At 65.3% G+C, this 56,138-nt stretch carries 57 protein-coding genes and 2 tRNA genes (1 of these 59 only partly in view); 21 read left to right on the top strand and 38 right to left on the bottom strand.

Annotated features, from left to right (window positions below):
• From VF617_RS16400 to rpsL, 4 genes are all read right to left on the bottom strand, one after another.
• Window positions 1-200, bottom strand: a 200-nt coding sequence (locus VF617_RS16400) for a GTP-binding protein (RefSeq protein ID WP_331015976.1), incomplete at its 3' end; no start/stop codon positions are given.
• A 43-nt stretch (window positions 201-243) separates the two neighbouring features.
• Entirely contained in the window at window positions 244-480 is a 237-nt protein-coding gene (locus VF617_RS16395) for a hypothetical protein (RefSeq protein ID WP_331015975.1), read from the bottom strand.
• A gap of 31 nt (window positions 481-511) precedes the next feature.
• A complete protein-coding gene (gene rpsG, locus VF617_RS16390; protein ID WP_331015974.1) occupies window positions 512-982 on the bottom strand; it encodes a 30S ribosomal protein S7 in 471 nt (156 codons plus the stop codon).
• 59 nt (window positions 983-1,041) lie between these two features.
• Window positions 1,042-1,413 carry a 30S ribosomal protein S12 gene (gene rpsL / locus VF617_RS16385; protein WP_029936467.1) on the bottom strand — a complete coding sequence of 124 codons (372 nt, stop codon included), beginning with the start codon at window positions 1,411-1,413 and terminating at the stop codon, window positions 1,042-1,044.
• A 280-nt stretch (window positions 1,414-1,693) separates the two neighbouring features.
• Here rpsL and VF617_RS16380 point away from each other — a divergent pair, with 280 nt between their 5' ends.
• Both VF617_RS16380 and VF617_RS16375 read left to right on the top strand, forming a co-directional pair.
• Entirely contained in the window at window positions 1,694-2,272 is a 579-nt protein-coding gene (locus VF617_RS16380) for a hypothetical protein (protein ID WP_331015973.1), read from the top strand.
• Window positions 2,272-2,745, top strand: a complete 474-nt coding sequence (locus tag VF617_RS16375) for a polymer-forming cytoskeletal protein (protein ID WP_331015972.1) — start codon at window positions 2,272-2,274, stop codon at window positions 2,743-2,745. The genes VF617_RS16380 and VF617_RS16375 overlap by 1 nt, the downstream gene beginning before the upstream one ends.
• A gap of 77 nt (window positions 2,746-2,822) precedes the next feature.
• Here the strand turns inward: VF617_RS16375 and VF617_RS16370 are convergent, their stop codons facing one another.
• From VF617_RS16370 to VF617_RS16335, 8 genes are all read right to left on the bottom strand, one after another.
• Window positions 2,823-3,416, bottom strand: coding sequence for a DUF4142 domain-containing protein (locus tag VF617_RS16370; RefSeq protein ID WP_331015971.1), 594 nt, complete (start codon window positions 3,414-3,416; stop codon window positions 2,823-2,825).
• A 111-nt stretch (window positions 3,417-3,527) separates the two neighbouring features.
• The gene (locus VF617_RS16365) at window positions 3,528-3,872 is read right to left on the bottom strand and encodes a DUF3140 domain-containing protein (RefSeq protein ID WP_331015970.1); all 345 of its coding nucleotides are present in this window, start codon (window positions 3,870-3,872) and stop codon (window positions 3,528-3,530) included.
• Between the two features lie 41 nt (window positions 3,873-3,913).
• Window positions 3,914-4,288: a hypothetical protein gene (locus VF617_RS16360; RefSeq protein ID WP_331015969.1), complete on the bottom strand. Its 375-nt coding sequence runs from the start codon at window positions 4,286-4,288 to the stop codon at window positions 3,914-3,916.
• A gap of 71 nt (window positions 4,289-4,359) precedes the next feature.
• Window positions 4,360-5,757 carry a dihydrolipoyl dehydrogenase gene (gene lpdA / locus VF617_RS16355; protein ID WP_331015968.1) on the bottom strand — a complete coding sequence of 466 codons (1,398 nt, stop codon included), beginning with the start codon at window positions 5,755-5,757 and terminating at the stop codon, window positions 4,360-4,362.
• Entirely contained in the window at window positions 5,750-6,133 is a 384-nt protein-coding gene (locus VF617_RS16350; RefSeq protein WP_331015991.1) for an endonuclease domain-containing protein, read from the bottom strand. The genes lpdA and VF617_RS16350 overlap by 8 nt, the downstream gene beginning before the upstream one ends.
• Before the next feature lie 46 nt (window positions 6,134-6,179).
• A complete protein-coding gene (locus tag VF617_RS16345) occupies window positions 6,180-6,617 on the bottom strand; it encodes an acyl-CoA thioesterase (RefSeq protein WP_331015967.1) in 438 nt (145 codons plus the stop codon).
• Window positions 6,610-6,828: a hypothetical protein gene (locus tag VF617_RS16340; protein WP_331015966.1), complete on the bottom strand. Its 219-nt coding sequence runs from the start codon at window positions 6,826-6,828 to the stop codon at window positions 6,610-6,612. Before VF617_RS16340 ends, VF617_RS16345 begins: the two co-directional genes overlap by 8 nt.
• A 13-nt stretch (window positions 6,829-6,841) precedes the next feature.
• Window positions 6,842-8,233 (bottom strand): pyruvate dehydrogenase complex dihydrolipoamide acetyltransferase, encoded by a 1,392-nt coding sequence (locus VF617_RS16335; protein WP_331015965.1) that lies wholly within the window; start codon window positions 8,231-8,233, stop codon window positions 6,842-6,844.
• A gap of 129 nt (window positions 8,234-8,362) precedes the next feature.
• On the opposite strand from VF617_RS16335, the gene VF617_RS16330 reads away from it, so the two are divergent.
• On the top strand, window positions 8,363-8,818 hold the full coding sequence (locus VF617_RS16330; protein WP_331015964.1) for a universal stress protein: 456 nt from the start codon (window positions 8,363-8,365) through the stop codon (window positions 8,816-8,818).
• A gap of 3 nt (window positions 8,819-8,821) precedes the next feature.
• On the opposite strand, the gene VF617_RS16325 is transcribed toward VF617_RS16330, so the two are convergent.
• The 6 genes from VF617_RS16325 to VF617_RS16300 all read right to left on the bottom strand — a co-directional run bounded on the left by VF617_RS16325 (window position 8,822) and on the right by VF617_RS16300 (window position 13,039).
• On the bottom strand, window positions 8,822-9,775 hold the full coding sequence (locus VF617_RS16325) for an RcnB family protein (RefSeq protein WP_331015963.1): 954 nt from the start codon (window positions 9,773-9,775) through the stop codon (window positions 8,822-8,824).
• Between the two features lie 110 nt (window positions 9,776-9,885).
• The gene (locus VF617_RS16320; protein WP_331015962.1) at window positions 9,886-10,374 is read right to left on the bottom strand and encodes a GAF domain-containing protein; all 489 of its coding nucleotides are present in this window, start codon (window positions 10,372-10,374) and stop codon (window positions 9,886-9,888) included.
• Between the two features lie 162 nt (window positions 10,375-10,536).
• Complete coding sequence (gene arfB, locus VF617_RS16315) at window positions 10,537-10,986, bottom strand: alternative ribosome rescue aminoacyl-tRNA hydrolase ArfB (protein ID WP_414714069.1); 450 nt, start codon at window positions 10,984-10,986, stop codon at window positions 10,537-10,539.
• The gene (locus VF617_RS16310) at window positions 10,931-11,581 is read right to left on the bottom strand and encodes an RNA pseudouridine synthase (protein ID WP_331015960.1); all 651 of its coding nucleotides are present in this window, start codon (window positions 11,579-11,581) and stop codon (window positions 10,931-10,933) included. Before VF617_RS16310 ends, arfB begins: the two co-directional genes overlap by 56 nt.
• Window positions 11,582-11,606: 25 nt before the next feature.
• Window positions 11,607-12,209 (bottom strand): NAD(P)H:quinone oxidoreductase, encoded by a 603-nt coding sequence (wrbA, locus tag VF617_RS16305; RefSeq protein ID WP_331015959.1) that lies wholly within the window; start codon window positions 12,207-12,209, stop codon window positions 11,607-11,609.
• A 119-nt stretch (window positions 12,210-12,328) separates the two neighbouring features.
• Window positions 12,329-13,039: a pirin family protein gene (locus VF617_RS16300; RefSeq protein WP_331015958.1), complete on the bottom strand. Its 711-nt coding sequence runs from the start codon at window positions 13,037-13,039 to the stop codon at window positions 12,329-12,331.
• An 83-nt stretch (window positions 13,040-13,122) separates the two neighbouring features.
• On the opposite strand from VF617_RS16300, the gene VF617_RS16295 reads away from it, so the two are divergent.
• The 3 genes from VF617_RS16295 to VF617_RS16285 all read left to right on the top strand — a co-directional run bounded on the left by VF617_RS16295 (window position 13,123) and on the right by VF617_RS16285 (window position 15,249).
• A complete protein-coding gene (locus VF617_RS16295) occupies window positions 13,123-14,034 on the top strand; it encodes a LysR family transcriptional regulator (RefSeq protein WP_331015957.1) in 912 nt (303 codons plus the stop codon).
• A gap of 178 nt (window positions 14,035-14,212) precedes the next feature.
• Window positions 14,213-14,920: a response regulator transcription factor CtrA gene (gene ctrA, locus VF617_RS16290; RefSeq protein WP_331015956.1), complete on the top strand. Its 708-nt coding sequence runs from the start codon at window positions 14,213-14,215 to the stop codon at window positions 14,918-14,920.
• Window positions 14,921-15,057: 137 nt separating this feature from the next.
• On the top strand, window positions 15,058-15,249 hold the full coding sequence (locus VF617_RS16285; RefSeq protein WP_331015955.1) for a hypothetical protein: 192 nt from the start codon (window positions 15,058-15,060) through the stop codon (window positions 15,247-15,249).
• A gap of 320 nt (window positions 15,250-15,569) precedes the next feature.
• Here the strand turns inward: VF617_RS16285 and VF617_RS16280 are convergent, their stop codons facing one another.
• Both VF617_RS16280 and VF617_RS16275 read right to left on the bottom strand, forming a co-directional pair.
• Window positions 15,570-17,219, bottom strand: coding sequence for an alpha-L-fucosidase (locus VF617_RS16280; RefSeq protein ID WP_331015954.1), 1,650 nt, complete (start codon window positions 17,217-17,219; stop codon window positions 15,570-15,572).
• Window positions 17,220-17,243: 24 nt separating this feature from the next.
• Window positions 17,244-18,896: an amidohydrolase gene (locus VF617_RS16275; RefSeq protein ID WP_331015953.1), complete on the bottom strand. Its 1,653-nt coding sequence runs from the start codon at window positions 18,894-18,896 to the stop codon at window positions 17,244-17,246.
• A gap of 56 nt (window positions 18,897-18,952) precedes the next feature.
• Between VF617_RS16275 and VF617_RS16270 the strand changes: the two genes are divergently transcribed.
• Both VF617_RS16270 and VF617_RS16265 read left to right on the top strand, forming a co-directional pair.
• A complete protein-coding gene (locus VF617_RS16270; protein ID WP_331015952.1) occupies window positions 18,953-20,197 on the top strand; it encodes a threonine ammonia-lyase in 1,245 nt (414 codons plus the stop codon).
• A 270-nt stretch (window positions 20,198-20,467) separates the two neighbouring features.
• Window positions 20,468-21,253, top strand: coding sequence for an arginyltransferase (locus VF617_RS16265; protein WP_331015951.1), 786 nt, complete (start codon window positions 20,468-20,470; stop codon window positions 21,251-21,253).
• A 7-nt stretch (window positions 21,254-21,260) separates the two neighbouring features.
• Here VF617_RS16265 and VF617_RS16260 read toward each other — a convergent pair whose 3' ends face one another.
• From VF617_RS16260 to VF617_RS16240, 5 genes are all read right to left on the bottom strand, one after another.
• Window positions 21,261-22,064: a transglutaminase family protein gene (locus VF617_RS16260; protein WP_331015950.1), complete on the bottom strand. Its 804-nt coding sequence runs from the start codon at window positions 22,062-22,064 to the stop codon at window positions 21,261-21,263.
• Window positions 22,064-22,999, bottom strand: coding sequence for an alpha-E domain-containing protein (locus VF617_RS16255; RefSeq protein WP_331015990.1), 936 nt, complete (start codon window positions 22,997-22,999; stop codon window positions 22,064-22,066). The genes VF617_RS16260 and VF617_RS16255 overlap by 1 nt, the downstream gene beginning before the upstream one ends.
• A 10-nt stretch (window positions 23,000-23,009) precedes the next feature.
• Window positions 23,010-24,485 (bottom strand): circularly permuted type 2 ATP-grasp protein, encoded by a 1,476-nt coding sequence (locus tag VF617_RS16250; RefSeq protein ID WP_331015949.1) that lies wholly within the window; start codon window positions 24,483-24,485, stop codon window positions 23,010-23,012.
• Between the two features lie 75 nt (window positions 24,486-24,560).
• On the bottom strand, window positions 24,561-25,187 hold the full coding sequence (locus VF617_RS16245) for a redoxin domain-containing protein (RefSeq protein ID WP_331015948.1): 627 nt from the start codon (window positions 25,185-25,187) through the stop codon (window positions 24,561-24,563).
• Between the two features lie 15 nt (window positions 25,188-25,202).
• Window positions 25,203-27,227, bottom strand: coding sequence for a protein-disulfide reductase DsbD family protein (locus VF617_RS16240; protein ID WP_331015947.1), 2,025 nt, complete (start codon window positions 27,225-27,227; stop codon window positions 25,203-25,205).
• 71 nt (window positions 27,228-27,298) lie between these two features.
• Here VF617_RS16240 and VF617_RS16235 point away from each other — a divergent pair, with 71 nt between their 5' ends.
• On the top strand, window positions 27,299-28,915 hold the full coding sequence (locus VF617_RS16235) for an alkaline phosphatase family protein (protein ID WP_331015946.1): 1,617 nt from the start codon (window positions 27,299-27,301) through the stop codon (window positions 28,913-28,915).
• Between the two features lie 16 nt (window positions 28,916-28,931).
• Here the strand turns inward: VF617_RS16235 and VF617_RS16230 are convergent, their stop codons facing one another.
• Together VF617_RS16230 and pnuC are read right to left on the bottom strand one after the other, a co-directional pair.
• Entirely contained in the window at window positions 28,932-29,450 is a 519-nt protein-coding gene (locus tag VF617_RS16230; protein ID WP_331015945.1) for an ATP-binding protein, read from the bottom strand.
• Complete coding sequence (pnuC, locus tag VF617_RS16225) at window positions 29,447-30,004, bottom strand: nicotinamide riboside transporter PnuC (protein WP_331015944.1); 558 nt, start codon at window positions 30,002-30,004, stop codon at window positions 29,447-29,449. Before pnuC ends, VF617_RS16230 begins: the two co-directional genes overlap by 4 nt.
• Before the next feature lie 93 nt (window positions 30,005-30,097).
• On the opposite strand from pnuC, the gene VF617_RS16220 reads away from it, so the two are divergent.
• The 3 genes from VF617_RS16220 (at window position 30,098) to VF617_RS16210 (ending at window position 32,555) form a co-directional block, all read left to right on the top strand.
• Window positions 30,098-31,075 carry a beta-propeller fold lactonase family protein gene (locus tag VF617_RS16220; protein ID WP_331015943.1) on the top strand — a complete coding sequence of 326 codons (978 nt, stop codon included), beginning with the start codon at window positions 30,098-30,100 and terminating at the stop codon, window positions 31,073-31,075.
• A gap of 11 nt (window positions 31,076-31,086) precedes the next feature.
• On the top strand, window positions 31,087-32,388 hold the full coding sequence (locus VF617_RS16215) for an FAD-dependent oxidoreductase (protein ID WP_331015942.1): 1,302 nt from the start codon (window positions 31,087-31,089) through the stop codon (window positions 32,386-32,388).
• Window positions 32,389-32,478: 90 nt separating this feature from the next.
• A tRNA-Pro gene (locus tag VF617_RS16210) sits at window positions 32,479-32,555 on the top strand.
• Between the two features lie 3 nt (window positions 32,556-32,558).
• Here the strand turns inward: VF617_RS16210 and trxB are convergent.
• Complete coding sequence (gene trxB / locus VF617_RS16205) at window positions 32,559-33,512, bottom strand: thioredoxin-disulfide reductase (RefSeq protein ID WP_331015941.1); 954 nt, start codon at window positions 33,510-33,512, stop codon at window positions 32,559-32,561.
• 158 nt (window positions 33,513-33,670) lie between these two features.
• Here trxB and pcaF point away from each other — a divergent pair, with 158 nt between their 5' ends.
• Window positions 33,671-34,873: a 3-oxoadipyl-CoA thiolase gene (gene pcaF / locus VF617_RS16200; protein WP_331015989.1), complete on the top strand. Its 1,203-nt coding sequence runs from the start codon at window positions 33,671-33,673 to the stop codon at window positions 34,871-34,873.
• A gap of 140 nt (window positions 34,874-35,013) precedes the next feature.
• Here the strand turns inward: pcaF and VF617_RS16195 are convergent, their stop codons facing one another.
• The 5 genes from VF617_RS16195 to VF617_RS16175 form a co-directional block, all read right to left on the bottom strand.
• On the bottom strand, window positions 35,014-37,524 hold the full coding sequence (locus tag VF617_RS16195; RefSeq protein WP_331015940.1) for an ABC transporter permease: 2,511 nt from the start codon (window positions 37,522-37,524) through the stop codon (window positions 35,014-35,016).
• 10 nt (window positions 37,525-37,534) lie between these two features.
• A complete protein-coding gene (locus VF617_RS16190) occupies window positions 37,535-40,039 on the bottom strand; it encodes an ABC transporter permease (RefSeq protein ID WP_331015939.1) in 2,505 nt (834 codons plus the stop codon).
• Window positions 40,040-40,086: 47 nt separating this feature from the next.
• A complete protein-coding gene (locus VF617_RS16185; protein WP_331015938.1) occupies window positions 40,087-40,767 on the bottom strand; it encodes an ABC transporter ATP-binding protein in 681 nt (226 codons plus the stop codon).
• A gap of 20 nt (window positions 40,768-40,787) precedes the next feature.
• Window positions 40,788-42,080, bottom strand: a complete 1,293-nt coding sequence (locus tag VF617_RS16180) for an efflux RND transporter periplasmic adaptor subunit (protein WP_331015937.1) — start codon at window positions 42,078-42,080, stop codon at window positions 40,788-40,790.
• A gap of 73 nt (window positions 42,081-42,153) precedes the next feature.
• Entirely contained in the window at window positions 42,154-42,342 is a 189-nt protein-coding gene (locus VF617_RS16175; RefSeq protein ID WP_331015936.1) for a hypothetical protein, read from the bottom strand.
• Window positions 42,343-42,673: 331 nt separating this feature from the next.
• Between VF617_RS16175 and VF617_RS16170 the strand changes: the two genes are divergently transcribed.
• Both VF617_RS16170 and VF617_RS16165 read left to right on the top strand, forming a co-directional pair.
• Window positions 42,674-44,056 (top strand): sigma-54 dependent transcriptional regulator, encoded by a 1,383-nt coding sequence (locus VF617_RS16170; RefSeq protein WP_331015935.1) that lies wholly within the window; start codon window positions 42,674-42,676, stop codon window positions 44,054-44,056.
• Complete coding sequence (locus VF617_RS16165) at window positions 44,046-45,368, top strand: sensor histidine kinase (RefSeq protein WP_331015934.1); 1,323 nt, start codon at window positions 44,046-44,048, stop codon at window positions 45,366-45,368. The genes VF617_RS16170 and VF617_RS16165 overlap by 11 nt, the downstream gene beginning before the upstream one ends.
• Window positions 45,369-45,539: 171 nt before the next feature.
• Here VF617_RS16165 and VF617_RS16160 read toward each other — a convergent pair whose 3' ends face one another.
• From VF617_RS16160 to VF617_RS16150, 3 genes are read right to left on the bottom strand one after another with little or no spacing between them, the layout of a single operon-like run.
• Window positions 45,540-46,406: a Type II secretory pathway component PulK-like protein gene (locus VF617_RS16160; RefSeq protein WP_331015933.1), complete on the bottom strand. Its 867-nt coding sequence runs from the start codon at window positions 46,404-46,406 to the stop codon at window positions 45,540-45,542.
• On the bottom strand, window positions 46,403-46,936 hold the full coding sequence (locus tag VF617_RS16155) for a type II secretion system protein GspJ (RefSeq protein ID WP_331015932.1): 534 nt from the start codon (window positions 46,934-46,936) through the stop codon (window positions 46,403-46,405). The genes VF617_RS16160 and VF617_RS16155 overlap by 4 nt, the downstream gene beginning before the upstream one ends.
• A gap of 35 nt (window positions 46,937-46,971) precedes the next feature.
• Entirely contained in the window at window positions 46,972-48,033 is a 1,062-nt protein-coding gene (locus VF617_RS16150) for an ABC transporter substrate-binding protein (protein WP_331015931.1), read from the bottom strand.
• On the opposite strand from VF617_RS16150, the gene gspN reads away from it, so the two are divergent.
• A complete protein-coding gene (gene gspN, locus VF617_RS16145) occupies window positions 48,027-48,719 on the top strand; it encodes a type II secretion system protein N (RefSeq protein ID WP_331015930.1) in 693 nt (230 codons plus the stop codon). The two genes, VF617_RS16150 and gspN, sit on opposite strands and share 7 nt — an antisense overlap.
• 6 nt (window positions 48,720-48,725) lie before the next feature.
• Here gspN and radA read toward each other — a convergent pair whose 3' ends face one another.
• A complete protein-coding gene (gene radA, locus VF617_RS16140) occupies window positions 48,726-50,096 on the bottom strand; it encodes a DNA repair protein RadA (protein ID WP_331015929.1) in 1,371 nt (456 codons plus the stop codon).
• Window positions 50,097-50,180: 84 nt separating this feature from the next.
• Between radA and VF617_RS16135 the strand changes: the two genes are divergently transcribed.
• The 5 genes from VF617_RS16135 (at window position 50,181) to VF617_RS16115 (ending at window position 54,156) form a co-directional block, all read left to right on the top strand.
• On the top strand, window positions 50,181-51,332 hold the full coding sequence (locus VF617_RS16135; RefSeq protein WP_331015928.1) for a glycosyltransferase family 1 protein: 1,152 nt from the start codon (window positions 50,181-50,183) through the stop codon (window positions 51,330-51,332).
• Window positions 51,333-51,383: 51 nt separating this feature from the next.
• The gene (locus VF617_RS16130) at window positions 51,384-52,718 is read left to right on the top strand and encodes a replication-associated recombination protein A (RefSeq protein WP_331015927.1); all 1,335 of its coding nucleotides are present in this window, start codon (window positions 51,384-51,386) and stop codon (window positions 52,716-52,718) included.
• A complete protein-coding gene (locus VF617_RS16125; RefSeq protein WP_331015926.1) occupies window positions 52,711-53,058 on the top strand; it encodes a hypothetical protein in 348 nt (115 codons plus the stop codon). The genes VF617_RS16130 and VF617_RS16125 overlap by 8 nt, the downstream gene beginning before the upstream one ends.
• 140 nt (window positions 53,059-53,198) lie before the next feature.
• Window positions 53,199-54,062, top strand: coding sequence for a hypothetical protein (locus VF617_RS16120; RefSeq protein ID WP_331015925.1), 864 nt, complete (start codon window positions 53,199-53,201; stop codon window positions 54,060-54,062).
• An 18-nt stretch (window positions 54,063-54,080) separates the two neighbouring features.
• Window positions 54,081-54,156 (top strand) — tRNA-Thr (locus tag VF617_RS16115).
• A gap of 452 nt (window positions 54,157-54,608) precedes the next feature.
• Here the strand turns inward: VF617_RS16115 and VF617_RS16110 are convergent.
• Window positions 54,609-56,138, bottom strand: the 3' portion of a protein-coding gene (locus VF617_RS16110; protein WP_331015924.1) for a bifunctional glycosyltransferase/UDP-glucuronate decarboxylase. Its footprint extends 558 nt past the window's final position; the window shows 1,530 of its 2,088 coding nt (coding positions 559-2,088); its start codon lies beyond the right edge, outside the window; the stop codon is at window positions 54,609-54,611.

The following is a 56,138-nucleotide window of genomic DNA, read 5'->3' as shown; positions in this document are numbered from 1 at the left end:
GCAGCCGACGTGATCGTGATCCCGCGCTCCTGCTCCTGCTCCATCCAGTCCATCGTCGCGGTGCCTTCATGCACTTCGCCGATCTTGTAGGACTTGCCGGTGTAATAGAGGATGCGCTCGGTCGTCGTCGTCTTGCCGGCGTCGATATGCGCCATGATGCCGATATTACGATAGCGGTCGAGCGGATGGCTGCGGGCCATGATCGTTATTCCTTTGGTATGGTTCGGATCGGCTTGCGCCGGCTTACGGAAAGAAGAGTTTGGCGAGTGTCGCGCCGGCGGCCATTAATGCAGCAGCTGCGATAAAGCCCTGAAACACCGTCGATAGCGGTAAAATTTTGGTCTCCGCACCGACCTTGTCAGCCTCGGCAATCAGCTTGCGTGTCTCCGCCGAAATTTTTTCGACTTCCTCGAGAGCACGCCAAATCCGAGCGCGCTGCTCTTCGAAATCGAGATTATCGCGCCCGGGTGTGGTTGCCATCGCCTGATCCTTCGCAAGCTCTATATAGCCCTTACCAGCGATAATGCGAGAACGCGCGGTTGGCTTCGGCCATGCGGTGCGTGTCTTCGCGCTTCTTGACCGCGTTGCCGCGGTTGTTCGCCGCATCCATGAGCTCGCCGGAAAGGCGGGCCGACATGGTGTGCTCGCTGCGGTTGCGCGCCGACGTGATGAGCCAGCGGATCGCCAGCGCCTGGGCGCGCTCGGGGCGCACTTCGACGGGAACCTGGTACGTCGCACCGCCAACGCGGCGCGAGCGGACCTCGATGCCCGGCTTGATGTTGTTCAGCGCGTCATGAAACACGCCGATCGGCTCGCGCTTGGCGCGCTGCTCGACGGTCTGCATCGCCGAATAGACGATGTTCTCGGCGACGGACTTCTTGCCGTCCAGCATCACCGAATTCATGAACTTGGAGAGAACCTCATCCCCGTAAACGGGATCAGGGAGAATGATGCGCTTTTCTGGGCGACGACGACGAGCCATCTGATATTCCTTTCAATCTTCAGCGGGTCCGGAACACGTCCGGGGCTTACTGTGGCTTCTTACTTCGGACGCTTGGCCCCGTATTTCGAACGCGACTGGCGGCGATCCTTCACGCCCTGCGTATCGAGCACGCCGCGCAGGACGTGATAGCGAACGCCGGGAAGATCGCGAACGCGGCCGCCACGGATCAGGACCACCGAGTGCTCCTGAAGATTGTGGCCTTCCCCCGGAATGTAGCTGATGACTTCGCGCTGGTTGGTCAGGCGGACCTTGGCAACCTTGCGCAGCGCCGAGTTCGGCTTCTTCGGAGTCGTCGTATAGACGCGCGTGCAAACGCCGCGCTTCTGCGGGTTCTGCTCCATCGCAGGGACCTTTGACTTGGCCTTCTGCGGTTCGCGGCCCTTGCGGACCAGCTGGTTGATCGTCGGCATGAAAGCCCTTCACCTTATGTTGCCCGGATAATCCGGAGGTTACTTTGCTGGAACAAGAGAGAATACGAAAAGGCCCCGGGTGTCTTCGACCCCCCGGGCCATTGCGTTTCCAGCAACGTTCAGCTCTTGTCTCGATGAGGCATTTGGCCTTGGCCAGCACGCTTCGAGACGGTGGCGCCTATAGCGGCGCTCCCCCAAGCGGTCAACCGCTCCTCTCCGCCCAAATCGCGCGGGCTAAGGATGCGTCAACTCCCGTGCGGCTAAGCAGCAATGGATGATAGTGCGCAACCCCCTCGGCCGCTGGCGCCGCCCGCTCGCGGCGCTCGCCGCGCTGGCGGCAACGCTGGTGCTTGGGCTAGCCGGCCCCGCCTTGCCCGGCGCGGCCCCTTTATTCGGCTGGGGCGGATTGGGGCTTTTGGTGGCGGGCAGCGCCGGGCTGCTGGCCTGGCACCTGGCACGGCTCAGCATCACCCCCGCGGGTCGATCGGGGCAAATCGGAGCCGCGCTGCCCGCGGCGCTGCTGGCGCTGAGCCTCCCGGGGATCGGCCCGGGCGCGGTGCTGGCGCCCTGTGCGCTCGCTATTCTGGCGACGCGGCGCGATGCGAGCCAGTCGCTGGTGGCGCTCGCGGTGCATTGTAGCGCAGCGGCCCTGCTGCTTGGCGATTGGCTCACGGCGGGGCTCGCTTGCGCAATGACTCCCGGCATGGCGTGGCTTTCGCTACGCGGGGCATTTTGCGCGATCGCCAACGACAATCCCTCATTGGAACGAATCGAAGACATTTGCTCTCTGCAGCGCCCTGCTACTTATGCTAATGACTCCGAAGGGGAATCGGGATCCGGGACTTGGGGAGTAGCGTAATGTTCAATGGTAATCGTGGCCGCGACGAGCGTCCGGCAATGCCGCCGGCTCCGCCGCAGCAGAGCGGTGGCGCGAAGCGCGGCATGTTTTCGGTGCTCGGCCCCGATGTGATCGTCACGGGCAGCGTCACCGCCAGCGCCGACCTGCATATCGATGGGCGTGTCGAAGGCGATGTGAATTGCGGCACGCTGGCGCAGGGTGCGGACAGCCAGATATTCGGCAGCGTCACGGCGGAGAGCGCCCGGCTTGCCGGCGCGATCGAAGGTACGGTGCGCGTGCGCCAGCTCACGATCGAGCGTTCGGCAAAGATCAGCGGCGATGTCGAATATGAGAACATCACGATCGAGAATGGCGGTCATATCGACGGCCGGCTCAAGCACATGAGCACGATCCAGGCCGCCGCCGCGCAGCAAGGCCCGCGAGCCGTGGAGGCGACGTCGCTTCCCGTAGCGGCGAACGAGCACGCCGCCTGATCTTGCGGGTCCGCTAATAGAAAAGGCCGCGTTCCTCCAGAGGAACGCGGCCTTTCTCTTGGGGCTTGGTCCGAGCCTTACATGCCCTTGATCTTGTCCAGGTGCATCTTGACCACCTTCGACATTTCGGCCGCGAAGGCCTTGAGCTCCGGAACATCGCCGCCTTCGGCATAGTCCTTGACAGCAGCCAGCGTCTTCTCGTGCGCGGCGACCTGCTGCATCTTATATGCGGCGTCGAAGGCAGTGCCTTCGGCTGCCCGCAGCGCCGCGAGATTGGCTTCCTGCTCGGCGGTCAGCGCGGGATTTGGCGTGATCGCCGGGTTCGCCTTGGCCCCTGCGGCCTTGAGCTTCTCGGTGGACGCGGTGTGGCCCTTGACCATCATCTGGCCAAAGTCCTTGAGCGCCGGGGTCGTCGCCTTTTCCTGCGCGAGCTTGCCGGCCTCGATCTCATACCAATCGCTCGCACCGGCCGTATCGGCAAAGGCCTGGCCGGGGGAAGCGGGCATGCCGGTCTGCATCGCGTTGCCGCCCATCATGCCGTTCTCTGCGGGCATCGCGGTGTCGGTGACGGTCGTGTTGCCGGCGGTCGTATTGCCGGCGTCGCCGCCGCCCGCGCATGCGCCGAGCGCGAAGATTGGAGCAAGGCTAAGAGCGATCAGTTTCATGTTCATGCAGACGTTCCTCCTGTGGTAGCGCCCCAACGCCGCATGACTTGCGCCGTTCCGCATTTGGTTCCGGAGAAACGCAATTAAAACAACAACCAAACATAGATCAGTGTCTGGCTATTTGAGCGGATCGTGGCCCCAGTTCATCAGCGAATAGCGCCAGCGCGAAGTGGGTATCTTAAACTCGTCGTGCGGCCCCTGCCCCCGGTGACGCTTCACGAAGGCGACGACCTTGCGCATGTGGGCATAGTCACCGCCGTCCAGATCGGACTTCCTGGCGCGCAATAGCTGCGCGATCCGCCGGCCCGAGGCATGGCCCACGCTTTCTGTCTCTCCAGGGCGCTTGAAGCCGACCTTACGGCTCTCCTCTGTATCGAGCCATTCGTCCATCTCGGCGGCAGTCATGTTCACCACGGCTTGGAAGTTCTTCCAGACCTGCTCGTGATCATCCTTTAAAGGCATGACGGCTCAGCTCCCGCGGAAAAGCGGGCGCTCGGGCCCGCCTAGACTGACCTGCGCCCGAATCCTCCTCCTCGCGGAGCGGGACCTCGTGGAGGCACCGGCGCCTCCCCGCCCCCGGCCGCCTTGCGCGCCAGATAGCGCGCGAGCGCCGCATCGGCATCGAAGGTGCTGTCCTCGGCAAGAGGCTCCACGCGCGCCGCGGACGCAGGCGACCCCGCGAAGAGCCGCACCATCTTGAGAATAAGCGGGATTGTGAACAACAGACCCACCGCGCCCAGCCCCAGCATCGTGGGACCCAAGCCCGTCTCGACCGGGCCGGCTTCGCCGCTGACATCGCGAAAATAGAGCAGCAGATAGCCGCAATAGCCGACCGGCAAGAGCGCCGCGACCACACCGAACACCGACTTGAAAGACACGCCCCGCCTCCCGCCATACAGGAGCACGATGATGCCGGGAGAATGCTGACAAAAGCTGAATGCCGGCGCGGCTAGATATGGATCGCCTTCCCGTAGGCCCCGAGCACGCTCTCGTGCATCATCTCGCTCAGCGTCGGATGCGGGAAGACCGTTTCCATCAGCTCGGCCTCGGTGGTCTCCAGCGTCTTGCCGATAGTGTAGCCTTGGATCAGCTCGGTGACTTCGGCACCGATCATGTGCGCGCCCAGCAATTCGCCGGTCTTGGCGTCGAACACGGTCTTGATGAAGCCCTCGGCCTCGCCCAGCGCGATCGCCTTGCCGTTGCCGATAAAGGGGAAGTTGCCGACCTTCACTTCATGGCCCGCTTCCTTCGCTTTTGCCTCGGTCAAGCCGACGCTGGCGATCTGGGGATGACAATAGGTGCAGCCGGGAATGTTCTTCGGGTCCATCGCGTGGGGATGGCCGCCGTTGATCGCCTCGACTGCGATCACGCCTTCATGGCTCGCCTTGTGCGCGAGCCAGGGCGGCTGGGTGACGTCGCCGATGGCGTAGATGCCCTCGACCGAGGTCTTGCAGGTTGCATCCGTGACGATGTGGCCGCGCTCGGTCTTCACGCCCAGCGCTTCCAATCCGATATCCTCGGTGTTGGGCACGATGCCGATCGCGACGATAACGTGACTGTAGTCCCCAGTGGCGACCTTGCCGTCCTTGCCTTTGATCGCGGCCTTCACGCCGCTGGCGGTCACTTCGATCTTGTCGACCCCCGCGCCCGTGAGGATCGTCATGCCCTGCTTCTTGAGCGATTTTTCGAGGAACGCGGAAACATCGGCGTCCTCGACCGGCACGACGCGGTCTAGCATTTCGACCACGGTCACTTCCGAGCCCATGTCGTTATAGAAGCTCGCAAACTCGATCCCGATCGCGCCCGATCCGATCACCAGCAATTTGGTCGGCATTTCCGGCGGCGTCATCGCGTGGCGGTAGGTCCAGATGCGCTTGCCGTCCGCCTTTGCGAAGGGAAGGTCGCGGGCGCGCGCGCCGGTAGCGATGATGATGTTCTTGGCCGTCAGCTCGGTCGCCTTGCCATCGGCGGCTGTGACGCTGACCTTGCCTTTCCCGGTCAGCTTGCCGCTGCCCATGTGCACCGCGATCTTGTTCTTCTTCATCAGGTGCGTAACGCCCTGGTTGAGCTGCCTGGCCACACCGCGCGAGCGCTTGACCACTGCCTCCAGGTCCGCGCTGATCTTCTCGGCGGCGAGGCCGTAATCCTTGGCGTGCTGCATGTAGTGGAAGATCTCGGCCGAGCGCAGCAGCGCCTTGGTGGGGATGCAGCCCCAATTGAGGCAGATGCCGCCAAGGTTCTCGCGCTCGACAATGGCGGTCTTGAGCCCGAGCTGCGCCGCGCGGATCGCGGCGACATAGCCGCCGGGGCCAGAGCCGAGAACGATGAGATCGTAGGATTCAGCCAAGGGGGGTGTCCTTATTGAACCCCTCTCCCCTTGAGGGAGAGGGAGGGGCCCAAGCCGAAGGCTTGGGAGGGTGAGGGTCCGAAAGCGCGGCGGAGATTGCCGCTTTGACCGCGTCTATATCGTCAAGAACCGCGTTGTTCCAAAAGCGAACGACCCGATATCCCTTCTCTGCGAGGAAGGCATCGCGACGCGCATCATGATCGCTCCCTGCATGTTGCGAGCCATCCGCCTCCACGATTAGCCGATGCTCCTGGCACACAAAGTCGGCGATATAAGGTCCGATTGGTTGCTGGCGCCGGAATTTGGCATCTTTCAGCCTGGCTCCACGCAGGTGAGTCCAAAGAACCCGCTCACTCTCGGTGGGAGCCCTACGCATCTCCTTAGCGCGGTTCAATGTGAGAGCATCGTACCCGGGCACCCCCTCACCCTCCCACCACTTCGCGGTGGGCCCCTCCCTCTCCCTCAAGGGGAGAGGGGGAAAGAACTTCCACCGCCCGCGGCTTCCGCTGCGCATCGATCGCCACAAATACGAAGCTCGCCTCCGTCACCTTCTCCATCTCCTCGCCATGCCGCCCTCTCCGCCAGGCTTCGACGGCGATGGTCATCGATGTGCGGCCGACCCTGGCGATCTCGGCATAGACCGACACTTCGTCACCGACATGGACCGGCGCGTGGAATTGCATGCCGTCCATCGCGATGGTGACCGCGCGCCCCTTGGCCTTGCGCGCCGCCACCAACCCTGCGGCCAGGTCCATCTGGCCGATCAGCCAGCCGCCGAAGATGTCGCCATACGCATTGGCGTCGGCGGGCATCGCGCTCACGCGGATCGCGGGCTGGCTCGTGGGCCTTGTCTCAGCCATCGGAGGGCGTGCGGTCCAGCTGGGCTTTGTCTTCGGCGTAAGCGCGGCGGATCGGGCCTATGCCCATCAGCACCACCGCCGCCATCGCCACATACGCGACCAGCCAGATATCGTGCCTGGCGAGCGGGTACGACCAGGACGCGAGCGCCGCGATCAGCAATGCGGCCAGCAGCCCCACCGCGATGTGCAACACTTCGATCAGGACGCGCATCCGCCGCGGCTCCTCAGGCGATCATGCCCATCGGGGCCTCTATGAGTTCCTTGAACAGCTTCATCAGCTCGGCGCCATCCGCGCCGTCGATCGCACGGTGATCGAAGCTGCCAGTAGCGGACATGACCGTCGCCACGCCGAGCGCGTCGTCGACGATGTACGGGCGCTTCTCGCCCGCGCCGATCGCCATGATCATGCCCTGGGGCGGGTTGATCACCGCTTCGAACTGCCTGATCCCGAACATTCCCATGTTGGACAGGCTGGCGGTGCCGCCCTGATACTCCTCGGGCTTGAGCTTGCCTTCCTTGGCGCGGCCGGCAAGGTCCTTCATCTGCGTCGAAATCGCCGAGACGCTGATGCCCGCCGCGTCGCGGATGATCGGCGTGATCAGGCCCGTCGGGGTCGAGACAGCGACCGAGACGTCCGCGCGGCCGTACTTGATCAGCTTGTCGCCGGTATACGTCACGTTGCACTTGGGCGTCTGGATCAGCGCGACGCCCAATGCCTTGATCAGCAGATCGTTGACCGAGAGCTTCACGCCGCGGCCTTCGAGCGCCTTGTTGAGCTCGCCGCGCAGCTTGAGCAGCGCATCGAGGCGGATATCGACCGTGAGGTAAATATGGGGAACGGTCTGCTTCGATTCGGTAAGCCGGCGCGCGATCGTCTTGCGGATGTTGGAGAGCTTCTCCTCCTCGTGCGGGATCGATTCGTCGTACCAGACGGCCTTGGCCTCGGCCGGCGCGGCTGCAGGAGCGCTCGCGGGAGCGGCGGCCTCTGCCCTAGGGGCGGGCGCGGCACCGGGCTTCGCACCTTCGAGGTCCGCCTTGACGATCCGGCCGTTCGGCCCCGATCCGGAAATCCCGGCAAGATCCAGCCCCTTCTCGGCGGCAAGACGCTTCGCAAGTGGGCTAGCCTTTATTCTTTCTCCCTCTCCCACTTCAGGGGGGGAGGGCTGGGGAGAGGGGGGAGTCGGGGATGGAGCTGGCTGCGCGTTCGCCGCACTTCCCCCTTTCCCGCCCTCGGCTTCGCCTTGGGCACCAGCATCGGGTGAAGACAGCCCCCGGCTGTCTTCAGCTCGTCCGGGGGACGAGCGGCCCGATGCTCCCCCTGAAGTGGGAGAGGGAGAAGCGACAGCAGCCGGCGCAGGCGCGGAGACTTCGCCCCCCTCGCCCGCCATCGTCGCGATCACCGTGCCGACCTTCACATTATCGGTGCCCTCGGCGATCATGATCTTGCCGATCACGCCTTCATCGACGGCTTCGAATTCCATCGTCGCCTTGTCGGTCTCGATCTCGGCCAGCAAGTCGCCAGACTTCACCGTGTCGCCTTCCTTGACCATCCATTTGGCAAGCGTGCCCTCCTCCATCGTGGGGGAGAGGGCCGGCATCTTGATTTCGATTCCCATGGGGCTTCCCGTCATTGCGCGCAGGTCGAAGGATCACCCCTCTTTGCGCCGGGCTCGCCACGGGTCAAGACACCGGCTTGCACGAAAGGCAATCGCCGGGCACCAACGCCTCAAGAGGGGAAAGCATCCATGCGCACCTATCTGGTGGTGATCGACGAGAGCCCGGAGGCCGAGATCGCGTTGCGCTTTGCCGCGCGGCGGGCGGTGAAGACCGGCGGGAACGTCGAAATCCTCGCGATGATTCCACCGCAGGAGTTCGTCGCGTGGGGCGGCGTGATGGCGACGATCGAGGAAGAAGCGCGGCAGCAGGCCGAAGCCCTGGTCGCGCGCGCTGCGGGGACCCTGCTGAGCGAATCGGGGATCACCCCCTCGATCACGATGCGTGAGGGCGATGGACCACACGTGGTGCGCGAGATGATCGCCGCAAATCGCGACATCGCCGCGCTTGTGCTGGGAGCGGCAGCCAGCGGCCCGCCCGGGCCGCTGGTCGCGCATTTCGCCGGGGCGGATGCCGGGGCGCTGAGCGTACCGGTGATGATCATCCCCGGCTCGCTCGATATCGAAGCGATCGACCGGCTTAGCTGAGCCTTACCGGCAAACGCAGACGCAGCATTTCGGCTTGGCGCGATAGCGCTTGACCGGTGCACGGCGCACCACGCGGCGGGGAGCGGCGCGAACATAGCGCGTCGTCACCACTTCCTCCTCGAAGATCTCTTCCTCGACGATCGTCGTGGTCGTAATGGTCGGGATGATCGTCACCGAGGAAAAGGTCGAACTGGTCGGCGCGCCGTAATAATGGCTGCCCTGCTGGTAACTCGAACCAGAGCTTGAACCATGGCTGGAGCCGTAGCCCGCGCCATAGCCATGCTGCGCCGCCGGCGGCGCATAGTCCACCGGCGGTGCATACCCCCCCGGGTATTGCTGTTGCCCGTAATATTGGTTGGGATCGACGGGCTGGATCGCCGCGCCCGCGCTGGAATAGCTGTAGCTGTTCGAATAGCCGCCGCCCGCCGACGCGCCGGCTCCGGCCCAGGCGATTCCGCCCACCGAATCCCACACCTGCCCCTGATGATCCACTAGCACCGCGTCATCATAATAGCGGATCCAGCGATAGCCGTGGGGTGGTGCGGCGAGGCCGAAGTTCAGATAGTCCGAAAGCCCGAACGATCCGCTCAGCCAATAATTGGGCATGCGATGGCCCCTGCCGAGGCGGCGGTACGCGCCCCATCCGCCCGGCGCGCGCGAGCCGCCCGACCAGCGGCCGTCGCGCTCATAGCCCCAGCGGTCCGGATTGTTGTAACGCGCGACATTCTGGCTGGGCGGCAGCGCCATCCAGCGCCCGTTCTGCCACACGCGCGGACCTGCGGTCTGCACCTGCGGCCCCGGCGGCGGGCCTGTGACGAAAGGCGGCGGCATATTCGGCTGGCCATAGACCATGCCCCCCGGTGCCGGGATCGGGGCGCCATAGCCTTGCGCGGCAGCCGGCGCCGCGGCGCCCAGCGCCGCTGCCGAAATGGCCACCATCATCAGGAAACGCTTCACAAAATACTCCTTCGCCACCGAGCCGCCCCGCTCTTATGGTTGACGAAAGATTACTCCTTTGGTTGCGTCACAGCCATGACCAGCTTTGCTTAACGGCGTCCCGATCCGGGTCAGGAATTAACCAGCCGTGGGGCCAAAATTCGCGCCAGCGCCTCGCAACCAGCAGCGTCGCCCGCATCGAAACGTGCAGGGCTGGGGCTGTCGAGATCGAGCACGGCGAGCAATTCGCCCTGATGCATGATCGGCACGACCAGTTCGGACCGGCTCGCCGCATCGCAGGCGATATGACCGGGAAAGGCGTGGACGTCCTCGACCAACTGCGTCTCGCGGGTGGCGGCCGCGGCGCCGCACACGCCCTTGCGGAACGGTATCCGGATGCACGCCGCCTTGCCCTGGAACGGCCCGAGGACGAGTTCGCCGTTCAAATTGCGATAGAAGCCCGCCCAATTGAGATCGGGCAGATACTGCCAGATCAACGCGGCGGCATTGGCCATGTTGGCGATGGCATCGGGCTCGTCGGCAGTGAGCGAGTCGAGCGCGGCGGCGAGATCGCGGTAGAGCTCGGACTTCGAGGCGGCGGTTACGGTGAAATCGTACATGAGGGGTATTTAGTCGATCCCGACGCCTCGTACACCTCTCCCGCTTTCGCGGGAGAGGAGGGGCCCGCGAAGCGGGAGGGTGAAGGTCTTCTTCTTTGGTTTCGACGAGCAGAAGAAGACCTTCACCCAACCCTCTCCCGCGAAGGCGGGAGAGGGCTAAGATCAGTCGAAGCTCACCTTCCCCCGCCCAGCCTTGATCGTTGCCCGCCCCTTCTTCTCGTCCACGCGGCGCGCCTTCGCCGCCTTGCTCGGCTTGGTGGGACGCCGCTTGGCCTGACGCTCCATCGCCTTGTCGATCAGCTCGGCCACGCGCTCACGCGCGTCGCTGCGGTTCGCCTCCTGCGTGCGAAACTTGCGCGCGGTGATCACCAGTTCGCCCGCGGAAGTCATCTTGGTGCCCGCCAGCGTCTTGAGCTGCTGATAGGCATAAGGCGGCAGCCCCAGCCGAAACACGTCCACGCGCAGTTGCACCGCGGTCGCCACCTTGTTGACGTTCTGCCCGCCCGGACCCGATGCGGCGAGGAACCTCTCCTCGACGATCGCATCCTCGGGTAAGTCAGCCACGCCCGAAGCCGATATTGCCGAAGCGCAGGGGCAAGGGCGCTTCGGCATGGATGTTCGGCTTGCCTTCGCGCGGGATGGTGAGCTCGGCGGCGTGAAGCATCACCGCGGGGCCGCCCGCGCCATATACCGGATCGCCGACGATTGGCATGCCCAGCCCTTCTGCGGCATGTACGCGGATCTGGTGCGTCCGGCCGGTCTCGGGGAAGAAGGCAAGCATCGCGCGGCCGTTTTTGCGCTCCAGCACTTCCCAGCGCGTGCGCGCCGATTTGCCCGCGGGATCACCGGTCATCCGCCAGCCTTCCTCCTCGGAAGAAATCTTGATCAGCGGCATATCGATCGTGCCGCCTTCCTCTGCCGGCTCGCCTTCGAGAATCGCGACATAGCGTTTGGCCACTGTCCCCGCTTCGAACGCCTGGCCGAAGCGCTTGTGCGCCTTGGGATTGCGCGCCAGGAGCAGGCAGCCGCTGGTGTCGCGATCGAGCCGGTGGACGGGCAACGGCAGGCGCTGGAAGCCGAAGGTCAGCTCGCCGAGCATATCCTCCAGGCTTTGCGAGCGATCGCGCGGACGATCGACCGGCAGCCCGGCGGGCTTGTCGATGATCAGCGCTTCGCCGTCGATGAAGAGAACGCGGTCCTTGAACATGACCGCGCCCCTAGCAGGCGCGATGTTACGCCGCCAGCTTGGCCGCAACCTCGGCAACCCTGCGGCCCTGATAGCGCGCGCCGTCCAGTTCGGACTGGCTGGGCTGCCGGCTGCCATCGCCATCGGAGATCGTGGTCGCGCCATAAGGCGATCCGCCCTTCACTTCATCGACGCCGCCCTGCCCCTGGAAGCCATAATCCAGGCCCACGATGGTCAGGCCGAAGTGCATCAGGTTGGTGATGATCGAGAAGAGGGTGGTCTCCTGCCCGCCATGCTGGGTCGCGGTGGACGTGAATGCACCACCCACCTTGCCGTTGAGCGCGCCGGTCGCCCAGAGGCCGCCGGCCGTGTCCCAGAAGCTCGCCATCTGGCTCGGCATCCGGCCGAAACGAGTCGGCGCGCCCACGATGATCGCGTCATAGTCCTTCAGCGCGTTCGGCCCCTCGATGGCGGGATGCGCGGAGTCGGTCTTGAAGTGCGCGGCGGCGACCACTTCGGGCGGCGCAGTCTCGGGCACGCGGCGGATGGCGACCTCGGCGCCCGCCGAGCGCGCGCCGTCCGCCACGGCATCCGCCATCTGCTCGAGGTGGCCGTAGGAGGAGTAATAGAGGACGAGTATCTTGGTCATGGGGGTTCCTTCTAATTCCCCCTCCCGCTTGCGGGAGGGGCTAGGGGAGGGCTTGTGGAGAGCAGCCTTTGACAGGCCCTCCCCCGACCCCTCCCGCAAGCGGGAGGGGAGAAGAGTTGTTATTCCGCGTCCACCAGGACGATCTCGGCGTCTTCGATTGCGGCGATCACATACGTGCCACCGGTGAGCGCCGCGCCGTCGCGGGCATTCACCCGCTCGCCATCCACCTTGATCGCGCCGATTGCGGGGACGAGGTAGGCATGCCGCCCCTCGCCGACCTTGTACTCGACGCTCTCGCCCGCCTTGAGCGTCGCGCCGAGCACGCGGGCGTCGGCGCGGATCGGCAGCGCGTCGCCGTCCCCGGGGAAGCCCGAGGCCATCGTCACGAACTTGCCCGAGCGGTCGCCCTTGGGGAACGGCTTGGCGCCCCAGCTCGGCTGGCCGCCGCGTTCGCGCGGGCTTATCCAGATCTGGAAAAGCGTCGTTGTCTCGGGCTCGAGATTATATTCGGCGTGGCGAACGCCGGTGCCGGCGCTCATCACCTGGACGTCGCCGGCTCCGGTGCGGCCCTTGTTGCCCATCGAATCCTGATGGGTGATTGCGCCCGAGCGGACATAGGTGATGATTTCCATGTCCTGGTGCGGATGCGCCGGAAAGCCGCTGTTCGCGCCGATCTCGTCGTCGTTCCACACGCGGATCGCGCCCCAACCCATGCGGGCCGGATCGTGATAGCTCGCAAAGCTGAAATGGTGGCGGGCGTTCAGCCAGCCGTGATTGGCGTGGCCAAGCGTTTCAAAGGGCCGCCGGTCGATTTTACTGGTGTCGATCATGGTGATGACTTCCTTCTCTTGAACTCCGAGATAGGAAATTCTATCAGCGCGTAAATGGAAACGTTGGAAACGGATTGTTTCGAATGAAGCTACCAGACTTCGAGGCATGGGCCGTTTTCGCCGCGGTGGTCGAGCATCGCTCGTTCAGCGCCGCCGCCGATGCGCTGAGCGTTTCCAAGGCCACGGTATCCAAGGCGATCAGCCGCCTGGAGACGCGGCTGGGCACCACGCTCTTCCACCGCACTTCGCGTCGCCTGACGCTCACCGACAGCGGCCGCGCGCTTGCCGAGCACGCGCAACGCATCCGGAGCGAAGGGGAAGCAGCCGAGCAAGCCGCGTTCGAATCGGCCAGCGCGCCCGCCGGGCTGGTGCGCATCGCCGCACCGCTGACTTTCGGCATCAAGCATCTCGCCCCGGTGCTTGCCGATTTTCTCGAAGCGCACCCGGGTATTAAGATCGACCTTCGCCTGTCCGACGCATTCGTCGATATCGTCGGCGACGGCGTGGATATCGCGCTGCGCATCGCCGAATTGCCCGACAGCTCGCTCCGCGCCCGCCGCCTCGGCCCGGTCACCGCGCACGTTATCGCCGCCCCCGTTTATTTCGAGAAGCATGGCCGTCCCCGCCACCCCGCCGATCTCGCCAGCCACGCCTGCTTTACCTACACCAACACCGCGAGCCCCGATTACTGGCGCTTCCGAAAGGCCGGCGGCGAGGAAGCGTCGGTCCGCGTTGACGGCCCGATCCGCACCGACAGCGGCGATGCGATGTTGCCGGCGCTGCGCGCGGGGCTGGGCGTCGCGATCCTGCCGGGGTTCATAGTCGATGCGGACATCGCCGCTGGCCGGCTGGAAGCGGTGCTGACCGACTGGACGATCGGTGCCTCGGCGTTGCACTTGATCACGCCGCCCGGCACGCTCCGCCCCGCGCGCGTAGAAGCGCTGATCGAATTCCTCTCGGATCGCCTCAAGCGGATGTGCAGCGAACCGCGCTAAAGGACTCGACTCCCCAGGCGAAGCGAGTCCGTCAGATACGTAGTTAAACGCGACTCGTGGATTCATGCGGGTTAGGAACAAATTAACCTTTTGCCTTCAGACCCGCTTAGGTTAATGAATCGCTCAGGACGCTCCTGCCATGAGGGTGGAAAGCGGCCGGTGGGCAAGGGGAACTGGCATGCGCGTGCTGCTGATCGAGGACGAGCCGTCGACCGCAAAAGCGATCGAGCTGATGCTCACGACCGAAGGCTTCAACGTCTACACGACGGACCTGGGCGAAGAGGGCTTGGACCTCGCCAAGCTCTATGATTACGACATCATCCTGCTCGATCTGAACCTGCCCGACATGCATGGGTATGACGTTCTGAAAAAGGTTCGTGTCGCCCGCGTGCAGACGCCGGTGCTGATCCTGTCTGGCATCAACGAAATGGATTCCAAGGTGCGCAGCTTCGGCTTCGGCGCCGACGATTACGTCACCAAGCCCTTCCACCGCGAAGAACTGGTCGCGCGCATCCACGCCGTGGTCCGCCGCTCGAAGGGCCATAGCCAGTCGGTCATCCGCACCGGCAAGCTGGCGGTCAATCTCGACGCCAAGACCGTCGAAGTCGATGGCGCCCGCGTCCATCTGACCGGCAAGGAATATGCGATGCTGGAGCTGCTTTCGCTACGCAAGGGCACCACGCTCACCAAGGAAATGTTCCTCAACCACCTGTATGGCGGAATGGACGAGCCCGAGCTCAAGATCATCGACGTCTTCATCTGCAAGCTGCGCAAGAAGCTCAGCATGGCGACCGAGGGCGAGAATTACATCGAGACCGTCTGGGGCCGCGGCTATGTGCTGCGCGAGCCCGAAGGCGGCGAAGCGGCGATCCCGGCGGTCGCCTAGAATCCTGAAGCTGGACCAAACACAGCGGGGGCTGACGGGGCCGCGGTTCGAAAGAGCCGCGGCCCTTTTCGTTAAGCACCGCGATGCCGATGCACCCAATGCCTCCCATCGTCGTTTAGGATGCAAGGAGCGCGTGCGTGGCCGACGAACGAATAGTTTCCGTGGGTTTCCTCACGCAAAACGATCTGAACCGGCTGGGTGCGACGTTCGACCGCCACTTCCAGATAGTCCATGACGACCTGTTCGCCGATCTTATCTCGAAGCTTGACCAGATCGAGGCCGAACCCTTTGGCACGGGCGTGGTACTCAAGCCGCATCCGAGACATTAGCGGCCCTGGCGGGATCTTCTTGAGGCCGGCGTTACGCGCTTCATGCCAATGCCGCCCGCTGATCCGCATTGCCCCGCGGCGGCGAATGGCTATCACCGCCCTGCATGAGTCCACATGAATTCCTCCAGAAGTGGCGCAACAATGAGCTGAAGGAGCGCACGGCCTCCCAGAGCCATTTCAACGATCTGTGCGCATTGCTGGGCGTCCTAGATCCGATCGCCGCCGATCCGCAGGGCGAATGGTTCACTTTCGAAAGTGGCGCGGCCAAGACCGGCGGCGGCGCTGGACAATCCGCCGCTGCTGATCGTCTCGGATATGGGTCACATCGGCCCAGGCCCTCTGATTCGCAAGGCGACACCGAATGCGTGCGACAGGGCTTCGGGAATTTGGACGTGCAATCCGGCGCCATCGTGCTTGTAGGTGAGCGGAGTCCGGTCTCCCACCATCTCGACGCGCTCGACCCCGCCTGCGCCTGAAGGTGCGCCCTTGGCGAGCGAAGCAATGTCGATAGAGGCCGCAGGTCTCCCGAGGCAGATGGCGAAGAGATCGCCGCCTTTCCAGGTAAACCGGATATCCGCCGATGTGAACGGCTTTTGCGTTTGCTCGCCGAACATGCCAGCGCCCACCTGCGTCGGTCCTTCGCCGTAGATCTTCCACGGGCGCGTGCCATAGATCGCGTCGCCGAAACGGCCCATCCAGCCGGCGATCTCCTGGACGATGCGGCGCTCTTCAGAATCGATCGAGCCATCCCCGCGCACGGGCACGCTGAGCAGAAAATTGCCGTTCTTCGAGACAATATCGCACAGGCGGTGGATGACCGTAGCGGCGCTCATGTACCGCTTCTGGTCGTACAACCTGCGATTGTAATGCCACTGCCCGATGCACGTGTCCGTCTGCCAGGGTTCGGGGGATATCTCCGCCCGCATTCCGCGCTCGACATCGGCGACGTATCCGCCGCGCGGAGCTTCCTGCGGCTTTATGTTCAGCACCGCTTCCAGCTTGCCGCCATGCCATTGCATCGATGCGTTGTAGTAATGGGCGGCCATGTCGATGCCCGCCTGGCCCAGCGGCAGATCGAAATTGTCGAAATAGACGAGATCGGGCTTGTAGCTGTCGATCAGGTCCTTGCAGCGCAAATACCATTGCCGGGTGAAGGCGGGATTGTGTAGCGGGGCTTTCTCGTCCCACACCCGATCGTTGCGGGTATGCCATGCATTGGCGTCGGCCACTGTATTGATGCCATCGGGCAGCGGCATGACCGCGCCGCCGTATAGCTCCTGCGGGTCGAGGCCGTTCCACCATTTGCCCCGGCCATCGAACCTGGTGAGCTTGAACGCGTCGTATCGCTCGCCCTTGCGGGGGCCCTCCGGATCATAGCCGTAAGCCGTCTGGAACCAGTGCCATGCATGCGCCGAGTGATTGGAGACGCCGAACTTCAGTCCCCGGGCGCGCGCCGCCTTCGCCCAGATTCCGATGATGTCTTTCTTGGGACCGACGCGGACGCTGTTCCAGGCATGGAACTTCGAATCATAGGCGTCGAAATTGTCGTGGTGATTGGCCATTGCGACGAAATATTTCGCGCCGGCTTTCTTATAGAGGTCGAGAAGTTCGCCAGGCCGCCAATTCTCCGCCTTCCACTTCGGGTAGATGTCGATGAAGCCGGTGTCCGCGGGGTGGCCATAGTTCTTGGTGAAGTGGTTGTACTGGGCGTTACCCTGCAGATACATGTTCCGGGCATACCAGTCGCCCGCCTCGGGCACGCACTGCGCTCCCCAATGCGCCCATAGTCCGAATTTGGCGTCGCGAAACCAGTCCGGGCACCGATAGCCCGCGATGAGCGAGTCCCAATTCGCGCTGAAGGGGCCGGGCGCGCTTTGCGCATGGCCCGGCGCGATCCCCGCCGCATGCAGTGCCGTGGCAACCCCAGTGCCGGCCGCACCTTTGATAAGCGCACGCTTGGTCAGGTTCATGGGACCCCCCTCCTCTTTCATTGCCTATTTCTTCTGCCACACCCTGTTGCCCGCAACCCAGGTCTCCAGCACCTGCGTGCCCCGCAGATCGCCCGGCGAAGCCAGCAGCGGATCGCGGTCGAGGATCAGGAAATCGGCCTGCATCCCTGGCGCGAGGCGCCCGATCTTGTCTTCGGCAAAGCCGGCAAAGGCCGCGCCGGTGGTGAAGCCCGCCCAGCCTTGCTCGCGCGTCACCGCTTCCTCGGGCCGCCAGCCGCCGAACGGTTGGCCGCTCGCGTCCATCCGCGTGAAGCTCGTCGCCCAGCCGGCCCAAGGATCGGGGCTCTCCACCGGAAAGTCCGATCCGAAAGCGAGCTTGCCGCCATTTTGCAGGATCGACCGCCAGGCATAGGCCCCCGCCAGCCGGTCCGGCCCGAGCCGCGCCTCGGCCATCGTCCGGTCGCTCGTCTGGTGGACCGGCTGCATGGACGCGATCGTGCCGAACTTGCCGAAGCGCGGCAGGTCCTTGGGATCGACGATCTGGGCGTGCTCGATCCGCCAGCGGCGATCGTCTTTATAGGTGTCCGAGAGCACTTCGATCGCATCGAGCGCCTGTTGATTGGCGCGATCGCCGATCGCGTGGACGGCGATCTGGAAACCATCCATCGCGCCGCGGATCATCATGTTGAGCAACTGGTCGTCGGAAAGGAAGCCAAGACCCTTCTGCCCCTTGGCGTCGGCATATTCGCCCTTGAGCCAGGCGCCGCGGCTGCCCAGCGCGCCATCGGCGTAAAGCTTGATCCCGCGCATCCGCAGCCGGTCGCCATAAAGCCAGGGAGTCGGCGCCTGCCCGCCCACTGCGAGCGCAGTCTCGACGCCGCTGGCATAGCTCAGGATGCGCATCTTGAGCAGGCCTAGATCGCCCATACGACGATAGGTCAGCCAATCGTTCACGCTCGTGCCCATGTCCGCCGAAGCGGTGATGCCGAGCGAAAGCAACCGCTCCTGCGCGGCGAGGAACGCTGAATTGCGCTCGCGCGGGGTGGGCTGCGGGATCGCCTTGGTCAGCAGGTCCATCGCGGCATCGACAAGCACGCCCGAAGGGGCGCCGCTGGCATCGCGCTCGATCCGGCCGCCATTGGGATCTTTCGATGCTGCGTTCACGCCGGCCAGCGCCAGCGCCCGGCTGTTCGCCCACCCGGCATGGCCATCGACGCGGTCGAGCCAGACCGGCCGGTCGCCCACCGCGGCATCCAGCTCGGCGGCAGTCGGGAAGCGGCCCAGCCCCCATTTCTCCTGATTCCAGCCGCCGCCGAGGATCCATTTATTCGGATTGGCGGCCGCATAGCTGCGAATCTTGCCCAACGCTTCTTCCAGCGAAATGGTGGCGGAGAGATCGAGCCGCAAAAGCTGGTCGCCCAGCCCCATCACATGCCCGTGCCCGTCGATCATTCCCGGCACGAGCGTCTTGCCGCCCATGTCGATCTTCCATTCGAGCTTCCTGGGGCGCTTCTGCTTGCCGGTGAAGAGATAGACGATCTTGCCGTCGCGGTTGAACAGGATGCCGTTGAAGCGGACGACCTGCCCCTTCTCGTCCAGCGTCAGCCCGTTGATGTTGTCCACCAGCCCATCGGCATGAGCGGCGGGCGCAAGGAGCAGGACGGCGACCGCGATCAGGCGGAGGAGAAGCTTGGTCATGCCCCCAGCGATAGGCGGTGTTCCCCCGCCGCGCCAGATGGTCTAGGCGCGTAACAATGGCCACCAAGACAGTCATCGCGAGCGCGCAGCTCCCCGTCACCATGGACGATATCCGGACTGCGCATGGCCGCATCGCCGACGCGATCGTGCGGACGCCGATCCTGGTGAGCCGGACGCTGTCCGACCTGACCGGCGCGACCGTCTATCTGAAGTTCGAGAATCTCCAGTTCACCGCAGCCTATAAGGAGCGCGGTGCACTCAACACCTTGCTCCAACTCGACGCGGAGGCCCGCTCGAAGGGCGTCATCGCGGCGTCCGCCGGCAACCATGCCCAGGGCCTCGCCTATCACGCGACGCGGCTCGGCATCCCCAGCACGATCGTGATGCCCAAGAACACACCGACGGTGAAGATCACGCAGACCGAAGGTCATGGCGCGACCGTGATCCTGGAGGGCGAAACCTTCGACGCCGCCCATGCGCACGCCCGCAAGCTGGAGGCCGAGCACGGCTATACCTTCATCCATCCTTTCGACGATGCGCGGATCATCGCCGGCCAGGGGACCGCGGCGATCGAGATGCTGGAAGACGTCCCCGATCTCGACGCGCTGGTGATACCGATCGGTGGCGGCGGGCTGATCTCGGGCTGTGCTGTCGTCGCCAAATCCGAGGGACGCAACCTGGAAGTGATCGGCGTCGAGGCGGAGCTGTACCCGTCGATGTACAACCGCATCCACCACACCGACATGCCCTGCGCCGGCGACACGCTGGCCGAAGGCATCGCAGTCAAGGAGCCTGGCGCGATCACCAGCGGGATGGTGGAGGCGCTGGTCGATGATATCGTTCTGGTCAGTGAGCGCCGGCTGGAGGAAGCGGTGAGCCTGTTGCTCCAGATCGAGAAGACCGTGGTGGAAGGCGCCGGCGCGGCCGGCCTGTCGGCGCTCCTATCCGAGCCCGAGCGTTTCAAGGGCAAGAAGGTCGGCACGATCCTGTGCGGCGGCAATATCGATACCCGGCTGCTGGCCAATGTATTGCTGCGCGACCTTGCCCGCTCGGGCCGGCTCGCACGGCTGCGCATCGTTTTGCAGGACCGGCCCGGTGCATTGTTCAACGTGGCGCGAATCTTCCACGATCAGGGCGTGAACATCATCGAAGTGTATCACCAGCGGGTTTTCACCACGCTGCCCGCCAAGGGCCTGATCACCGACGTGGAATGCGAAACGCGCGATCGCAATCATCTCGACCGGCTGATCGTCGCGCTTCGCCGCGCGCAATATGAAGTGAGCCAGGTCGAACTCGCCTGATCGCGCCGAAAGGAATCGCCAAAGCGGCCAAGCGAGCCGCGGAGCGATTCACAATAGCGCGGTTTCCCGCTATCATCGCATTTCCGGGCATCGTTTCGCGATCGTCCGGCGACCGCGAAATGCTTAACGCAAGCGGTCTTTTTCCCGGAGCGGCGGCATTAACTCTCTTTCATGGTAAAGCCGCTTTTCATCCTCTTTCTTACGCAGCATAGTCACGCCAACGAGCCGCTTCGGGGGGGAGGGTTCGATGAGCATAGGGGCGTATAAACGGTGACTGCACTTTCCCGTTTTCCTAGATTTTTCGTCACCAGCCCTTCGCCGTGCCCGTATCTCCCGGGCAAGCAGGAGCGAAAGATATTCACCGAACTGGCCGGACAGCATGCCGGGGAGCTCAACGATGCACTGGGACGGATCGGATTCCGCCGCAGCCAGTCTGTCGCCTATCGCCCCAGCTGCGCGGGTTGCACCGCCTGCGTGTCGGTCCGTGTGGTTGCCGATCAGTTCGAGCCCAACGCCACGCAACGCAAGCTGCTCAAGCGCCATTCGGACCTCGAGATTACTGCCTGCAAGCCATGGGCGACCGAGGAGCAGTTCGAATTGCTCCAGCGCTATCTGGCCACGCGCCACCCCGGCGGCGGCATGGCCGCTATGGACGAGAGCGATTATGCCGATATGGTCGAGCAATCGCCGGTCAGCAGCTATGTGATCGAGTATCGCGAGCCTTCGATAAACGGCGAGCGCGGCAAGCTGCTCGGCGCGTGCATCACCGATCAGCAGGCCGATGGCCTTTCGATGATCTACAGCTTCTTCGATGCCGATGAGGAAAGCCGTCCGGGCCTGGGCAATTTCATCATCATGGAGCACATCATGCGCAGCCGCGCGGCGCGCCTGGCCTATGTCTATCTCGGCTATTGGGTGAAGGGTAGCCAGCGGATGGCATACAAGACGCGCTATCGCCCGATCGAAGTTCTGGGGCCGAACGGCTGGTCGCTCCTCACCGACGAGGATCAGACCTACGAGATGCCGATGCCCGCGCGCGTGAGCGAAGCGGCTTAGAGGCTAGCTATTCGTCGCCGCCCAGGCGGTCGACGTGGACGTCCACGTCGAGTTCTTCCCTGCCCTTCCCGATCCGCGTTCCCGCGATCGGCGCCGCGCCCAGCGCATCGAGACCCACAGCGACGCGGACATAGCTCGCGTCCGGCGACAGGCCCGTCACGGGATCGAAGCCGACCCAGCCGATCCGTTCGATATGCGCCTCCGCCCAGCCATGCGGCGCGCAATGCGCCTCACCGTCGCTGCGATAGCCCGATATATAGCGCGCCGGCACGTGCAGGCTGCGCGCCGCGGCAATGAATATCTGCGCGACATCACGCGAAGTCGCGGATTTGCCCGCAAATGCCTCGGCCGCTGTTGCGCCGGTATCCGGCGCGTCGGGGGCCTTTGGAAAACGGCGGTGGAGTGCGGTGTTGATCCGGTGCATGCGCTCAAGCGGATCGCCCCCGCCGATCTCGCTCGCGAAATCCAGCAGATCGACATCGGCCAGCGTGCGCGCGGTGGAGCGGCAATAGAATAAGGGGGGCAGCGGCTCGATCGCCTCGCGGACCAGACCGGTGGCTTCGCTGGTCAGAACTTCGCCGGTGACGGTGATGTCGATCGCCGCGATCGGCCCTTCGGCATAGAGCATCGTGATCGCGTTGCCATATCCGTCGATCGCGTCGCGCAGCCGTGCGTCGCAATCCACGCCGATATGCCAGCTCACCACCGTCTGGCCCTGCGTGTCGCATGGAGTAAGCCGCAGCATCTGGACCAGACGCGCCTGCGGCTCGCTGAAGCGGTAATGCGTGCGATGATCGACTGCGATCCGCATCAGCCGAACCGGAACTGGCGGGCAATGGCCGCGTCGAGCATGGCATTCTCAGCAATGAACGCGCCCAGATATTCGTGCAGACCGCTCACGATGATCTGCGAGGTCCGGGTCTTTTGCAGCCGCGCCATCCGCGCCCGGGCCATGCGATCGGCCTCGCCCTGCAGCCCGGTACGCTTGGCCAGCGCGCTGAGCAGGCCGACCGTTTCCTCGACGCATGCCGCCAGGCTGCGCGGCAGCTCGGCACGGCTGATCAGCAGGTCGATCACGTTCCGCGGCTTCAGTCCGTCATTATAGACCCAGCGATAGGCGTTCACCGCCGATACGGTCTGGAGGATCGTCGTCCACTGATCGCGATCGACCACCCCGCCCACCGGCTCGCCCTTTGGCAGCAGCAAGTGATATTTTACGTCCACCAGCCGGGCGGTGTTGTCCGCCCGCTCGACCGCCGCGCCGAGCTGGATCAGCAGGGTCGGCTCATTGCGCATCATCCGGTGGATCGCCCCTTCGAAACCGCGAGTCTCGCCCTTCACTTGCTCCACTAGGTTCAGTGTCGCGGTGGCGCCGCCGGTGGATGCGCGATTGTGGAAGAGCAGCCAGGCGCGGTTGATCGCGGTCCACGCCTCGCGGGTCAGCGCCGTGCGGACCGCGCGCGCGTTGTTGCGCGCCATTTCCAGGCAGCGGATGATCGAGCCGGGGTTGGTGGAATCGAGCGTGAGGAAGCGTGCTACATGCGCCTGGGTGAGTGGGTTTCCGGTCGCCGCGAAGGCCTTGTCGGTATAGCTGACGGCAAGCGCGCTGGCCCAGGCCGCCTCGCCGGCCGGACGCGCCGAAAGCGCATCCAGCCGTACCGTCGCCTCGACTAGCCGCGCAATGAAGTCGGCGCGCTCAAGATAACGCCCGAGCCAATACAGCGCCGAAGCGGTGCGCGAGAGCATCAGCACCGGCTCAGCCCCCCTGGCTTTGCGATTGCGACTGCGAACCGCTTGCCGCGCCGTCGTCCATCAGGACGAAACTGTCCTTCGTGCCCCCGCCCTGGCTGGAATTCACCACCAGCGAGCCTTCGCGCAGGGCTACCCGCGTCAGCCCCCCGGGCGCCACGCGAATACCATTGCCGCCGGAAAGCACGAAGGGCCGGAAATCGACGTGCCTGGGCGCGAGGCCCGCTTCCACCAGCGTCGGCACGGTCGAAAGCGCAAGCGTTGGCTGGGCGATATAGCGGTGCGGCTCGGCGATCAGCGCGGCGCGGAATTCCTCGATTTGGGTGCGGCTCGCGGTCGGGCCCACGAGCATGCCATAGCCGCCCGATCCATCGACCAGCTTGACGACCAGTTCAGGCAAATGATCGAGGACGTATTTCAGCGCCCCTGGCTCGCGGCAGCGGAAGGTCTCGACATTCGGCAACCTCGCCTCGCCTCCCGAATAGAAGCGGACTATCTCGGGCATGTAGCTGTAGATCGCCTTGTCGTCGGCGATGCCGTTGCCCGGCGCGTTGAGGATCGCGACATTGCCCGCTCGATAGGCGGCGATCAGTCCGGGCACGCCGAGCAGCGAATCGGGGCGGAAAGCGAGCGGATCGAGATAATCGTCGTCGATCCGGCGATAGATCACGTCCACCCGCACGCGCCCGGCGATCGTCTGCACCCAGACGATATCGTCATCGACCACCAGATCGGCCGGCTCGACCAGCTCGACTCCCATCGCGTCCGCAAGGAAGCTGTGCTCGTAATATGCCGAATTGAAATGCCCCGGCGTGAGCACGACGCAGACCGGATCGGTATTGCTGCCCGGTGAGACCGAGCGCATCGTCTCCAGTAGCATGTCGGGATAGCTGTCCACCGCCGCCACGCGGAAATCGCGGAACAGTTCGGGGCACAGCCGCAGCATCGCCTCGCGGTTTTCGAGCATGTACGACACGCCCGAGGGCGTCCGCGCATTGTCTTCGAGCACATAGAATTCGTCCGGCCCGGTGCGAACCAGGTCGATCCCGCAGATATGCGCCCACACCCCGTGCGGCGGCCGGATCCCGGCCACTTCGGGGCGGAACTGCTCGTTCATCAAAATGAGCTCGGGCGGGATGATCCCTTCCTTCAGGATCCGCCGGTCGCAATAGATGTCTTCGAGAAACGCGTTGATCGCCTCTACGCGCTGGATCAGTCCTTCCGAAAGCCGGGCCCATTCGCTTGCAAGGAAGATGCGCGGCACGATATCGAACGGAATGATCCGCTCGGCCGCGTCGCTGTCGCCATATACGGCAAAGGTGATGCCGAGCTGGCGGAACGCAGTCTCCGCCGCCTGCTGCCGGCGCTGCAATTCGGATGCGGGGGTATTCGCCACCCATTTGGACAGCGCCGCGAATTCGGCACGCGGGCTATCCGGCCCCCCATGCCCCCAGATTTCGTCGAACGCCCCGTTTGAACCCATGCGCCTCCAAATTGCCGGAAAGGCCGACAGGTTCCATGCTGCAACGCTTTGCTGCGGCGCACAAGGGGGCGGCGATCAACTGGCGTATTTGACGCTGCATCCATAAGCGCGGGTTTCGGTCACCGAAACGGGCTTGCCGACCCGCATTTCCGCAAGCGCGGCTAGCACATGGTTACGCGCGCTGGCGATGTCGGCGGCGTTCGAGCTGGGCTTGTCGTCGATCGCGCCCTTATAGGCCAGCTTTCCCGCGCCATCGATGATGTACATGTGCGGGGTCGTCTTGGCGCCATAACCCTTCCCGACTAGGCCCTGCGGATCGAGCAGATAGGCAGTGGGCTTCGCGCCCGCGCCCGCGACGAACTTCAGGGCCTCCGGTCCCGTCATATGGCCCTGCTGGCCCGGTGCGCCGGAGTTGACCGTGAGCCACACCACGCCCTGTGCCCGGGCCGCGGCCTGGGTCTTCTGCATGTTGCCGCCATAGTGTTTCTTCACATAGGGGCAGCCGGGATTGTTCCATTCGAGCACCACGGTCTTGCCGCGGAAATCGGAGAGGTTGACGATCTTGCCGTTCATGTCGAACGCGCGGAATTGCGGGACGGCGGTGCTGACTGCCGGTTCGAGGGCTGCGGGCGCCGCCGCAATCAAAGGGGCCGCGATCAGGGCCGCCGTGAGCGGCAGGCCGGTCCACATCCATTTCGCCATATATCGTCTCCTTTGTCAGCCCCCGCCGGCAAGGTCGCGCAGCATCGCCTGGGTGAGGATTTGGGGAAGGACCCGCGGCGCCGACTCGCCCGGCTTATACCATAAATAGAGCGGGACGCCCGCCCGATTATGCCGCTCGATGAAGCGGCCAAGCGCCGGATCGCCGTCCGTCCAATCGCCGACCAGAACGGCAACCCTAGCGTTGGCCAACGCCTCGCTCACCGCGGCGGTTTCGATCACCGCTTTCTCGTTGATCTTGCAGGTGACGCACCAATCGGCGGTGAAATAGGCGAAGACCGGGCGCCCCTCGCCCTGCAGTGCGGCGAGGCGTGCCTCGCTGAACGGCTCATGCCCGCTCACCACCTTGTTCTGCGGCGGCGCGGGGCGGACACAGGCGGCTCCCGCGAGCGCGAGGAGCAGCAATGGGAGCGCGGGCAGCCAGGCACGGCTCTTTCCCCGCGCCTGGCGCAGCCCCGCCCACCACAGGCCGAGCCCGGCCAGCAAGGTAGCGGCCAGGCCGATCGCCATTCCGTCGCTGCCCGCCTGACGCCCCAGCACCCAGGCGAGTGCGAGCGCCGTCAGGAACATCGGCACCGAGAGGATCTTGCGCAGCGTGTCCATCCACTGCCCTGGCTTCGGCAAGCGGCGGCGCAGCGCGGGAATGAAGCCGAGCAGCAGGAACGGCAGCGCGATGCCGAGGCCCAGCCCGCCGAACACCGCGAGTGCGGCCGGCCAGGGCAGCACCAGGGCCGCTCCCAGCGCAGCGCCCATGAACGGCCCAGTGCACGGCGTCGCGACGAAGGCGGCCAGCGCCCCGGTCATGAATGCGCCGCCGGTTCCCTTGGCGGCCGCTCGGTTGACCAGTCCGGGCGCGGAAAGCTCGAACAGTCCGGCAAGATTGAGTGCGATCCCGGTGACCAGCAGCAGCAGGATCACGATCACGCGCGGATCCTGAAGCTGGAACGCCCAGCCCAAGGTCGCTCCGCCCGCGCGCAACGCAAGCAGGGTTCCACCGAGCGCCAGGCAAACAAGGACGACACCCGCGGTATAGGCCAGGGCCTCGCCGCGCGGATTGCCGCTCCCATCATTTGCCTTGGCGAGGCTCAGCGCCTTGAGGCTCAGGATCGGGAAGACGCACGGCATGATGTTGAGCAGCAGCCCGCCGAGCACTGCGCCACCAAACGCGAGCAATGCCGAGAGCCACACCGATGCCGCTGGTTCCGTCGCTGCCACAGCGGCGACAACGCCCGGCCTTGCACTGACACGGAAGCCCTGGTGCCCGAGCGCGAACACGCCCTCGATCGGCCCCGAAAAATTCTTGCCGACCGTCTCGATAACGAAACGATCGCCTTCGCGGACAGCCTTTTGCGGCGCGGCATAATCCACCACCCGGTCGGTCAGCGGAAAGAAATAGGGCTCGCCCTCCGCCGCAGCGCCCGCCGGGTACGGGATCGCTATGCGGAAGGCATTGCCGGCATTCTGATAGGTGGCGGTTGATCCAAGCGGCCGGGGCATCGCCCCGCGCCACGCATCGAATCGTGCGCGCCGCTCCGGCGAGATCGCGCCATCGCCCACGGTCAGCGTGATGGATAGCTGGGCCTTTTCAGGTACGCAGATCGCATCGGTGCACACCAGATAATCGAGCAGTACGCCGATCGGCAGCGCCCCGCCTGCACCATGCGGGATCCTGAGCGTCACGAGCTGAGCGAAAGGCCCTTCATAGACATAGTTCATCAGCCCGCCGATCAGCAGCCGCTGGGGCACCGGATAACGAAGCGGACCGGCGCTCGCGCCCGCGGGCAGCGTCCATTTTGTAGTGGCGGGAAGCCCGGCGTCGCCTGGATTCTCCCAATAAGCGTGCCAGCCCTTTTCGGGCATCGAAGAGAAAGCGAGCGTGACTTCGCTGCCCGGCGCGGGCCGGTCGGTTTCGGCAATCAGCTCGACTCGAACGTGCGGCCCCGTGCCGGGCCCCTGCGCCCCCGCCGGCGCTGCGAGAAGCGCCAGGACGAGCGACACAAGGATGAAACGAAGCCAGGCCATGCAGCGTCCTTGCCGAGGAAGGGCGGTTGGACAATAGCAGTGTGGCGATATTCGGACTTTTGGAGAGACAGATGAAGCTCGTCGGACCGTTGATGGCAGCGCTGACGCTGCTTGCCGCCCCCGCCGCCGCGCAGACCGCGCCGCCCAAGCTCGTGGTGGTGATCGCTGTCGATCAACTCTCCGCCGATCTGTTCGCCGAATATCGCGGCGCATTCCGCGAAGGCTTCGCCCGCTTGCTCTCTGGCGCGGTCTTCCCCTCGGGCTACCAAAGCCATGCCGCGACCGAAACCTGCCCCGGCCACTCGACGATTCTGACGGGCGCGCGACCCTCGCGCACCGGAATTGTCGCCAATGACTGGACCGATTTCTCAGCGCCCCGCGAAGACAAGACCGTCTATTGCGCCGAGGACACCAGCGTGCCCGGAAGCACCTCCAGCAACTATACGGTCTCGGACAAGAATCTGAAGGTGCCGACGCTGGGCGAGTGGATGAAGGGAGCCAGCCCCGGCAGCCGCGTCGTATCGGTCGCGGGCAAGGACCGCGCGGCGGTGATGATGGGTGGCCACAAGGTGGACGAGCTCTGGTGGTGGGACGGCAAGGGAGCCTTCGTCTCTTATGCCGGACGCGCCGCCCCGCCGATGGTCGCGCGGATGAACGCCGGTATTGCCGCGCGCATCGCCGAGGCGCAGCCGGCGATGGACCTGCCGGCAATGTGCCAGGCACGCAGCCGCGCGGTTTCGATCGGCGGGGGCAAGACGGTGGGTGACGGCCGCTTCGCGCGCGCGGCCGGCGACGCCCGCGCCTATCGCGCATCGCCCGAATTCGACGAGTCGATCCTCGCGCTCGGCGCGGGCCTCGCAACCGAGATGATGCTGGGGAGGGGCCCCCATGCCGACTTGCTGATCCTCGGCGCCTCGGCCACCGATTATGTCGGCCATTCGGTGGGAACCGAGGGCAGCGAAATGTGCCTTCAGATGCTCGCGCTCGATCACAGCCTGGGCCAGCTCTTCGCCGTGCTCGACAAGAGCGGTGTCGATTATGCCGTGGTGCTCACCGCCGATCATGGCGGCCACGATCTGCCTGAGCGTATCCGCGACCACGCCCAGCCCGGCGCGGCGCGCGTCGATCCGCAGCTCAACGCCGGCGCGATCGGCAAGGGAGTCGCGGCGGCGCTTGGCATGTCGGGTCAGCCGCTCAGGGGCGGATCGTTCGGGGATGTCTATATCGATCCGGCGGTAACCGGTCCGCAGCGCGCCAGGGTGCAGGCCGAGGCGATCCGGCGCTATGCTGCGCATCCACAGGTCGAGGCGGTGTTCACCCGCGCGCAGATCGAGGCGACTCCCTCGCCCGAAAGCCCGCCTGAGACCTGGTCGCTGATCCAGCGCGCGCGCGCATCGTTCAGCGCGGGCCGCTCAGGCGATTTCGTCGTCGCGCTCAAGCCGCGCGTGACGCCGATCCCGGACCCCACCAAAGGTTATGTCGCGACGCATGGCAGCTTCTGGGACTATGACCGGCGCGTGCCGATCCTGTTCTGGCGCAAGGGGATGACGGGGTTCGAGCAGCCCCTGGGCGTGGAGACCGTGGACATAGCACCCACGCTCGCGGCGCTGTTGCGCCTTCCGGTGCCGGTGGAAATTGACGGCCGCTGCCTCGATCTGGACGCGGGGCCGGCGGATAGCTGCAAATAGCCTGCTTGCGGAGGCCTCAGCTTCGAGCGCGTTCGATCGCCGCGACGGCGTTGCCGAAACGCGCCTCGCTCTTGCCGCCGATCAGCACCCACCGAACCCCGCGCCGCTCCAGCTCCGCCTTGGACAAGTCAAAGAACTTGCGTCGAAGCGCGGGCGTACCGAACATCCGCGTGCCGTCTTCGATCCAGGGCAGGTCGATGTCGAAAAGCAGATAAAGATCCGCGGTGCCGCTCCAGGCATCGAACCAGGGATCACGCACTCCGAAGAGCATGTCGGCCCATACCGCGGTCATCAGCGGGTCCGTATCGAGAATCAGCGGGTCGGCCCCCTGCCCGATCAACATCTGCGCCCAGGCATCGTGCGTCTTCGCGATCTGGAGCAGATCGGCCATCGTAAAGTCGATGCCCTTCGCCTCGGCGAAATCGCGGCCATATTCGTCGAGCACCTGCCCCCCGAAATGCGCCGCCAGCCGGGCCGCCAGCGTGGACTTGCCCGTGCTTTCGGGACCGTGGAGGCAGATCGTGCGCGGGGTCATGCGCGGCGCGCTTTCGCCCAGTCGCTCATGCCCCAGACGCACAATGCCAGGAATATCGTGTAGAGCCCTGCCGTGAGATACAGGCCCTTATGTGCGAACAGCGGCACGGCAAGCAGATCGATCAGTATCCACAGCACCCAATTTTCGAGATACCGCCGCGACTGGAGATATTGCGCGACCACGCTCAGCATTGCGATCGACCCGTCCCACCACGGATAATGCGCATCGGTATAAAGATGCATCAATGTGCCCCAGCCGATCACCAGGACGACACACAAGGCGAACCACCCCAGCCGCGCGCGGCCACCGAGCAGCTCTACACGCACTGCACCGGTCTCCGCCTTCGAACGCGCCCAATTCGCCCAACCATAGAGGTTGACCGCGAAGAAGAAGATCTGGAGCAGCGCGTCGCTGTAGAGCTTCTCGTGAAAGAATATCCAGCCGTAGAGCAATACCATCGCCAGTGCGAAAGGGTAGTTCCACAGGCTCCGGCGCACGACGAGCGTGACGGTCACGAGCCCAAGAGCGGCGGCGGTCACTTCGATCGGGCTCACCTGCGCCGCCTAACGCGGAGCCCGGCCTCCGTCAAAGCCTTGCGCGCCCTTCCGGGCACGCTACCATCCGCGCAACGAACAAGGGAGAGGCCGTTGCGCGTATTTCTCAATCTCGCCGTGGCGCTGGCCGCCGCCGCAGCAACCCCGGCGCTGGCCGATCCTCCGGCGGGCACGCTGCTGGTCGGCAACAAGGGTGAGGACACACTCAGCCTGATCGACTTGAAGACCGGCGCCGAGATCGCCCGGCTCCCCACCGGAGACATGCCGCACGAAATCGCGGTGTCGCCCGATGGCAAGCTCGCGGCGGTGGTCGCTTATGGCGGATCGACGATCGATGTGTTCGATCTCGCGCGCCGAACCAAGCTCAAGACGATCGACATCGCGCCGAATTCGCGCCCGCACGGCCTCATATGGCTGGCGGATGGCCGGCTGGTGGCGACCGCGGAGAAGAGCAAATCGGTGGTGGTGATCGCCGCCGACGGCACGATGCGCGCGATCGTCACCGATGCGCTGGGCTCGCACATGGTGGCCATCGCCCCCGATGCCCGTCACGCTTACGTCGCCAATATCGGATCGGGTAGCGTGGGTGTGCTCGATCTCCAGACCGGCACGCGGCTGCGCGACATCGCGGTGGGCGGCAAGCCCGAGGGGCTGTCGCTCGCGCGTGGCGGCAAGGAACTGTGGGTGGGCGATCTCGATGCTCCCCGCGTCCAGGTCTATGACACAACGAGCGGCGCGAAGCTCGCCGAGATCGCGATAGATCCCGTCGCGATCCGCGTCGCCACCAGCCCCGATGGCAAGACCATCGCCACATCGAACGTCGGCGCTGGCACGGTAAGCCTGATCGATGTCGCCACGCGCAAGGTGGTGCGGACGATATCGGTGTCCGGATCGCGCGAGGCGGGGCAGGTTACGATCCTCTTCTCCAGCGACGGCAAGCGGCTTTATGCCGCCGAGACGGGGCATAACAAGATCGCCGAGATCGACATGGCATCGGGCAAGGTTCTGCGCCGTCTCGATGCAGGATTGAATGGCGACGGCCTGGCGCTCGCGCCCGCCCTCGCGCGCTGAAGGGAGCGTCGATGCGCCATATCGCAATCATCGGATCGGGGCCGGCCGGCTATTACACCGCGGAGGCTTGCCAGAAGGCGTTCGGCGCCGAAGTTCGCGTCGATATCATCGATCGGCTTCCGGTTCCCTTCGGGCTGATCCGCACCGGCGTCGCGCCTGATCACCAATCGATCAAGGGCGTTTCGCGGCGCTACGAAGCCGTGGCGGTGACTGACAATGTCCGCTTCGTCGGCAATGTCACGCTGGGGAAAGACCTCTCGATCGAGGAGTTGATCGGCCTGTACGACGCCGTCGTCCTCGCCACCGGCGCACCGAACGACCGGCCGCTGGAAATCCCCGGCTCGGAATTGCCCGGCGTGACCGGATCGGCGGCGTTCGTCGGCTGGTATAACGGCCATCCCGATCACGCCGCGCTTGCGCCCGCGCTGGACGGTCCCGGCGCGGTCGTCATCGGCAATGGCAATGTGGCGCTCGATGTCGCGCGCATCCTCGCCAAGACGGAGGCCGAATTCGGCGGATCGGATATCGTCAATCATGCACTGACGGCGCTGCAAGGCGCGCGCTTCGATACGATCACGCTGCTCGGCCGCCGCGGGCCGCACCAGATCGCGATGACTCCCAAGGAGTTGGGCGAGCTGGGCGAATTGGCGCGCGCCGCACCGATCGTCGATGCCGCCGATCTTCCCCAGGTGGAAGAAGATGCCGCGCTCGAGCCCGGGCAGCGCAAATCGGTCACCCACCTGCGCCATTTCGCCGCGCGGGAAGCTGAGGCGAAGCCGATCCGCATCGTCTTCGATTTCTTCGCCATGCCGGTGGCGATCGAGGGGGACGGCAAGGTCGAGCGCGTGATCGTCGAGCGTACCGCGCTCGACGAAAGCGGCGCGGCGCGCGGAACCGGCGAGACCTATGCCATCCCGGCCAGCCTGGTGGTGAGCTGCATCGGCTATCGCACGCCGCCTATCCCCGGCATTCCCTATGACGACCGCGCCGGCCGCTTCGCCAATGACGAAGGCCGCGTGATGCCCGGGCTCTACGCAGTCGGCTGGGCGCGCCGCGGGCCCACCGGCACGATCGGCACCAACCGACCCGACGGCTTCGCCATCGCCGAAAAGATCGCCGCGGATATCGGCGAGGGCGCGGGCAAGCAGGGCCGTCCGGGCCTCGACGCCCTGCTCCAGTCGCGCGGCGTGGAGGTGGTCACGTTCCGCGACTGGCAGCAGATCGAGACAGCCGAAATCGCCGCCGCGCGAGACGGCTCGCCGCGCGAGAAATTCACCAGTGTCGAGGCGATGCTGGGCGCGCGAAATCCGTGATGGGCGGCGCTTGCGTGACCCTTGCGGGCTGGGTATAGGCGCGCCTCCAGCATCGGTCCCGCCTTTTCAGGGCCGCGACCGATACTCCGTCGGGGAGTAGCTCAGCCTGGTAGAGCACTGTCTTCGGGAGGCAGGGGCCGGAGGTTCGAATCCTCTCTTCCCGACCATTTTCAAGCCATCGCATCGAGCCCGTCGAGATAGCGCTCCGCATCGAGCGCCGCAGCGCAGCCGCTGGCCGCGCTGGTCACTGCCTGGCGATAGATCTGGTCCTGCACGTCGCCCGCCGCAAACACCCCGGTAACGCTGGTTTCGGTCTGCTGGTGCCCGCGTCCGCCGCGCGTGACGATATAGCCGTGGTCCATTTCAAGTTGGCCGACGAACAAGTCGGTATTGGGCTTGTGCCCGATCGCGATAAAGACGCCCTGCACCGCGAGGTCCTCGGTCGCGCCGTCCGTCATGCTCTTCAGCCGCACCCCGGTCACGCCCGATCCGTCGCCGAGCACTTCGTGGAGCGTCGAGTTCCAGCGGATCGATATCTTGCCCGCCTTCACTTTCTCGTGAACCTTGTCCTGCAGGATCTTCTCCCCGCGAAATTTGTCGCGGCGGTGGATCATCGTGACGTGGCTCGCGATGTTCGACAGATACAGCGCCTCTTCCAGCGCCGTGTTCCCCCCACCGACGATCGCGACGGGCTGGCTGCGGAAGAAGAAGCCGTCGCAGGTGGCACAGGCCGAGACGCCCTTGCCCATGAACGCGGATTCGCTGGGCAGGCCCAGGTACATCGCCGACGCACCGGTCGCGATGATCAGCGCGTCGCAGGTATAGGTATCCGAATCGCCGATCAGCGTGAACGGCCGGCCGTCGAGCTTGGCAGTGTGGATATGATCGAAGATGGTCTCGGTGCCGAAGCGATCGCTGTGCCGCGCGAAGCGCTCCATCAGCTCGGGACCCTGCACACCCTGATCGTCGGCCGGCCAGTTATCGACATCGGTGGTGGTGGTGAGCTGCCCGCCCGGCGCCATTCCGGTGATCAGCACCGGCTTGAGGTTGGCGCGCGCCGCATAGACGGCAGCGGTATGCCCCGCCGGGCCCGAACCGAGAATGAGCAGCTGGACGTGACGCATCTATTATCCCTGTAAGAAGGCTGGCGCCCGTAAATAGGGCTTCGGTGCAAGTGCGCTAGGCGCATTTGGCGTTGGGCTGTGGATAGCCCCGCTTCGCCGGGCTGGCGCAGGCGCGCGGCTCGTGACAAAGGGCGTCCGAAAAATGCGAGGAGCGGGCCATCACCGAAGCTTTTATCTGCGACGCGGCACGCACTCCGATCGGTCGCTATGGCGGCAGCCTGTCTTCAGTCCGCGCCGACGATCTGGGCGCGATCCCGATCCGCGCGCTCATCGAGCGCAATGCCGGGGTAGATTGGGAAGCAATCGACGATGTGCTCTATGGCTGCGCCAACCAGGCGGGCGAGGACAATCGCAATGTCGCGCGTATGTCCGGCTTGCTGGCTGGGCTACCTGCGTCGGTAGGCGGCGTCACGCTCAACCGGCTGTGCGGATCTGGGATGGACGCGGTCGCCAGCGCCGCGCGCGTCATCCGCGGCGGCGATGGCGCGCTCGTCATCGCGGGCGGGGTCGAGAGCATGAGCCGCGCGCCTTTCGTAATGCCCAAGGCAAGCTCGGCGTTCGACCGAAACGCCGAAATCTACGACACCACGATCGGCTGGCGCTTCGTCAATCCGAAAATGCGCGCGGCTTATGGCGACGACGCCATGCCTGGAACTGCGGAGAATGTAGCCGATGACTGGAAGGTGACCCGCGCGGACCAGGACGCCTTCGCATTGCGCAGCCAGGAGCGCGCGGCGCGTGCGCAGGGTAGCGGGCGTTTCGACGCGGAGATCGTTCCCGTGACAATCCCGCAGCGCAAGGGCGATCCGCTGATCGTCGATCGCGACGAGCATCCCCGCATGACCAGCATCGAGGCGCTGGCAAAGCTGCGCCCGATCGTTCGCCCCGACGGCACGGTGACCGCCGGCAACGCCTCGGGCGTCAATGACGGGGCAGCAGCGATGATCGTGGCGAGCGAAACCTTGGCCGCGGCCAACGGGCTGCGCCCGCGCGCGCGCATCGTTGGCGCTGCGACCATCGGCGTCGCACCCCGCGTGATGGGCATCGGCCCCGCCCCCGCCGCGCAGAAGCTGCTCGCCCGGCTCGGCCTTACGATCGGCCAGATGGACGTGGTCGAGATCAACGAAGCCTTCGCCGCCCAGGCGCTTCCGGTGCTGCGCGAACTGGGCCTCCCCGACGATGCAAGCCACGTGAACCCCCATGGCGGCGCGATTGCGCTCGGCCATCCGCTCGGCATGTCGGGCGCGCGACTGGTGCTCACCGCTACGGAGGAGCTCCAGCGCACCGGCGGCCGCTATGCGCTCTGCGCGATGTGCATCGGCGTAGGCCAGGGTATCGCGATCGTCCTCGAACGCGTTTGAGCCACGAAGGGCCCTCCCGAAAATAAAGCGGGCGAGGAGTTGAACAGGTCGCCATGTGCCGCGCACATGGCTGAGATTGCTGGGGGCAATCTCACCTGCTCAACCCCTCGCCCGCCCGGATATGCCTGCACGCGACGCGCCTACTCGTAGCGCAAGGCATATACCGGGTTGGTGCGCGCCACGCGGAAAGCGTGTGCGCCGATGGTCAGGATCGCGATGATCAGCGCCAGCAGCCCCGCGATCACGAAGGGAACGGGGGTTAGCGCCATGCGAACGTCGAACTGGTTGAGCCAGTCCCGCATCACCCACCAGGCGATCGGCCAGGCGATGATGTTGGCGATGAGAACCGGCCGGCTGAACTGCCAGACCAGCAGCCGCACGATGTCGTGGGTCCGCGCGCCGAGCACCTTGCGGATGCCGATCTCCTTGGTGCGCCGCTCCGCCGTGAAGGCCGCCAGCCCGAACAGGCCGAGGCAGCCGATCACCGCGGAGAGGAGCGCAAACATCCCGAAGAGCTGCGCGCGGGTCTCATCGCGATTGTAGAGATTGTGGACGATGTCGGTCACATCGCGGGCGTTGTACGGGATCTCGGGCGCCAGCCGCTTCCAGACGGTTTCGATCCGGTCGCGGATAGGCTTCAGATCCCCGTTGGCCCGCACCAGAAGCCGATTGAAGTTCACGGTGGCATAATAATAGACGATCGGCTGGAGCGGCTGGCGGACGTTGCGGTAGCGCACGTCCGCGACCACGCCGACGATCGTCGCCGGCACCCAATTCCCCGCCTCGGGCACAGTGAAGCCCACCTGGATCGGCTTGCCGATCGCTTCCTGCGCATCCTTGTATCCGAGCCGCTTCGCGCCGGTTTCGGAAAGCATCACGTTGACGCCGCGCGCTACCAGCGCCTTTTCGGCCGCGATATCCACCGGCACGGGTGTGGTGGCATCGTCCATCGCGTTCGCTTGGTCGAATTTGCGCCCGGCGAGCAGCTTCAGGCCCAGCGCGTCGAAGGCTTCGGGTTCGATGGCGTATACGCCCAAATTGACCGGATCGGTCTGGCCCGCACGGCGTACGGTGGTGACAGAATTGTTGCCCGGAGAAATGCCGATCCCGGTGCGCGCGACATTGGTCACTCCCGGAATCCGGCGGATTTCATCGCGCAGGGTCGTCGCGACCTTTTCAACTTGCGGCGCCGCCACGCCGTCGATCTGGATCAGCCCCTCGCGGTTGTAGCCCGCGTCCATCGTCCGGGCGTGGATCGTCTGCGAATATACAATCGCGGTGCAGATGATCAGGCCGATCGACACCGCGAATTGCGACACGACCAGCAAGTTGCGCAGCCGCCCGCTGCCCTCCGCCTCCGCCGAAGACTTGTTGGCCTTGAGCACCCGCGCCGGCTGGAAGCGGCTGAGATACAGCGCGGGATAGACGCCGCCGGCAAGCCCGACGAGAATAGCGAGGCCGATCACGGGAAGCAGCACGCCTTCACTGCCCAGATAATGGATTTCCATGCTGGCATCGAGGAAGTTGTTGAGCGCCGGCAGCGCCACTTCGGCGAGCGCCAATGCGACCAGCGTCGCGATCGCGGCGACCAGGATGGACTCGCCGATGAACTGGATGATGAGTTGCCTGCGCGTGGCCCCCAGCACTTTGCGAAGCGCCACTTCGCGCGCCCGCTGCGAAGCCCGCGCGGTGGCCAGGTTGGTGAAGTTGATGCAGGCCATGCCCAGGATCATCAGCGCGACCACCGCGAAGGTCAGGATCGTCTTCTTGTCGCTGCCCACGGACTGGCCGGCATTCTGCGCCTCGCCCAGATGCACGTCGCGGATGTTGGTCAGCCGCCAATCCTGGTCGTCGCCGGGATTGGTGAGGGGGCCGCCGTCAGCCGGATCGTTCGGGATGTTGCGCTTCTCCCAGGCGGGGAACTGCGCCATCAGCGCCTTAGCATCGGTCCCCGGCTTCAGTTTCACATAGACATAGCCGCCCTGGGAATTCCACGAGGTCAGGAAATTCGGGCCCTTGGCGAAATAGCTCTGCGGATTGAAACGGACGAATGCGTTGGGGCGCATGTGGCTGTTGAGCGGAAAATCCTTGAACACGCCCGTCACGCGATAATCCTCGCGCATTTCGTCGCTCATCACCGTGATGGTCTTGCCCATCGGGTCTTCGGCGCCGAAGCGGGCCTTGGCCTCGGATTCGCTCAGCACCATCGAATGCGGGTCTTCGAGCGCATGCGCACGGTCGCCTTTCACGAACGGCGCCTGGAGAATGTCGAAGATATTGCCGTCAGTGAAATAGGCGTTTTGCGGGCGGACCGCTTCGCCGTTCAGCACGAATACGATTCCCTGGCCCGTAATATAGATGCGCTTCTCGATCTGCGGGAAATCCTTCTCCAGCGCAGTGCCCGAGACGAAGCTGGTCACCTGGAGCTTCATTTCCTCGCCGCCGCGCTCGGTCGGCTTGTAGAAGTCCTGCACCTGATAGGCATTCTCCGCGCCCGGCAGCCACTTATCGTAGCTGAATTCGTATCGCACGAAGGTCAGGATCAGCAGGCACGCGGCGATGCCGAGCGACAGCCCGAAGATGTTGATGAAGGCATAGACCTTGTTCTTTGCCAGGGCCCGGAGGCCCACCGTCAGGTAATTGCGCCACATGAGCCTGATCCTATTCGTAACGGAGGGCATGGATGGGATTGGTGCGCGCGACGCGTACCGACTGGCCGGCGACGGTCGCGACTGCGATGAGCACCGCGAGCAGCCCCGCGGCCACGAACGGCATGGGAGTCAGCGCGATCCGGGTGTCGAAGCCGTTGAGCCAGTCGCGCATCACCCACCAGGCGATCGGCCAGGCGATGATGTTGGCGATCAGGACGGGCCGGCTGAACTGCCAGACCAGCAGCCGCACGATGTCGCGGGTCCGCGCACCGAGCACCTTGCGGATGCCGATCTCCTTGGTGCGCCGCTCGGCGGTGAAAACCGCGAGCCCGAACAGGCCAAGGCAGCCGATCACGACCGTGAGCGCCGCGAACGCTGCGAATAGCTGCCCGCGAGCGGTCTCCTGCTCATATTGCTCGCGCACCAGATCATCCGCGAATTCGGCGCCGAAGGGCACCAGTGGCACTAGCTGGTTCCACAGCTTCTCGATCCCCCCACGGATTTCCCAAGGCGTGACTCCCGCGAAGCGCACGGCGACCTGGGCGAAGCCCTGTTTCTGCATGACATAGACGATCGGCTGTATCGGATCGCGCAGCGAACGGAACCGCGCATCGGAAACGACCCCGACGATCGTCGCGGGAACCAGCCCGACTTCCGGCACGGTAAGCTCCCCGCGGATTTCCTTGCCCAGCGCGTCCTGGGGCGAAGCAAATCCCAGCCGCTTCGATGCCGATTCGGTGATCACCACATTGATCCCGCGCGCCGCCAGCGCCCGCTCCGCGTCCAGGTTGGTCGGGAAGGGCGTGGTGGCGTCGTCCTTGCCCTGGGAGTCCGAGAAGGTGCGCCCCGCGACCAGGCGCATGCCCATCGCCTCGAAAAAGCCGGTCTCCACCCCGTAAGTGCCGAGCGAAATCGAACTGGTGCTGCCCGGCAGGAAGTAATCGGATGCCGAATTGCCGCCGGGAGAAACCGCGATCTGCGTGCGCGCCGCGGCCTGCACGCCCGGAATCCGGCGGAGGCGCTCCACCAATTGCGTCGATTGCTCGGGAGATACGCCGCGAAAGCCGAGATTGCCGACCTGGATCAGCCCGTCGCGCTTATAGCCCGGGTCCATGGTCTGCGCGAATATCGTCTGGCCATAGATCACCGCGGTGCAGGCGATCAGCCCGATCGAGACCGCGAATTGCGCTACGACGAGGATATTGCGCAACCGCCCCGAGCCGCCCGAATCCGCCGCGGACTTGTTGGCCTTCAGGATCTTCGCCGGCTGGAAGCGCGACAGATAGAATGCGGGATAGACGCCCCCCGCGACGCCGACGAGCAGCACCAGCGCGATCGCCGGCATCCAGATGCCGCCGGCGCCGAAATAATGCAGCTCGATATCGGCGGCCAGGAAAGCATTGAACGCCGGCAACAGCAATTCCACAAGCGCGAGCGCCACCACCATTGCGATCATGGCGAGCAACACCGATTCAGCGAGGAATTGCGCAATGAGCTGCCCGCGCGTCGCTCCGAGCACCTTGCGCAGCGCCACTTCGCGCGCCCGCTGGGATGCTCGGGCCGTCGCCAGATTGGTGAAGTTGATCGATGCCATGCCAAGCACCAGCAATGCGATCACGGCAAAGGTCGTGACGGTGCCCGCGTCATTGCCGGCCGTCAGCGAATATTCCTGCGCTTCGCCCAGATGCACGTCGCGGATGTTGACCAGGCGCAGGTCCATCGTCTCGCCGGGATTGCTGCGCTCGCCATTGGTGACTTCGTCGGGAATGTTGCGCTTCTCGAAAGCCGGCATCTGCCCGTTGATCGCGGCGGCGTCGGCGCCCGGGCGGAGCTTGATGAACCACCAGCCTTGCTGGCTGCCCCAGCGCGTGGTTTGCGGAATGCGATCCGCGAATTGCACTTCCATGTCGAAACGCGCCACCATCTCGGCGGAAAAGCTGCTGTTCCTTGGGATGTCCTTGAAGACAGAGGTGACGCGATAATCCACGTTGCCGCTATTATCCACGATGGTCAGCGTCTTGCCGATCGGGTCCCGGTCGCCGAAGCGGCGCTTGGCCTCGCTTTCGCTGAGCGCGACCGAATGGGTGTCCATCAGCGCGGTGCGCGCGTCACCCTTGGCGAAGGGCAGATCGAGCACGTCGAACAAATTGCCGTCCACCATGCGCAACCCGGGCACTTCAGTGGCCCGGCCATCCTGAATCACCACGGGGGCGAAGGAGCGGACCCACACCGCCTTCTCGATCTGTGGGAAGTCCTTGACCATCGCCCGGCCCGCGACGATCGCGGCGAGCTGCATGTTGACCTGCTCGCCGTCGTCATTCTTGACGAAGGTCTGGAGCTGGTAAGTGCGATCGGCGTCCTTCAGCCAGCCGTCATAGCTGCGCTCGTAATTCACATAGAGCAGGATCAGCAGGCATGCCGCCAGCCCGATCGTCAGCCCGAAGATGTTGATGAAGGCATAGGTCCTGTTCTTCGCCAGGGCTCTCAGCGCCACCATCAGATAATTCCGCCACATCGCTTGGGTCCTCCCTGAACCTTGGCCTCGTATTTTTCCGAGTGCCTTCAAGCGGCGCGGCGGCGTTCCTGCAGGATGCGTCCGTCGAGCATGTTGACGATGCGGCCGGCATAATCGGCATGGGCGGGCGAGTGGGTGACCATCACGATCGTCGACCCCTCGGCGTTCAGCGTCTGAAGCATCCGCATCACTTCCTCGCCGTGATGCGTGTCGAGATTTCCCGTCGGCTCGTCGGCCAGGATCAGGTTCGGCGAGGCCACCAGCGCGCGCGCCACGGCGACGCGCTGCTGCTGCCCGCCCGAAAGCTGGCTGGGGCGATGCTTGGCGCGATGGGCGATGCCCACCTTGTCCATCACTTCGTCCACCCGGCGCTTGCGCTCGGAATGGGGCACATTGTGATAGAGCAATGCGAGCTCGACATTGTCGCGGACGCTGAGTTCATCGACCAGATTGAAGCTCTGGAAGATGAAGCCGATATTCTCCTTGCGCACGTCGGCCAGCTTGCTTTCGCTCAGCCCGGCGACTTCCTTGCCATTGAACACATAGGATCCGCTCGACGGGCTATCGAGCATCCCGATCATGTTGAGCAAGGTCGATTTGCCGCAGCCCGAAGGTCCCATGATCGCGACGAACTCGCCATCGGCGATGTCCAGGTCGATCGCATCCAACGCGGTCGTCTGCACCGTATCGGTGCGGTAGACCTTGGAAAGCTCGCGCATCGTCAGCATGGAATTCCCTTTCTCTTTCGTCATTTGGTCAGGTCCAGGCGCGTCTTGTCGGTGAAGCCGGTATAGGGAGAGGTGAGCACCTTCTCGCCCGCCTCCAGCCCTTCGAGCACTTCGACGAACTCTGAATTGCGGCGGCCCAGGCGGACGTTGCGCTTCACTGCGCTGCGTCCGTCGGGCGTCACCACGAAGATCCAGTTGCCGCCGGTCTCGTTGTAGAATGCACCGTTGGGCACCAGCAGCGCCGGGGTCGGATCGCCGAGCGTCAGCCGCGCCTGCATCGTCTGTCCCCGCTGGATATTGGCGGGCTCGTCGCCCAGGAATTGCAGATCGACCTGGAACTGGCCGTTCTGCACCTGCGGATAGATTTTGGTGACCCGCGCCGCATAGCGCTTCCCGCCGAAATCGAGCGCGGCCTTTTGCTGGAGCTGGACGCGGCCGAGATAGAATTCGTCGACTCCCGCGATAAGCTTGTTGCGGCCCGGACTGTCGATCTGCCCCACGCGCTCGCCGCGCTGGAGCGACTGGCCCACCTGCACCGAAAAACCCGAAAGCTGCCCGCCCACCGGCGCGCGAAGCTGGAGCGCCTCAAGGTTCGCGCGAGCGATCCCCAGGCCCGACTGCATCGATTTCGCCGCCTGTTGCTGCTGGGTCAGCTGGCTGCCCTGGAGCCGCGCATCGGTCGCCTGGCTGCGCTTGAGCACGGCATAGCGTGACCTCTCATATTCATATTGGTCGCGCGTGTCGGCAAACTGCTTGGCGGCGATGAAGCCCTTCTCGGCCAGCGGCCGCTCGCGCTCATATTGGCGGCGCGCTTTCTCCACGGCCAGCCCGGCTTCGAGCACGGCGCGCTCATTGGCCAGCCGCGTCTGCGCCAGCGCCAGTTCCTGGCTGCGCATATTGTTGATCTGCTGCTCGACTTCGGTCTGCCGCGCGAGGGTGGAGAGCTGAAGCTCGGCGTTGGAGAGCAAGGCGATCGGCTGACCCGCAGCGACGTTCGCCCCGTCCTCGACCAGCATCTTCTCCACCCGCCCGCCTTCGACAGCGTCGATATAGACAGTCAGCAGCGGAGTAACGCGGGCGCGCAGCGGGATGAAATCGTCGAACGTGCCCTTGGTCACGGTGGAGACCGTCACGTTCTCGGCGCCCACGGTCTGGCTCGACCCCGATGGCGCTAACCACCAGAACGCGAGCGCCGCGAGCAGCGCCGCCACTCCGCCCAGGATCGCCTTGGTCCGCAGCGACAGCTTTCGCGTCACCACCACTTCGTCCATGCCGCTTCCGCTGACCGGGCGATCCCCCATATTCTTCTGCATTCGAACCACACCCATGTTCATTGACCTAGCAACCGCCGTGCCAAGCCGGCCGGGGCTGTGCGCGCCAGCCTGATCACAGGATCGCGCCACTGCAACCGTCCGGATTCGAACATCTGTGTCCGAAATCGAACGCCAGCTTGATCGAAGCGAAGCCGAGGCTGAGCAATGCGTGGCCACCCTTTCTCGCGGCGAACCCCAGATCGAGGCGCGGCCGAGGAGCACCGGCCGCTATCGCGAGCGCCAGGGCCAGCAGCACGAACACAGGCATTTTCTTGTTTGGCGTCGGCACTATCGGTCTCTCTGCGGAGATAAAAGCAGGAGTTGTGCCAATCCCCCTTCTCCAGAGGGAGAAGGATACCGCAGCTTGGCAGCTTGCTGCCTAGCGGAGGTTGGATGAGGGGATGCGCTTATCGAGAGGGTGATCCCCTCACCCAGCTACGACTAGGCCTCGCTGAAGAAGCGACACCAAGTCTGCGCAACCCTCTCCCGACGGGAGAGGGAGAGACCACCGCAACTATGTTTCGGACGTCCCACGGCTTGGCACGCAAATTGATTGTCCGATTCCGCACAGTGGCTGTACGGGAGTGGACGGCATGGGGAGTGAGCCCGAGTTCGATTTTTGCGTCATCATCGATGACGACGACGACATCCTGATGGCGTCGCGGCTGCTGCTGCGCCGGCTGTTCAAGGATGTCGCCATCGCGAACACGCCCGACGAGGCATTGCCCCTCATTTCGGCCCGCCAGCCCGACGCGGTGCTGCTCGACGCCAATTTCGCGCGCGGCGCCACCGATGCCGCGGAGGGCCTGGCCTGGCTCGATCGGCTGCTCGCGATCGATCCCGAAATGGTGGTGGTGATGATCACCGCGCATGCGGGCGTCCAGGTGGCAGTCGCCGCCATGAAGCGCGGCGCGACCGATTTCGTGTCGAAGCCCTGGTCTAACGATCGGCTCCTCGCCACGGTGCGCACGGCGGCATCGCTGCGCCGCTCGCGCCGCTCGATGGTCGCCGCGCCCGCCCCTGCCGCATCGGGCGCCGGATCGCCGTTGCTCGGGGCGTCGCCGGCGATGGCGCGGGTCCATTCGCTGATCTCCCGCGCCGCCCCCACCGACGCCAACGTGCTGGTGCTTGGCGAAAACGGCACCGGCAAGGAACTGGTCGCGCGCGAACTGCACCGCCAGTCGCTGCGGGCGGACAAGGTGATGCTCACGGTCGATCTCGGAGCAGTCTCGGAAGATCTTATCGACAGTGAACTGTTCGGACATGTCAAAGGCGCCTTCACCGATGCGCGTACCGATCGCGTCGGCCGGCTTCAGGCCGCGGATGGCGGCACGCTATTCCTAGACGAAATCGGCAATCTTCCCTTGCGCTTGCAACCGAAATTGCTGACTGCGTTGGAACAACGCCAAGTGACCCCCGTGGGCGCGAACAAGCCCGTGCCGATCGATATCCGCGTGATAGCCGCGACCAACATGCCGCATGATAAGCTCCATGACGAGGCGCATTTCCGCCAGGATCTGCTCTTCCGGCTCAACACGGTGGAGATCGATTTGCCGCCGCTGCGCGAGCGCCCCCAGGATTTGCCCGAACTGATCGATCATTACCTCGTCCATTATTCACGCCGCTATGGCCGCGAAATGCCCGATATGAGTCCCGCAGCCCGCACCGCATTGCTCCGCCACGATTGGCCGGGCAATGTCCGTGCGCTGCGTCACGCGATCGAGCGCGCAGTCATCCTGTCGCGCGACACGGCGCTGGAGGCGGAGGACTTCGCGCTGGTCGCGGGAGCGCAGCGGATCGCGCCCGCCGCGGTCGTTCCACCGAGCGAAGGCGACGATCTCAATCTCGAACGCGTCGAGCGGCGGCTGGTCGAGGAAGCGCTCAAGAAGCACGGTTACAACATCTCGCTCGCCGCCGCCGAGCTCGGGCTGTCGCGGGCGGCGCTTTATCGGCGGATGGAGAAGCATGGACTTTGACCAGCGCTTCGCGATTGGGCTGATCGCCTGGATTGCGCTGCTGGGAGTCACCCTGCTCGCCTGCGTCGCTGCGTTCGCCACGCCCAATCTGGGCGCGGCGCGTATCGTCGCGCTGGTGCTCGCGGCCGCGACCCTGGCCGGGCTCTGGCGTCACGTCACGCGCACCAATCGCACGCTGGCGCACTTTCTCGAGGCGCTCAAATTCGGCGACACGGCGGTCCAGTTCGACGGGCATGGCGGCGCGGGCTTTGGCGAACTTGCGGATTCGCTCAACGAAGTGCTGGGCCGCTTCCGCGCCGGGCAGGATCGCGCCGCCGGGGAGCTTCGCTATCTCGACGCGCTGATCGACGACATACCGGTCGCGGTGCTGACCGTGAGCGCCGAGGATCAGGTGGTGCTCGCCAACAAGGCCGCGCGCCGGCTGTTCAAGGGTGAACAAGGCACCCGCCCGGAGGATTTCGCGCATTACGGCGCGACCTTCGCGCGCCGCCTCGCCAGCGGCACTCCGGGCGAAGAGCTGCTGATCCTCAATCTGGGCGGGCGGCCGCAGCGCGTGCTGGTCAGCTCGGCGACGCTTGACCGGCTCGGCCAGCGGACGCGCGCGCTGGGCCTCCAACCGATCCAGGGAACGCTCGACGCGGTCGAGATGGCGGCGCAGACCGATCTGGTCCGCGTGCTGACTCACGAGATCCTCAATTCGCTCACGCCGGTCACATCGCTTGCCGCGACTGCCGCGGATCTGCTCGCCGATCCCGATCTGGTCGCCGATCCGCGCATCGGCGATGCGCGCGCGGCGGTGACTACGCTTGCCCGGCGCGCCCAGGGTCTCGGCAATTTCATCGAAGCCTATCGCGAAGTAGCCCGCATGCCCCAGATCAAGCGCCAGCTTTTCGCCGCCGGCCCCTGGACGGGTGAGCTCGCCCGCCTCTTCGCCGCCGAGGCCCCTTCGGTCCCGCTCGATCTGGAAATAATGCCGGAAAGCCTGGGGATCGACGCCGATCCCGATCTTCTGGCGCAGGTGCTGATCAACCTGATGCACAATGCCGCGCAAGCAATGGGCAGCATGGAAACACCCCGGCTGGCGCTGCGATTGCTGAAGACGCGCGAGGGCATCGCAATCGAAGTGCAGGACAACGGCCCGGGCGTGCCCGAACAGCTGCGGCAGGATGTTTTCCTCCCCTTCTTCACCACGCGCGCGACGGGGACAGGCGTGGGGCTCAATCTCGCGCGGCAGATCGTCGTGGCGCATGGCGGGTCGATCGACGTGACCGATGCGCCGGACGGCGGCGCGCTGTTCCGGATCGTCCTCTAGGCAACCCTTGCAATGTAGGATTTCGCCTGCTTGGCTGAGCCGGTCGGCACTCCCGACCGCTCTTTGAAATCGTCCGTCCAGAAAGCCCATGGCCAGTGCGAACATTGGGAACATTCGCATGTGCGCACACCGCGCATTGGCCTAAACTTCGCCTAAACTTTCGCGCGCTGCTCAGGGCAGAGCCGGCGCGCCAGGGGGCACCGCGGCGCCGCGCCAGCGCTCGACCGGCACGGCTTCGACCATGCCATCGGGAGTGGTGCGCCGCTGGATCAGGGTAGCGCCCTGCTGGCTGGTTCCGCCCACCGTGGCGCGGGTGCGCACCCAGAAGGTGTTCGATCGGAACGAAGTGCCCCAGGGCATCGTGACCCTCTGGTCGGAAAGGTCCTTGAGCGTCAGATAGCCCTGTCGCCCGCGCACTTCGGTCAGCCGCGCGGCGATCACGGGATCGCGAAACAGGATACGCAGCATCTCCTGATCGGCGGCGTTGAGATTGAGCGCCGTAGTGCCGGGGAGCGCGGTCACCAGCCGTTCCAGCCGCTCGGCCACCTTCGGATCAATCCCGGCGAGCCGAAGCGGGCGCAGATCGGCGAGCGGCCCCTCGCGGCGGACATATTCGGCTGCCGCCAATATCTGCTCGGGCTTGAGGCCCACTTCGGTGGCGATGGTCTGAAACAATATGATCGCAGCCGCCTCGCCCGAACGCAGCGAATTGACGTTGAAACGGCCCTCGGCATCGGCGATCGCCAGCGTGAAGCTGCCGCCCTCGATCGGCGTGGCGCGCTCGGAAAGCTTCGCCCAGGGTTCGCCCGCATGGTCGCTCTCCGGCCCGATCTGACCGTCTCGCCGGAGCGCGACGAGCGCAGAGAGCTCGCCGCCCCGCACTATCGCCAGCGCGCGCGCGGCCTCGCGGGTCCGCAGGCCGCGGTCGAGCGCCAGTTCCTCGCGGTTGATCATCAGCAGCACGAGCCCCGCCGCGATCGCCACGAACATCAGGACGTTGACCAGGATCATCCCGCTCTCGTCGCCGCGCCGGCTCACTTGGCCTCCTCCTGCGAGCGCACCGGCAGCGTCACCACGCGGCGCAATGTGCCGGGGGTGCCGCCCGGTCCGGCCACCTGCATCTCGATCTCGACTGCACGCGGCCATCGCTCGCGGCTCTTGTCGTCGAGCGGCCAGCTATCCGCCCAGGCGCCGTCCCAGAAGCGCCAGCGCGCTGCGGCCACGCCGCTCAGCAATATCTGTGGCGCCGGCCCGATGGTGCGGACCAGCGCGCCGTTGGTCAGCGTGTAGCGCATCGGCACCGCCGCACCGCCCACGCCGGGTGCGGCGCGACGGAAGGAAAGCGATCCGCCCTGCCCCGCCACCGGCCCCCCGGCAATCTGATCCAGATCGCTCGACATCACGAACATCGCGCGCTGGAGGTCGGCAAGGCGATCGAAGCGGTCCTCCGTGCGGTCCTGGACCTTGATGATCCCGTCCACGAGAGCGAGCCCCGCGACGGCGATTAGCGCGAAGAGCCCGAGCGACACCATCAGCTCCAGCAGAGTAAACCCGGAGTCTCTGTGCATCGGCGGGCGGCACCAGCCCGCTCCCCCGCCTTCCCTCACGAACCCGAGCTCACCGCGACCGGCTCATATCCCTGTGCTCGCGCCACGAGTATGGCGAAGTCGCGCGCAACCGAACCGTCGGTGCGGAAGCGCACGGGCCCGGTAACGCAACGGAAGCCCTTGCTGTCGAGCAGCCCTTCCGTGCCCAGCGTGCCTGCCTTGCGCATGGCATTGGCGATGCCCGCGGCGTCATAAGCTAGCGCGGTGATCGTCCCCGCCCCGCCGCCGTTGCGCGCTTCGAATTCGCTGGCGAAGGTTCCGAAGGAGACCGGATCGGGGCTGGCGATCCATGCTCCATCGAGCGCCTCCAGCGCTTGCGGGCGATGGTCGAGGCCCTGGAAGGTGCCGAGCAGTTGCACGCCGCTGTCCTTCAGGCTGCGCGCCGCGGCGAGCACGGCTTCACCGCTGCCGGGCAGCAACACCGCGTCGGGCGCCTCGCCCGCATCGGGCAGCATCTGGCCTGCGTTGACATGCAGGACGCGCAAGGTGAGGCCGAGCTCGGCCTCCATCCGCCCCGCGGCCAGCGTGGCGGCGGCGCCCCAGGGCGAGCCATCGTCGATCACCACCAGCGACTTCACTCCGCGCGTGCGGGCATAGCGCAGGATGGCGCTGGTTACCTGGCCCGCCGTGATCCCGAATATCCAGGTGCCCGGCGCACGCAGGACCGAATCGTTGCTGAATGCGATGATCGGCACCCGGCCGGCGATGGTGGACGAGACGGCTGGCACTTCTTCGGCCGTGAGCGGCCCGAGGATGAGCGCCGGCTTGACCTTGAATGCCTTGGCCGCCGCGGCCGCCGCTCCGGCCGCAGTGCCGCCAGTGTCGAAACTCTGCATGAAGTGGCCGTTTTCCGCGAGCAACGCGGCCTGGCGCATGCTAGACCCCAGCCGCGCTCGCGGGCCCGTGAGCGGCACGAGCAGGGCGATGGGGCGCTTGTCCTTTTTCTCCGCGGCAAGAGCGAACGAAGGAAGCGCAACCGATGCGGCCAGCCCCGATTGCAGCAGGCGCAGCAGCGTTCGACGGTCTAGCGGCGAGTCGGGCTGTGGAATATGTGGCACGCCGCCGTATTATCGTCTTCGTGCTTCTCGGCATAGCCGCCTATGTGCTGGCGATGCTGGCGACGATGCCGGCCAGCGTGATCGTCAAGAACCGTCCTTGGCGCACGGGCGTCGCCGGCACGGTCTGGAACGGCGAAGTCGGTGTCGCGGGCGGATCGAAGCTCGAATGGCGGATGGCGCCGCTTCGATCGCTCACCAGCCTGGCCTTCGCCGCGGATTTCAAGGCGACCGGGCCCGACACGGACATCGGCGGCCGAATGCTGGTGCACCTTGGCGGGCGCACCGTGATCGACAATGTCAGCGGCTCGGCGGACGCCAGCCTGCTCCAGGCGCTCCAGCCCAATCTGCCCTTCACGTGCGATCTGGTAATGCAGGTCGGGATGAAGCGGATCGCCATCGGCGGCGGCAGCCAGATGATGGACGGCAGCGCGACCAGCGATCCGGGAAGCTGCCGCCCCAAGGGCGCGGGCGCCGCATCCGCTGTCCCTGCGCTGATCCTTACCGCCGAGCATATCGGCAACCAGACGCGCATCCGGCTCGCCCCGATGACTCAGCGGCGAAAAATCCTGATCGACGCCACGCTGGCCGAAGACGGGGCGATCGATTTCAGCGTGACGCCTGACGGCGCGGCGATGATGCCCTTTCTGGGCGTCCCTCCGGACATGCGGGTCCAGGGAAAGATGTGAAAGGCTTCATCGCCCGAGCAAGTGATCCACGAAGCTTCCCAGATTCTTGAACCCCGCGACTTCAAGCCCGCCTCTATCCGCCTGAGCGGCCGGCGCGAGGGCACGGGCGAAGCCGAGCTTGGACGCCTCGCGGCATCGTAGCGCCCCGTGCGCCACCGGCCGTATCTCGCCTGAAAGCGCGATCTCTCCGAACGCCACCGCATCGGCAGCCAGCGGGCGTTCGGCCAGCGCCGAGACCAGAGCCGCCGCCACCGCCAGATCGGCGGCGGGATCCTGCACCCGATATCCTCCCGCTATGTTCAGATAGACTTCGCACGACGAAAAGCTCAGCCCGCATCGCGCCTCGAGCACCGCGAGAACCATCGACAGCCGCGCCGAATCCCAGCCGACCACCGCGCGCCGCGGCGTAGCTCCGCTCGCCAGCCGCACCGTCAGCGCCTGCACCTCGACGAGGACGGGCCGCGTGCCCTCAAGAGCGGGAAAGACGATCGTCCCGGTAACGCTTTCGTCGCGCTGCGTGAGGAACAGTGACGAAGGGTTGGCGACTTCCGATAGCCCCTCGGTCTCCATCGCGAACACGCCGATCTCGTCGGTGCCCCCGAAGCGGTTCTTGACCGCGCGCAGAATGCGATATTGGTGGCTGCGCTCGCCCTCGAACGCCAGCACGGTATCGACCATATGCTCGAGCACGCGCGGTCCCGCGATGCTGCCGTCCTTGGTGACGTGCCCGACGAGCACCACGGCGCTGCCGCGCTCCTTGGCAAAGCGGATCAGCTCGCCCGCCGATGCGCGCACCTGGCTGACCGTGCCCGGCGCGCCTTCAATCAGGTCCGAATGCATGGTCTGGATGGAATCGATCACCAGCAAGGCCGGCGGTTCGCCCTCTCCCATCGTGGTCAGGATATCGCGGACTGAAGTAGCCGCCGCGAACATCACCGGTGCGCTGCCCAGCCCCAGCCGCCGTGCGCGCAGCCGCACCTGATCGCCGGCCTCCTCGCCCGAGACGTAGACCACCTTTTGTCCCCGGCTGGCGATCTTCGCCGCCGCCTGGAGCAGCAGGGTCGACTTGCCGATTCCCGGATCGCCGCCGATCAGCGTCGCCGACCCCTCGACAAAGCCGCCGCCCAGTGCACGATCAAGCTCGGCGATTCCGGTCGAGGTGCGCTCGGGCAGCGCGATATCGGTGTTGAGCCCGGTAAGCTGGACCGCGCGCCCGCCCGATTGCAGATTATGCTTGGCCTGGAACGGCGTGACCACGCCCCCGCCGGCTTCCTCGACCAGCGTGTTCCAGTCACCGCAATCGCCGCATTGCCCCGCCCATTGCGCAGTCACCGACCCGCATGCCTGGCAAACATATCGCTTCCTGAGCTTGGCCATGGGGCAGAGCTAATACAGGAACAAGCCGGGAACAAGTGCTAGTTGAGTGGACGGCCCCACTCCTGCGGGTTATCGCCGCGGCCCATGAAGCCCACGGACCTCCGCGTTGCTCTGTTCAGCGGCAATTACAATTATGTCCGCGACGGCGCGAACCAGGCGCTCAACATGCTTGTAGGCTATCTGCTGCGCCAGGGCGTTACCGTCCGCGTCTATTCGCCGACTACCAAAACCCCCGCCTTCGAGCCGACCGGCGATCTGGTGAGCGTGCCTGCGCTGCCTATCCCCGGCGGACGCGGGGAATATAAGTTCGCCTGGCGGCTCGCTCCGGAAACGCGCGCCGACCTGGAGGCATTCGCTCCGAACATCATCCATGTGACGGCTCCCGAAGTGCTGGGACACCGCGCCGTGACCTGGGCGCGGGAGCGGGGGCTGGCCACGATCTCGTCGCTGCACACGCGCTTCGAGACCTATCCGGCCTATTATCACCTGACCTTCCTCGTGCCGCTGATGATCAAGGGGATGACGCGCTTCTACAATCGCGTCGACCAAGTCGTCACGCCCGGCCAATCGACCGCGGACATTCTGCGCGAATGGGGCGTGGAAACGCCAATCCGCATCTGGGCGCGGGGCGTGGACCATGCGCGCTTCAATCCGGGAATGCGCAGCCAGGAATGGCGGCGCTCACTCGGGCTGGCCGGGGAGGAATTCGCAGTCGGCTTCCTGGGGCGGCTCGTGCTCGAAAAGGGGCTCGATATCTTCGCCGAGGTCTGCCGCACGCTCACCTCGCGCGGGGTGCCGCACCGGGTGCTGGTGATTGGCGACGGACCTGCGCGGGAATGGTTCGCCGGGCAAGTTCCCGAAGCAGTGTTCGCGGGCTTTCAACGCGGCGACGATCTGGGCCGCGCCGTCGCCTCGATGGACGTGCTGTTCAACCCCTCCGTCACCGAGACGTTCGGCAATGTGACGCTGGAAGCCATGGCCTGCGGCATTCCGGTCGTCGCCGCGCGCGCCACCGGCGCGGTCGATCTGATCGAGGACGGAGTGAACGGCTTCCTTGTCCCGCCGCGCGACGTGAGCGCCTATGCGGACGCCATCGCGCGCCTGGCCGAGGATGCCGAGCTGCGCCGCGCCCAATCGCATGCGGGCCATCAAAAGGCCCAGGCGTATCAGTGGGACGACATCAATCAGGTCGTTCTCGACACCTATCTCGAGGTGATGGAGCGGCGGGGAAAATAGCGGGGGCGCCGGGATGACGAACGGGTGCGGCGCGCCTATCTTGCGCAAGGCATGACCGATCTCTTTGGACCGCAGGAACAGGAACCGCTGACCGAGAAGCCGCTTGGCGGCCCGCTCGCCGATCGCCTGCGCCCGCGGCGGCTTGAGGATGTCGTGGGGCAAGAGCATCTGACCGGGCACGATGGCGCGATCGGTCGGATGGTGGCGGCGGGCAAGCTCAGTTCGATCATCCTCTGGGGCCCGCCAGGCACTGGCAAGACGACCATCGCGCGGCTGCTCGCCGACGCAGTGGGCCTGCGCTTCGTCGCGATCTCGGCGGTGTTCTCGGGTGTAGCCGATCTCAAAAAGGTGTTCGCAGAGGCGCGCGAGCACGTCAAAGTCGGCAAGCGCACCTTGCTGTTCGTCGACGAGATCCACCGCTTCAATCGCTCGCAGCAGGATGGCTTCCTGCCCTTCGTCGAGGACGGCACGGTCACCCTGGTCGGCGCGACTACCGAAAACCCCAGCTTCGAGCTCAACGCCGCGCTGCTCAGCCGCGCGCAGGTGCTGATCCTCCACCGGCTCGATCACAAGGCCTTGTGCAAACTGCTCGACCGCGGCGAGGAGCTGGAGGGCAAGCCGCTGCCCCTCACGCCTGAGGCGCGCGATGCTTTCGTGGCGAGCGCGGATGGCGACGGCCGGTTCCTGCTCAACCAGGCCGAGACGCTCTTCTCGGTGCATTTCGACGCCCCGCTCGATGCGGTCGCGCTCGGCGATTTCCTCCAGCGCCGCGTGGCGGTCTACGACAAAGATCGCGAGGGGCATTACAACCTCATCTCGGCCTTGCATAAGTCGATACGCGGCAGCGATCCGCAGGCCGCGCTCTATTATCTCGCGCGGATGCTCACTGCCGGCGAAGAGCCCCTGTTCGTGCTGCGCCGCCTGATCCGGGCGGCAGTCGAGGACATCGGGCTCGCCGACCCGCAGGCGCTGGTCCAGTGCATCGCCGCCAAGGACAGCTACGATTTCCTCGGCAGTCCCGAAGGCGAACTCGGCATTGCGCAGGCCTGCCTCTACCTCGCCACAGCGCCCAAATCGAATGCCACTTACGCCGCGCAAAAAGCCGCGTGGCGCTCGGCCAAGGAAACCGGCTCCCTGATGCCGCCGCAAAACATCCTCAATGCCCCCACCAAGCTGATGAAGCAGATCGGCTATGGCAAGGGCTATACCTACGATCACGACGCCGAACACGGCTTCTCGGGCGACAATTACTGGCCCGACGAGCTCCCGCCCCAGACATTCTACACCCCCACGGACCGCGGCGTTGAAAAGCGCATCGCCGAACGCATGGCCTGGTGGGGTGAGATGCGGGAGAAATCGCGCGCCCAAGGAAGCGTAGATGAATGATTGGGAAGAGGCGTGCGCTTATGCGCTCTCGCTGCCCGGCGTGGAGATGGCGTCGTGGTGGGGCAGCATGTGCCCTAAGATCAACGCCAAGGGCTTCATGGCCCCCGGCCGCGAGAAAGGCAGCTTCGCGCTCTCAGTGACGACGCCGGAGAAGGAAATCCTCTTCGAAACCGACCCGAAGACCTTCTGGCAGACCGATCACTACCGCAACTATCCTATGCTGCTGGTGCGTTACGGGACCGACAACCGCGAGCGGATCGAGCTTTACATCCAGCGCGCCTGGTGGGACCGGCTGAAGAAGCCGCAACACATGGCGGCGGGGACGGAAGAGCGGCCGTGACTTATCAAATCCTCTCCCGGAGGGAGAGGGGGACCAGCGTAGCTGGTGGAGAGGTAGTCTCCGCGAGCGGCGGCCCATCGCTTGTGGCGATTACCCCTCCACCGCCTTCGGCGGTCCCCCTCCCCCTCCGGGGGATCTAGGTGACGGGCTTCACCCAATTCATCGCCATCGACTGGTCCGGCCAGGCGGTCGAGCGGCCAAAGGGGTTCGCCGTCGCGCGCTGCGGCGAGGGAACCGCCGCGCCCGAACTGATCCACCGCAACTGGTCGCGCCAGGACATCCTCGGCTGGCTCCTGGACTTGGAGGCAAAAGGCACTCGCGCGTTGATCGGCCTGGATCTCTCCCCCGCCTTTCCTTTCCGTGACGAGGGCGCATATTTCCCCGGCTGGAGCCGCTCGCCACCCGAGGCCAAGTCGCTCTGGGCGCTGGTCGACGAAATGAGCGCCGGGGACCCGCATCTCGGCGTCACGAGCTTCGTCGCGCATCCCGACGCGCGCCGTCATTTCCGCCAGCGCGGCGATTGCGGCGATCTCTTCCCGCCGGGACGCGGCCGCTTCCGGATATGCGAGCATGGCCAGGAACAGATGCGCTTGTCGCCCTATAGCTGCTTCAACCTCGTCGGTGCGTCGCAGGTAGGCAAGTCGAGCCTGACAGGGATGCGCGTCCTCAACCGTCTGCGCGGCAAGATCGGCATGTGGCCATTCGATCCGGTGCCCGAAACCGGGCCGCTTCTCGTCGAAATCTACACCTCGCTCGCGGCGCGACTGGCGGGCATGCGCAAGGGGCTGTCCAAGGTCCGCGACGCCGCCACGCTCGATACCATGCTTTCCGCCTTCGGATCAGAGGCCCATGCGCCGCTCGTCCGTTATGACGACCACGCAACGGATGCGATGCTCTCCGCCGCCTGGCTCCGCATCGCCGCCGGCCAGAAAGAGTTGTGGCAGCCGGCAGCGCTTACCCGCGAACTCGCGCGAACCGAGGGCTGGACCTTCGGAGTGCCATGAGCCATTGGAGCCACGGATGCCGGCTTAGCTCAGTTGGTAGAGCGCCAGTTTTGTAAACTGGATGTCGCGGGTTCGATTCCTGCAGCCGGCACCACTAATGCGATATCCATGAATATGCGCCCGTGTCTCGCCAAGGCTTTGTTGGGAGCACCAACATTGGCGCAACGAAAGCCCATAAATATTGCATTCCCCCCGCGAGACTAGGCCCTGAAGTGTGCAAAGCGGTTTGGCCACTCCTACGCGGCCGGGGATCTGATTCACCAAGGCCGCAGCAACCCGTCGGCCACCAGCCGCGGCTTTCGAGGAGGCGTCTAATCGCCTCATGTCTTTTTCCGGGGCTCCCGCTAAACAAGCAGGACGGCAGGAATACCCCTGTCTCCGCCTTCGGGACGACGGTCACTGCGAGTGCCGCGTAACCTGGACAAACGCGCCTAAGACGAAGTCGGACGAATGTCGCCGCGATGGGCCAGATCGCGCGCCTACGCGCTGATTCGTGACCAGCGCCGCGTTCTTCGATGGAATGCGACTTTGCCCACAGCGCACCAGCTATTCGGCAGCGACAACCAAAACTTCCTCCCGGCGCGGCTCAACGCCGAGCTCGTCGGCAAACCAAGCGCAGGTGCGGGCCAGTCCTTCGGCCAAGGGCACGCGGGGTTCCCAGCGGAGCAATTCGCGTGCGCGGCCGATATCGGGCCGGCGGCGGCGTGGATCGTCGATCGGTAGCGGGCGATAGTCGACCGGGGCATTGGTGCCGGTCAGCGCGACGATGTGATCGACCAGTTCGGTGACGGTGAGTTCGGCGGGGTTGCCGAGATTGACAGGCTCGAGCCCGTCCACGTCGCTCTCCATCAAGCGGATCAGCCCTTCGACCAGGTCGGAAACGTAGCAGAAGCTGCGCGTCTGGCTGCCGTCGCCATAGATGGTCAGCTCGCGGCCGAGCAGCGCCTGGCAGATCAGGTTCGAGACGACGCGGCCGTCGTCGCAATGCATGTGCGGACCATAAGTGTTGAAGATGCGCGCCACGCGGACCTCGGCGCGGCCCATGCGAGCGAAGTCGAACGCCATCGCCTCGGCGGCGCGCTTGCCTTCGTCGTAGCAGGCGCGCGGGCCCGTGCAGCTCACCCAGCCGCGATAATCCTCGCGCTGGGGGTGAACTTCTGGGTCGCCGTAGACTTCGCTGGTGGAGCTGAGCAGAAAGCGGCCGCCCGAAAGCTCGGCAAGGCGGAGCAGATGATCGGTGCCGAGCACGTTGGTGAGCATCGTGTGCTCGGGATCGGCCTGATATTGCGGGGGCGACGCGGCGCAGGCGAGGTTGTAGATTCGCGCGAACCGCTCGGCGCGATCGAGAATTGCTGGCGGCAGCGGATTGACGACATCCGCCTCGACGAACTCGAAGCGCGGATGCTTTTCGAGTTCGCGCAGGTTCGAGGGATTGGCGGTCTGGAGATTGTCGAGGCAGACGACATGATTGCCGCGCGCCAGCAGCTCCGCGCACATATGCGATCCGATGAAGCCGGCGCCGCCGGCGACCAGGGTAAGAGGCGGGTTGATCATGTGCAGGCTTCCTTTGCTTTCGGATGCGAGGCGCTTGCGTGCGCCGAGAAGATGGCTTTCGAGTTCGGCGGCGCGGTGAGTGGCGGTATGCTCGGCCAGCACGCGCGCACGGGCGGCGTCGCCGATGGGACGTGGATCGCGTGTGAGTGCGGCGAGCACGTCCGCCGCCTCGTCCGCGATCAGCAATTCTCTGCCGGGCATCAGGAGCGTCTCGATGCCATCCCATCGGTCCGAGATGATCGGCGTGGCACAGGCGGCAGCCTCGAATATGCGGACCGAGGGCGACCAACCGGCGGCGATCATGTCGGCCCGGGTGACGTTGAGCGTGAAACGCGAAGCACTGTAGAATGCGGCGTGATCCACGGGCGGCAGATGCTCTATCCGCTCGACATTGCCCGGCCAGTCGATGTCGGACGGATATTGCGGCCCGGCGACTACGAAGCGCAGATCGGGCCGCTGCCGCGCGGGCTCGATCAGCAGCCGGTCGAGCGTCGGCTGGCGGTCTGGGCTGTAGGTGCCGAG

The organism is Sphingomonas sp. (assembly GCF_036388215.1).
Lineage (GTDB): Bacteria > Pseudomonadota > Alphaproteobacteria > Sphingomonadales > Sphingomonadaceae > Sphingomonas.
This window is presented reverse-complemented; position numbering and strand designations above follow the sequence as displayed.

Coding starts and splice junctions, on each gene's coding strand:
- VF617_RS16395 (WP_331015975.1), bottom strand. CDS start 480: ATGGCAACCACACCCGGGCGCGATAATCTCGATTTCGAAGAGCAGCGC.
- rpsG (WP_331015974.1), bottom strand. CDS start 982: ATGGCTCGTCGTCGTCGCCCAGAAAAGCGCATCATTCTCCCTGATCCC.
- rpsL (WP_029936467.1), bottom strand. CDS start 1,413: ATGCCGACGATCAACCAGCTGGTCCGCAAGGGCCGCGAACCGCAGAAG.
- VF617_RS16375 (WP_331015972.1), top strand. CDS start 2,272: ATGTTCAATGGTAATCGTGGCCGCGACGAGCGTCCGGCAATGCCGCCG.
- VF617_RS16370 (WP_331015971.1), bottom strand. CDS start 3,416: ATGAACATGAAACTGATCGCTCTTAGCCTTGCTCCAATCTTCGCGCTC.
- VF617_RS16365 (WP_331015970.1), bottom strand. CDS start 3,872: ATGCCTTTAAAGGATGATCACGAGCAGGTCTGGAAGAACTTCCAAGCC.
- VF617_RS16350 (WP_331015991.1), bottom strand. CDS start 6,133: ATGCGTAGGGCTCCCACCGAGAGTGAGCGGGTTCTTTGGACTCACCTG.
- VF617_RS16345 (WP_331015967.1), bottom strand. CDS start 6,617: ATGGCTGAGACAAGGCCCACGAGCCAGCCCGCGATCCGCGTGAGCGCG.
- VF617_RS16340 (WP_331015966.1), bottom strand. CDS start 6,828: ATGCGCGTCCTGATCGAAGTGTTGCACATCGCGGTGGGGCTGCTGGCC.
- VF617_RS16335 (WP_331015965.1), bottom strand. CDS start 8,233: ATGGGAATCGAAATCAAGATGCCGGCCCTCTCCCCCACGATGGAGGAG.
- VF617_RS16330 (WP_331015964.1), top strand. CDS start 8,363: ATGCGCACCTATCTGGTGGTGATCGACGAGAGCCCGGAGGCCGAGATC.
- VF617_RS16320 (WP_331015962.1), bottom strand. CDS start 10,374: ATGTACGATTTCACCGTAACCGCCGCCTCGAAGTCCGAGCTCTACCGC.
- arfB (WP_414714069.1), bottom strand. CDS start 10,986: ATGCCGAAGCGCCCTTGCCCCTGCGCTTCGGCAATATCGGCTTCGGGC.
- VF617_RS16310 (WP_331015960.1), bottom strand. CDS start 11,581: ATGTTCAAGGACCGCGTTCTCTTCATCGACGGCGAAGCGCTGATCATC.
- wrbA (WP_331015959.1), bottom strand. CDS start 12,209: ATGACCAAGATACTCGTCCTCTATTACTCCTCCTACGGCCACCTCGAG.
- VF617_RS16300 (WP_331015958.1), bottom strand. CDS start 13,039: ATGATCGACACCAGTAAAATCGACCGGCGGCCCTTTGAAACGCTTGGC.
- VF617_RS16295 (WP_331015957.1), top strand. CDS start 13,123: ATGAAGCTACCAGACTTCGAGGCATGGGCCGTTTTCGCCGCGGTGGTC.
- ctrA (WP_331015956.1), top strand. CDS start 14,213: ATGCGCGTGCTGCTGATCGAGGACGAGCCGTCGACCGCAAAAGCGATC.
- VF617_RS16280 (WP_331015954.1), bottom strand. CDS start 17,219: ATGAACCTGACCAAGCGTGCGCTTATCAAAGGTGCGGCCGGCACTGGG.
- VF617_RS16275 (WP_331015953.1), bottom strand. CDS start 18,896: ATGACCAAGCTTCTCCTCCGCCTGATCGCGGTCGCCGTCCTGCTCCTT.
- VF617_RS16270 (WP_331015952.1), top strand. CDS start 18,953: ATGGCCACCAAGACAGTCATCGCGAGCGCGCAGCTCCCCGTCACCATG.
- VF617_RS16260 (WP_331015950.1), bottom strand. CDS start 22,064: ATGCGGATCGCAGTCGATCATCGCACGCATTACCGCTTCAGCGAGCCG.
- VF617_RS16255 (WP_331015990.1), bottom strand. CDS start 22,999: ATGCTCTCGCGCACCGCTTCGGCGCTGTATTGGCTCGGGCGTTATCTT.
- VF617_RS16250 (WP_331015949.1), bottom strand. CDS start 24,485: ATGGGTTCAAACGGGGCGTTCGACGAAATCTGGGGGCATGGGGGGCCG.
- VF617_RS16245 (WP_331015948.1), bottom strand. CDS start 25,187: ATGGCGAAATGGATGTGGACCGGCCTGCCGCTCACGGCGGCCCTGATC.
- VF617_RS16240 (WP_331015947.1), bottom strand. CDS start 27,227: ATGGCCTGGCTTCGTTTCATCCTTGTGTCGCTCGTCCTGGCGCTTCTC.
- VF617_RS16235 (WP_331015946.1), top strand. CDS start 27,299: ATGAAGCTCGTCGGACCGTTGATGGCAGCGCTGACGCTGCTTGCCGCC.
- VF617_RS16230 (WP_331015945.1), bottom strand. CDS start 29,450: ATGACCCCGCGCACGATCTGCCTCCACGGTCCCGAAAGCACGGGCAAG.
- VF617_RS16215 (WP_331015942.1), top strand. CDS start 31,087: ATGCGCCATATCGCAATCATCGGATCGGGGCCGGCCGGCTATTACACC.
- trxB (WP_331015941.1), bottom strand. CDS start 33,512: ATGCGTCACGTCCAGCTGCTCATTCTCGGTTCGGGCCCGGCGGGGCAT.
- VF617_RS16195 (WP_331015940.1), bottom strand. CDS start 37,524: ATGTGGCGCAATTACCTGACGGTGGGCCTCCGGGCCCTGGCAAAGAAC.
- VF617_RS16190 (WP_331015939.1), bottom strand. CDS start 40,039: ATGTGGCGGAATTATCTGATGGTGGCGCTGAGAGCCCTGGCGAAGAAC.
- VF617_RS16185 (WP_331015938.1), bottom strand. CDS start 40,767: ATGCTGACGATGCGCGAGCTTTCCAAGGTCTACCGCACCGATACGGTG.
- VF617_RS16180 (WP_331015937.1), bottom strand. CDS start 42,080: ATGCAGAAGAATATGGGGGATCGCCCGGTCAGCGGAAGCGGCATGGAC.
- VF617_RS16170 (WP_331015935.1), top strand. CDS start 42,674: ATGGGGAGTGAGCCCGAGTTCGATTTTTGCGTCATCATCGATGACGAC.
- VF617_RS16165 (WP_331015934.1), top strand. CDS start 44,046: ATGGACTTTGACCAGCGCTTCGCGATTGGGCTGATCGCCTGGATTGCG.
- VF617_RS16155 (WP_331015932.1), bottom strand. CDS start 46,936: ATGCACAGAGACTCCGGGTTTACTCTGCTGGAGCTGATGGTGTCGCTC.
- radA (WP_331015929.1), bottom strand. CDS start 50,096: ATGGCCAAGCTCAGGAAGCGATATGTTTGCCAGGCATGCGGGTCGGTG.
- VF617_RS16135 (WP_331015928.1), top strand. CDS start 50,181: ATGAAGCCCACGGACCTCCGCGTTGCTCTGTTCAGCGGCAATTACAAT.
- VF617_RS16130 (WP_331015927.1), top strand. CDS start 51,384: ATGACCGATCTCTTTGGACCGCAGGAACAGGAACCGCTGACCGAGAAG.
- VF617_RS16125 (WP_331015926.1), top strand. CDS start 52,711: ATGAATGATTGGGAAGAGGCGTGCGCTTATGCGCTCTCGCTGCCCGGC.